Genomic DNA, 57,671 nt, shown 5'->3' on the forward strand with positions numbered 1-57,671 from the left:
CCGTCAACCCTTAATTTCCAGTTTATTCGGCTTTGAGCGTAATACGTGCAAATGCCTTTTTACCGGCCTGGCAAACATGGGTCGCGCCCAGCTTATATATAAAGGTGCGATCAACCACTTCACCATCGATACGCACACCGCCCGAACCCAGCAGATCACGAGCTACCGCAGAGTTCTTCACCAACCCTGCTTTATTGAGCACGGCCGCGATCGGCATATCTTCAGCAGCCGTCAATTCCACTTCCGGCAAATCGTCCGGCAACTCGCCATCCTTCATGCGATTACCCGCAGCGCGATGAGCGTTCGCCGCCGCCTCGTCACCATGGAAACGCGCGACGATTTCTTCAGCCAGTTTGATTTTGATGTCACGAGGATTGGCACCTGCCTCGACGTCCGCCCGAAACGCATTGATCTCGTCCATGGAGCGGAAGCTGAGCAACTCAAAGTACCGCCACATCAGCGCATCAGGAATCGACACCAGCTTGCTGTACATCACCCCCGGCGCCTCCTGAATGCCGACATAGTTGCCCAACGACTTGGACATCTTCTTCACGCCATCCAGGCCTTCGAGCAACGGCATGGTAAGAATGCATTGTGCTTCCTGACCGTAGCTGCGCTGCAGTTCACGCCCCATCAACAGGTTGAACTTCTGATCGGTACCGCCCAACTCGACGTCCGCGCGCAGAGCAACCGAGTCATACCCCTGGACCAGCGGATAGAGGAACTCATGGATGGCGATCGGTTGATTGGTGGTGTAGCGCTTATCGAAGTCGTCACGCTCAAGCATGCGCGCAACGGTGTACTGCGAGGTCAGACGAATGAAGTCGGCCGGCCCCATTTGATCCATCCAGGTGGAATTGAATGCTACTTCGGTCTTGGCCGGATCCAGAATCTTGAACACCTGAGTCTTGTACGTCTCGGCATTATCGAGCACTTGCTCACGAGTCAGCGGCGGACGCGTGGCGCTCTTGCCGCTCGGATCACCGATCATCCCGGTGAAATCGCCGATCAGGAAGATCACCTGATGCCCCAGCTCCTGGAACTGGCGCAGCTTATTAATAAGCACGGTGTGACCCAAGTGCAGATCCGGAGCCGTCGGGTCGAAGCCGGCCTTAATACGCAGCGGCTGGCCGCGCTTGAGCTTTTCGATCAGCTCGGACTCGACCAACAGTTCTTCCGCACCACGTTTGATCAGCGCTAGCTGCTCTTCAACCGACTTCATAACAGACCCGCAAGGCTCAGATTCAAAGGGGACCAACCATACAATATCGCGCACCAAATACAAGTTTTGCCCGGCGCACGGACAGCAATCCACAGACGCAACGTCTGCAGGCTTGCTTCAGCGATGATTTGGTTATATTTTATACAGTTATTTCATCTTCATCATGTCATTCATCTTTTCCAATTCATCTTTTCAAAGTCAAAATTACCTATGACCACTGAACCGTCTAAAGCGCCGCCGCTTTACCCGAAGACCCACCTGCTCGCTGCAAGTGGTATCGCCGCCCTCCTCAGCCTGGCACTCCTGGTATTCCCTTCCAGTGACGTTGAAGCCAAAAAGACGACCTTAAGCCTGGAGCTGGACAGCCCCGCTGAACAACTGACACAAGACCAAGACGCTGCTGACGCCGTCCAAGCCACAAATGAGCCAGCCGCCTCGCCGTTCGCGCAAATCGAAAACACCACGGAAGACACCCCGGAAACCGCCGAAGCCGCCCCGGTACCGGTAGAGCCGCCAGCGCCCGTGGTTGAAGAGAAGAAAGCACCCGGCCACCGCGAAGTCATCGTCTCCAAGGGCGACACCCTGTCGACGCTCTTCGCGAAAGTCGGCCTGCCCGCCACCTCAGTGCACGAGGTACTGGCCAGCGACAAACAAGCCAAGCAGTTCAGCCAGCTCAAGCACGGCCAGAAACTCGAATTCGAGCTCAGCCCCGACGGCCAACTGACCAACCTGCACAGCAAAGTCAGCGACCTCGAAACCATTACCCTGACCAAAAACGACAAGGGTTATGCCTTCAATCGCATTACCGCCAAACCGACCGTGCGCACCGCGTATGTCCACGGCGTAATCAACAGCTCACTGTCGCAATCCGCTGCCCGCGCGGGCCTGTCGCACAGCCTGACCATGGACATGGCCAGCGTGTTTGGCTACGACGTCGATTTCGCCCAGGACATCCGTCAGGGCGATGAATTCGACGTGATCTACGAACAGAAAGTGGTCAACGGCAAGGCTGTCGGCACGGGTCCGATCCTGTCCGCGCGCTTCACCAACCGCGGCAAGACCTACACCGCCGTGCGTTACACCAACAAACAAGGCAATAGCAGCTATTACACCGCTGACGGCAACAGCATGCGCAAAGCGTTCATCCGCACCCCGGTGGACTTCGCCCGCATCAGCTCGAAATTCTCCATGGGTCGCAAACACCCGATCCTGAACAAGATCCGCGCCCACAAAGGCGTCGACTATGCCGCTCCACGAGGCACGCCGATCAAGGCTGCCGGGGATGGCAAAGTCTTGCTGGCCGGTCGCCGCGGAGGTTACGGCAATACTGTCATCATCCAGCACGGCAACACTTATCGGACGCTGTATGGCCACATGCAAGGTTTCGCCAAAGGCGTCAAAACCGGTGGCAGCGTGAAGCAGGGCCAAGTGATCGGCTATATCGGCACCACCGGTCTCTCCACCGGCCCGCATTTGCACTATGAATTCCAGGTCAACGGCGTTCACGTCGATCCGCTGGGTCAGAAGTTGCCAATGGCCGACCCGATTGCCAAAACCGAACGCGCGCGCTTCCTTGCACAAAGCCAGCCGCTGATGGCACGCATGGACCAAGAGAAAGCCACGATGCTGGCCTCGAGCAAGCGTTAAGCCATGCCTCTTTATATAGGCGTGATGTCCGGGACCAGCCTCGACGGCTTGGACATTGCGCTGATAGAGCAAACTTCGGCGATCAGGCTGGTAGCCACCCACTACATCGCCATGCCCGAGCCACTGCGCGCCGAGCTGCTCGGCCTGTGCGCCAGCGGTCCGGATGAAATCGCCCGCTCAGCCATCGCCCAGCAACACTGGGTGACGCTCGCAGCGCAGGGCATTCATACGCTGCTTGAGCAGCAACACCTCAAACCCGCAGACATCCGCGCGATTGGCAGCCATGGGCAAACCATCCGCCATGAGCCTGCACGTGGCTTCACCGTGCAGATCGGCAACCCGGCGCTGCTCACCGAGTTGACGGGCATCACGGTCGTCAGCGATTTCCGCAGCCGCGACGTCGCTGCCGGCGGCCAAGGCGCACCGCTGGTTCCTGCATTCCACGAAGCACTGTTCGAACAGCAGAAGGGAAATCGCGCCGTTTTGAACGTTGGTGGCTTCAGCAACCTCAGCCTGATCGAAACCGGCAAGCCCGTTGCGGGCTTCGACTGTGGCCCGGGCAATGTCTTGCTGGATGCCTGGATTCACCAACAACGCGGCGAACATTTCGACCGCGACGGCCAATGGGCGGCTAGCGGCAAGGTCGAGCCAGCGCTCCTAGCAGCACTGCTCAGCGATCCGTTCTTCGTCACCCAAGGTCCGAAAAGCACCGGCCGCGAAGTGTTCAATTTGCCGTGGCTGACCCAACACCTTTCGCGACTGCCGAACTTTGCGGCGGAAAACGTGCAGGCGACTCTGCTCGAGCTGACTGTCACGACCATTGTCGAGTCACTGCAAAAGGCTCAGATCGACACTCAGGAATTACTGGTCTGCGGTGGCGGCGCGCACAACGCCACGCTGATGAAGCGTCTCGCGAGCCTGCTGCCGAACGCCAATGTCAGCAGCACCGCCACCTACGGCGTGGACCCGGACTGGGTGGAAGCCATGGCTTTCGCCTGGCTGGCTCACTGTTGCATGGAAGGCATTGCGGCCAATCGCCCGAGCGTCACCGGCGCCCGGGGCTTGCGCATCCTCGGCGCGATCTATCCCGCCTGACGCGCTCGCTCACAAACCACGCACAGCAAAACGCCGCAGGACCCAAAGGTTCTGCGGCGTTTTCGTGTAGCCGTGACTGCAATCAGATCGAGAAGGACGACCCGCAACCGCAAGTGGTGGTCGCGTTCGGGTTCTTGATGACAAAACGCGAACCTTCCAGACCTTCCTGATAGTCCACTTCAGCACCGGCGAGGTACTGGAAACTCATCGGGTCGACCACCAGGCTCACGCCTTCGCGCTCGACGATGGTGTCGTCATCGGCTACGTCTTCATCGAACGTGAAGCCGTACTGAAACCCGGAACAACCGCCGCCCGTTACGAAAACGCGCAGCTTCAAGCGATCATTCCCCTCTTCATCGACCAGGCTCTTCACCTTGTGCGCGGCACCGTGGGTGAATTGCAAAGCCGTGGGGGTGAAGGATTCGACGCTCATGCTAACTATCTCCCGGCGTTACGCCGCCATAATGCGTGATGACGCGCATTATCCGCTTCTCCTAGAAAATTGGTCAACTATTGTTACGGTATATCAATCAAACGTTTTCCCGGTGCGCAATGCAAAAAGGCCCAGCAAATGGGCCTTTGTGCCAGCTGGCAATCGCTTACGGCAGCATGCCGGCGTGGGACAAGCCCAAGCGCTCATCCAGACCAAACAGGATGTTCATGTTCTGCACTGCCTGACCCGACGCGCCTTTGACCAGGTTATCGATCACCGAGAGCACCACCACCAGATCACCGTCCTGCGGCCGATGCACAGCAATCCGGCAGACGTTGGCACCGCGCACGCTGCGGGTTTCCGGATGGCTACCGGCCGGCATTACGTCGACGAACGGCTCATCGGCATAACGCTTTTCGAACAGTGCTTGCAGATCCACTGAGCGATCAACCACGGTGGCGTACAGCGTGGAATGAATGCCACGAATCATCGGCGTCAGATGCGGCACGAAGGTCAGCCCGACCTCCTTGCCCGCGGCACGACGCAGCCCCTGACGGATTTCCGGCAAGTGACGGTGACCTTTCACCGCGTAAGCCTTCAGGCTTTCCGAGGTCTCGGAATACAAAGAGCCAACCGAGGCACCGCGACCGGCACCGCTGACCCCGGACTTGCAGTCAGCGATCAAGCGCGAGGTGTCCGCCAGGCCTGCTTCGAGCAACGGCAGGAAACCCAATTGCGTGGCCGTTGGATAGCAACCCGGCACCGCGATCAGGCGTGCTTGCTTGATTTGCTCGCGATTGACTTCCGGCAAGCCATAGACTGCCTCTTCCAGCAATTGCGGCGCACCGTGCGGCTGGCCGTACCACTTCGCCCATTCGTCGGCGTCTTGCAGACGGAAGTCAGCCGAGAGGTCGATGACCTTGGTGCCGGCCGCCAGCAGTTCGCCGGCCAAGGCGTGGGCAACACCGTGCGGCGTGGCGAAGAACACCACATCGCAAGCGCCCAGGGTCTTGATGTCTGGAACACTGAACGCCAGGCCGTCGTAATGGCCTCGCAGGTTCGGATACATGTCGGCAACGGCCAGGCCAGCCTCGGATCGCGAAGTGATGACCACCACTTCCGCCTGCGGATGCTGTGCCAGCAGACGCAGCAGTTCGACACCGGTGTAACCCGTGCCGCCGACGATACCGACCTTGACCATAAACCTGCCCTCAACGAACCCACTGGAAAGCCGACGATAATAGGGCCCGTATCGTCCTGCGACAACCGCGAAGGTGACGATCGGCGGCCCTAGCTACTACTATCCCGGCTACCGTGAACCTGGGAATAATCAAAATGCTCTATCTGTGGCTTAAAGTGTTTCACATCGTTAGCATCGTTTGCTGGTTTGCCGGGCTGTTCTACTTGCCGCGGCTGTTCGTCTATCACGCGCAAAGTGAAGACACCGTCAGCAAGGAACGCTTCAGCCTCATGGAGCGCAAGCTGTACCGCGGCATCATGGGCCCGGCAATGATCGCGACACTGATCTTTGGCGGCTGGCTGATCGCCCTCAACCCGAGCGCGTATTTCGGCCAAGGTGGCTGGATGCACGCCAAACTGACGCTGGTGGTGATCCTCATCGGCTATCACCATATGTGCGGCGCACAGGTGAAGCGCTTCGCCCGTGGCGAGAACACCCGCAGCCATGTCTTTTATCGCTGGTTCAATGAAGTGCCGGTTCTGATATTGCTGACTATCGTAATTCTGGTCGTCGTTCGGCCGTTTTAACTTCTATCAGCCATTCGCTCCGGGGTACCTGCCATGTCGTTGCCCGCTCTGCTCGAACAACATCTGCGCTTGCCCGTCGTGGCGGCGCCGATGTTCCTGATTTCCAATCCGCAACTGGTGCTGGCCTGCTGCCGCAATGGTGTGGTCGGCAGCTTCCCCGCCCTCAACCAGCGCGAAAGCAGTGGCTTCAAGGCCTGGCTGGAGGAAATCGAAGCAGGGCTGGCCGCTCTGGACAACCCCGCACCCTATGCGGTGAACCTGATCGTTCACAACAGCAACCCGCGCCTGCAAGCAGACCTGGATATCTGCATAGAGCACAAAGTGCCGATCATCATCACCAGCCTCGGCGCGGTGAAAGAGTTGGTGGATGCGGTGCACAGCTACGGCGGCCTGGTATTCCATGATGTGACGACTCGCCGGCATGCCGAGAAAGCCGCCGAGGCCGGGGTCGATGGCTTGATCGCGGTGGCGGCCGGCGCGGGCGGGCATGCCGGGACTTGGAGCCCATTCTCACTGATCGCGGAGATTCGGCAATTCTTCGACAAGACTCTCCTGCTGGCCGGGTGCCTCAACCATGGGCATGAGATTCTCGCCGCGCAATTGCTCGGTGCGGATTTGGCCTACTTCGGAACGCGATTTATCGGCACCACTGAAAGTCATGCGCCTGACGCCTACAAACAGATGTTGCTGACAGCCCGCGCCGCCGACATCGTCCATACTCCAGCCGTGTCCGGGGTTCCCGCGAGCTTCATGCGCCAAAGTCTGGAAAATGCCGGCTTCGACATGGCCGCGTTGCAGGCCAAGGGTGAGGTCGACTTCGGCTCCAAACTCAAACCCGTCAGTGACGAAGCCAAAGCCTGGAAAACCGTATGGTCCGCTGGCCAGGGCGTTGGCGAAATCGACGATTTGCCGAGCGTAGATGAACTGGTGGCGCGCCTGGATGCCGAATACCGCAAGGCCCTGGAACACGCGGCGCAATTGCCCAAGCGCTGGCCGCGCTGACAGCCCCGCCATTATCCTGGCCACTGACGATCCATCGAGACAAGGAAGTGCTGCATGAGCGATACCCGATACAAGATCGTGTTCGATGGCGCCCTGCAACCCGAGGTCGACATCACCACGGCCAAACTTAACCTGGCTGATTTGTTCAAGACCGATGTCGCGGCCATCGAGCGTTTGTTCAGCGGCCAAACGGTTGCGCTCAAGCGCGACTTGTCCCACGCCGATGCGCAGACCTACTTGAATGAGCTGACCCGGACCGGTATCCACGCACGTATTGAAGCGGAAGTCGTGGCCGCACCGATTGCGCCGACTTCCACGCCGGTGAGCGGCTCGCTGACGCTGGGCGACGAATCGCCGTACAGTCCGCCCCGCGCAGCGGTGGGCGAAGCACTGGCAGAATATTCGCAACTGAAAGTCTTCGGCATTCAGGGTCGCATTGGCCGCTTGCGCTACCTCGCCTGGTCAATGGTCGCGTTGGCGGTGATCGGCGCCGTTGCCCTGTTCCTGCTGATTGCGATGTTCAGTGAAGACATGACCGTCCTGGCCATGGTCCTGACAGCGATTGCGGTCATCGCCTATCTCTACGTCAACATCACCATCAGCGTGCAGCGCTTGCACGACCTCGGCTGGTCCGGCTGGTTGTGGCTGCTGAACCTGGTGCCGTTCATAGGCGGATTCTTCCCGTTCCTGCTGATGTTGCTGCCGGGCAATACCGGACCCAATCGATATGGCCCACCGCAACCGCCCAACAGCACGGCGGTCAAGGTGATCGCATCGCTGTGGCTGGTGTTGATTGCCATCGTGTTCATCAGCGGCATCACCGGCGGCTTGACGACCCTCCAGGAAGAATACGAGAGCAGTTCGATCATCAGCGAAGAAAGCGCCGCGCCCGCCGATGACACCACTACCGATGATGTAGAGGCCGAGTCACCCCCGGCCGCTGTAGACTACGAGAAAGAATAAACGCGCTTGGTGCCCGGACGTCTCTGTCCACAGGCGGCAAGCCGTTGCGATGGAGAACTGCATGACCCGTTACGCTCTGATCACTGGCGCTTCCAGCGGTATAGGCCTGGCCATGGCCGAAGCGCTGGCTCGCCGCGGCCGCAGCCTGATTCTGGTGGCCCGACAACGTGATCAGCTGGAAAGCATCGCGATCGAACTGACCCAACGCTTCGGCGTCGAGGTGCTGTTCCGTGCCTGTGACCTGGGCGAGCCCTTGCGGCTGTCCGGCTTCCTGCTGGAACTCGAAGAAGGTGACCGGCAGATTGATCTGCTGGTCAATTGCGCCGGCATGGGTACCTGCGGACCGTTCCTGGCGCAAGACTGGATGACCGAGCAGGATCTGATCGAGGTCAACATCCTGGCCCTGACCCGACTCTGCCACGCCATCGGCAACAGCATGGCACTGCAGGGCGGCGGGCAAATCCTCAACGTTGCGTCCGTCGCGGCGTTCCGCCCAGGGCCTTGGATGAGCACGTATTACGCCAGCAAAGCCTATGTGCTGCACTTCTCCGAAGGCCTGCGGGTCGAGTTGAAAAAATGCGCGGTAAAGGTCTCGGTGCTGTGCCCCGGCCCGACCCGCACAGGTTTTTTCCGCACCGCGAAATTGAACGACAGCAAACTGGCCGACAGCACTTTGCTCATGAGCCCCGAAGAAGTCGCGCTCTACACCGTGCGCGCCCTGGAGAAGAACCGCGCAATCATCATTCCCGGCCAACGCAACCGCTGGCTCGCCTTTCTACCGCGGCTGAGCTCGCGCTGGCTGACACGCACACTCACGGGCATGGCCAACAAGGCCTACTGCCCGCGCTGACCCCTACCAGCAAAAGGCTGGGCGCGAGTGAACCCCTTGAGTACACTCGGCCCGGCCCACTCAATGGAGAAACAGCTGTGGATACTCTGTTCACCAAGATCATCAACCGGGAAATCCCGGCCAAGATCATCTACGAGGACGACCAGGTTCTGGCGTTCCACGACATCGCCCCACAGGCCCCGGTGCATTTCCTGGTGATTCCGAAAAAACCGGTGCGCACCCTCAACGATCTGACCGAAGACGACAAGGCGCTGGCCGGACATATTCTGTTCACCGCACAACGCCTGGCCCTCGAACTGGGTTGCGAGAAAGGCTTCCGCGTGGTGATGAACTGCAACGAAGAGGGCGGGCAGACGGTCTACCACATTCACATGCATGTGCTCGGGCAACGCCAGATGAACTGGCCACCGGGCTGAGAGCGAGCCATCACTGCCGAGTGGGCACCGCTCACTCGTGCATGACCCAGCGCAAACCTTCCCCGGCCGATTGGGTTAAACTGGCCGCCGAGTTTCTTCCCGGAGGTCAGCATGACTACCCAACGTCACTACTCGCCGATCGATCGTCTCCTGCTGCAAGCCGATGCCGCCATGCGCACGCTGCTGCCGTCCAGTGGCCAGCCTTATCGGCCATCGCCGGCCATCGTGCAGCCCGAGGCGAAAATGAGCGACGAAGATACCCGCCATGTCGCCGGCCTGATGCGCATCAACCACACTGGCGAAGTCTGCGCCCAGGCGCTGTACCAGGGCCAGGCGCTGACCGCCAAGCTGCCGCAAGTGCGTGCCGCCATGGAGCACGCCGCCGAAGAAGAGATCGATCATCTGGTCTGGTGCGAACAACGCATCAAGCAACTCGGCAGCCACACCAGCATCCTCAATCCACTGTTTTACGGGATGTCGTTCGGGATTGGCGCGGTAGCCGGGTTGATCAGCGACAAGGTCAGCCTCGGTTTTGTCGCTGCCACCGAACACCAAGTGTGCAAGCACTTGAATGAACACCTTGAGCAACTGCCGGCGGAGGATGAAAAATCCCGGGCGATTCTCGAGCAGATGCGCATCGACGAAGAACACCACGCCGAAAGCGCGCTGGATGCTGGCGGTTTCCGCTTCCCGGCGCCAGTGAAGTTCGGCATGAGTGTATTGGCCAAAGTCATGACCAAAAGCACCTACCGGATCTGAGCTGCGCCAGACATGAAAAAGGCGACTACTGCCAAACAGTAGTCGCCTTTTTTTGTGCTTGAACTCTTACGTCGGCATGTTGCGCGCGTAGAAGATTTCCAGCATTTCGTGCTTCACGCGATCCGTCACTTGCGCCCGTTGCTCAGGCGACAGGTTGCTGGTCGCGTCGCCGAACAGGTAGTTGTCCAGTTCGAAGTTCTTGAGCAGCATCTTGGTGTGGAACATGTTCTCCTGGTACACGTTGACGTCGGTCATCTGGTAACCGTCGCGCGTGTCCTCGGACAAGTAGTTCTGGATCGAGTTGATCTCGTGGTCGATGAAGTGCTTTTTACCTTCAACGTCACGGGTAAAGCCACGCACGCGATAGTCGACGGTGACAATGTCCGACTCGAACTGGTGAATCAGGAAGTTGAGTGCTTTGAGCGGTGAAATCACTCCGCAGGTCGACACGTCGATGTCCACACGGAAAGTGGCAATCCCGTCCACCGGATGGATTTCCGGGTAGGTATGCACTGTGATGTGGCTCTTATCGAGGTGGGCCAGGATAATTTCGGGCAATGGGCCTGGGGACTCTTCGATCTGGCTCTCAGTCGGCGTTACCGGCTCTTCCGAGATCAGGATGGTCACACTGGCGCCTTGCGGGTCGTAATCCTGACGGGCGATGTTCAGGATGTTGGCCCCAATGATATCGACAACTTCCGTGAGGATCTGCGTGAGGCGCTCGGCGTCGTACATCTGGTTGATGTATTCGACGTAGGCCTGCTGGTCTTGCGGGGTTTCCGCGTAGCAGATGTCATAGATGTTGAAGCTCAAGGTCTTTGTCAGGTTATTGAACCCGTGGAGCTTGAGTTTGCTTTTCACCGTTAAAAACTCTCTATGTATTGCGGCCCGGCCGCGTGATCAAGCATGCCCGTCAGATGCGAACGACGCACCTGCGTAGGACGGTTAACACCTCTTCGCGATGGCGATTTTGGTTGTCTGTTCGGGTGGCGCGGCCAGTCGGTTGACGGGCCACGACCCTGAAAAAAGTGGCGCATTATGCAGACGTCGAGCGGTGATCGCCAGAGTCTGCACTGCTTTTATGATAGTTGAATGTCGAATCAGCCGACTTCGATGATCTCGTAGTCGTGGGTGATCTCGACACCCGCGGCGCCAAGCATGATCGACGCCGAGCAATACTTCTCTGCCGACAACTCGATCGCGCGCTTGACCTGCGCTTCTTTCAGCGCCCGGCCCTTGACCACGAAGTGCATGTGAATCTTGGTGAACACCTTCGGGTCTTCGGTCGCCCGCTCGGCTTCAAGGAAGGCCTCGCAACTTTCCACGGCCTGGCGCGACTTCTTGAGGATGCTGACCACGTCGAAGTTGCTGCAACCACCGACGCCCAGCAAGAGCATTTCCATCGGCCGGACACCCAGGTTGCGGCCACCAGCATCGGGCGGGCCGTCCATCACTACCACGTGACCGCTGCCGGATTCACCGAGGAACATGGCTTCGCCAGCCCATTGGATGCGTGCCTTCATCGCCAAGACTCCACTGTTAAAAAAGGGTCGCCAGCTTAGCACAGCGACTATTGTCGACAGCGGAACACGCGCGTCGGAAACCAACACCATAGGTGTAGGTAATTTCTCGAATTTTCACGGACGTGTCTGTTAAGCTGGCGCCAATTCGCTGGCGCACAGCCAGTGCTTAGCGACCTGCCCTCGCGACACAAAAAAATAAGCCAAATCACACCGTGCAGTCTTTTCGGGATACAACCATGGTTGCTATTACCCCCACACCCAAAATCAAGAACCTCGACAAGTTGCTGATGCATTGTCAACGCCGTCGCTTCCAGGCCAAGAGCAATATCATTGGCGCGGGCGATCGTTCGGAGTCGCTGTTCTTCATCATCAAAGGGTCGGTCACCATCCTCATCGAGGATGACGAAGGTCGCGAGATGATCATCGCCTACCTCAATGCCGGCGACTTTTTCGGGGAATTGGGGCTGTTCGAACAGGCCGGCCAGGAACAGGCGCGCAGCGCTTGGGTTCGGGCCAAGGTTGAATGTGAAGTTGCGGAAATCAGCTACGCGAAATTCCGTGAATTGTCCCAGCAAGACCCAGACATTCTCTACGTCCTCAGCGGACAAATCGCACAACGCCTGCGCAACACCACTCGCAAGGTCGGCGACCTGGCGTTCTTCGACGTCACCGGTCGCGTCGCCCGCTGCCTGCTGGACTTGTGCAAGCAACCGGATGCCATGACACACCCGGACGGCATGCAGATCAAAGTGACCCGCCAGGAAATCGGGCGGATCGTCGGCTGTTCGCGGGAGATGGTTGGCCGCGTGCTCAAGGATCTGGAAGAACGCAACCTGGTGGACGTCAAAGGCAAGACCATGGTGGTCTACGGCACGCGTTAACCCTGGAACATTTGCGCCAGCATTCGGCGGTATAACCCGTCGAGTCGCTGCAGTGCATCCGGCGCGGGGTATTTTTCGTGCAGGGCGATATGGCTATCGGCGCGCACCCGCTGCTCAATACCGCACGCTTGATTGAAGCGATTGACCGCTGCCACCATCGACTCGCGCTCGTCATCCAGCAGCATCGCCCCGTGCACCAGACCAACGGGGCGGGTGCCGCCCTGGCTCTGGCGCCAGCGCTGGGCCGTGCCGACCATCTTGCGACCGTCGAGGTTGACGTTGAAACGACCGTCGCAAAATGCGCCATCGATTTCCCCCAACGACGCCACGCCACCCAACTCATCCAGCAACTCACAGAGCGGATCGCAGAGCCGGCGATAGCCGCTCTCGATGCGATTCTGATCACCCTCGCTGCGCGGTGGTGCGTACACCAGGGCAATGTTGACCGTCGAGGCTGATTGCGGCACCGGCTCGCCGCCGGTTTCCCGCAGCAGGACGGGCCAACCCGCGGCGGCGGAGACTTCACAGGCGGATTCGAATTGCGGCAAGCGATTCAAACGGCGCGGCATGACCAGGGCGCGGTCGCTGGGCTGCCAGAACAGCAGGCCGAACTCGGCGTCGCCAGCGCAGACTGAGGCCAGCAAATCCTGTTCGGCTTGCAGGCCGGCGGCGATGGTCAGGGACGTCAGTAAAGTCATGGCTACTCCGCGGAGGCTGATGCCGTCTTCGCGAGCAGGCTCGCTCCCACACTGGATCGCAGTGAAAACCTGTGGGGGCGAGCCTGCTCGCGAACGAGTCGACTCGGTCTAAAGACGATCAGTCCAGTGTAGAACCGCTGATCGACACGCCGCGCTCCGGGAAGAACAGGCGTTGCAGTTCGGTGCCCGGGCTCTCCGCGCGCATGAAAGCTTCGCCCACCAGGAACGAATACACGTCGCTGATTTCCATCAGCTCCACGTCCGCGCGGTTGAGGATGCCGCTTTCGGTGATCACCAGGCGATCGCGGGGGATGCGCGGCAGCAGGTCGAGAGTGGTTTCGAGATTGACTTCGAAGGTGTGCAAATTGCGGTTGTTGACGCCCACCAACGGCGTGTCGAGGGTTTTCAGGGCCCGCTCCAGTTCGTCACCGTCATGCACTTCCACCAGCACATCGAGACCAACGGTTTTCGCCACCGCGGCGAGTTCGGCCATTTTGCCGTCGTCCAGTGCCGAGACGATCAGCAGGATACAGTCAGCACCGAGGGCACGGGCTTCGACGATCTGGTACGGATCGATCATGAAGTCCTTGCGGATCACAGGCAGACTGCATGCGGCGCGCGCCTGTTGCAGGTAGGTATCGGCGCCCTGGAAGTAATCAATGTCGGTGAGCACCGACAGGCAGGTGGCCCCGCCCTTCTCGTAGCTCTTGGCAATGTCGGCGGGCACGAAGTCCTCGCGGATCACGCCTTTGCTCGGTGAAGCTTTCTTGATTTCCGCAATCACCGCCGGTTGTTTGGTCTTGGCCTGGGCCAACAGCGCCTGGGCAAAACCACGGGGGGCATCGGCAGCCTTGGCCAGGACTTCCAGCTCGGCCAGGCTCACGCGCGCACGACGCTCGGCGACCTCCTCGACCTTGCGCGCCAGAATGTTTTCCAGAACCGTCGGTACACTCATCCCTCATTCTCCACTTTGAATACCGCGGTAAATGCACCCAACTCCTCGAGCTTCTCCCGAGCGAGCCCTGTGTGCAGTGCGTCATGCGCGAGCGCCACGCCCTCTTTCAGGCTGGTGGCATGGTCGGCGGCGTACAGCGCGGCACCGGCATTGAGCACAATCATTTCGGCGGCTTTCTGGCCGTTTTCGGTCTTGCGCTTGCCCAAGGCATCGCGGATCAGCTCCAACGACGCGGCCGGGCTGTCGACCGCCAGGCCGTGCAGGCTCTGGCTCTTCATGCCCAGGTCTTCCGGCTCGACCCAATATTCGCTGATCTGGTCATTCTTCAGCTCGGCGACGAAAGTCGGCGCGGCGAGGCTGAACTCGTCCAGACCATCCTTCGAATGCACCACCAGCACATGCTTGCTGCCCATACGTTGCAAGACCTCGGCCAACGGCCGGCACAGTGCCGGGTTGAACACGCCGACCACCTGATGTTTCACGCCGGCCGGATTCGTAAGCGGGCCGAGCATGTTGAACAGGGTGCGCAAGCCCAGATCACGGCGCGGGCCGGCGGCATACTTCATGGCGCTGTGGTGCGTCTGGGCGAACATGAAACCGATGCCGACATTATCGATGCAGCGGGCCACCTGGACCGACGTCAGGTTCAGGTAGATGCCGGCTGCTTCGAGCAAATCGGCGCTGCCGCTCTTGCCCGAGACTGCACGATTACCGTGTTTGGCCACGGTGCAACCGGCCGCCGCCACTACGAACGCCGAGGCGGTGGAGACGTTGAAAATATTGGCGCCATCACCGCCGGTCCCGACCACGTCCACCACACCATCGAGAGTCTTGAGTTCGACCTTGTCCGCCAGCTCACGCATCACCGAGACCGCGCCGACGATTTCATCGATGCTTTCGCTCTTCATGCGCATGGCCATCATGAACGCGCCGATCTGCGCGTCGCTGCACTGGCCGGTCATGATTTCGCGCATCACGTCGCGCATTTCATCGGTGCTGAGGTCGAGGTGATCGACGATACGGCTCAGGGCTGTCTTGATATTCATGGGAAGTCCTTAGCGCGTGCCGCCGGTTTGTTTGAGGAAGTTGGCGAACAGCTCATGGCCCTGCTCGGTGAGGATCGACTCGGGGTGGAACTGCACGCCCTCGATGTTCAAGGTTTTGTGGCGCAGGCCCATGATCTCGTCGACCGAGCCGTCTTCCAGTTGGGTCCAGGCCGTCAGTTCGAGGCAGTCCGGCAAGGTTTCACGCTTGACGATCAGCGAATGGTAGCGGGTGACGGTCAACGGGCGGTTAAGCCCGGCAAAAACGCCCTTGTCCTCGTGAAATACCGGACTAGTCTTACCGTGCATCACTTGCCGGGCCCGCACCACGTCGCCACCAAACGCTTGGCCAATGGCTTGATGTCCCAGGCAGACGCCGAGGATCGGCAGCTTGCCGGCAAAATGGTTGATGGCTTCGATGGAAATACCGGCTTCTGTCGGGGTGCACGGGCCGGGGGACACGACGATGCGCTCAGGGTTGAGGGCTTCGATTTCGGCAATGGTGAGTTCATCGTTACGCACAACCTTGACCTGGGAACCCAGCTCACCAAGGTATTGCACAACGTTGTAAGTAAAAGAGTCGTAATTATCGATCATCAGCAACATGGCGTTGAAAACCTCTTGAATACACTGACTTTAAATACGCCTTCCAATGAATGACCCGCGGAATCGTGCACATTCAGGCGCTGTGAGTGCGCCAGCGAAGCGGCATTTCAAACGGGTAAAGAAGGCAAAGCGGTACAGGTCCGGCGAGGCCGGCAGAGAATGTTCAGGCGCGCCAACGCCAACGGGCGTGTGCCTTGATGACTTGATCCAAGAGTTTGCTGACGATCAACACGGGGAAGGTCTCATTCATACGTCTCGGCACAGTAACTTAGCTGGGCAGAGCGTGCAATATGGCGAATGCCACGTCATCGCCGGGTTGGCGACCGATGGCAAAGCGCCGGAAGTTTTTGCTACTGTCGTTTGGCTCCCTACAACAATAAATAAACGGACTTGCTCATGATCAAACAGACGCTGTTTGTACCGCTGGCCAGCTGTCTCCTATCGATGGCCTGCGCCCAGGCGATCGCCGCCCCTACCCCCTATTCCAACTTCATCGTGTTCGGTGACAGCCTCAACGATGCCGGGCAGTTTGCCGACCCGGGCGGACCGGCCGGTTCCACCCAGCGTTACACCAACCGCATCGGCCCGACCTACCTGGACGGCAGCGGCGAAGTGCGCAACCTCAACGCCACCCAGTTGCTGGGTGGACAATTGGGCTTCACCCCCGACCAACTCGCCGGCTCGACCTCGCCCGTGCGCGCGAGCCAGGGGCAAGTCGATGGCAACAACTGGGCGGTGGGCGGCTACCGCACCGACCAGATTCTTGATTCGATCACCGGCACCTCCACCGTCGGCGCTCGCAGCCGCGCGGGTTACCTGCCGGCCAATGGCTTTCGTGCCGATCCCAACGCGCTGTATTACGTGTCCGGCGGCGGTAACGATTTCCTCCAGGGCCGCATCCTCAGCCCGGCGCAAGCGGTGGCCGGCGCCGATCGCCTGGTCGACAGCGTGCAAGCCCTGCAAGGCGCCGGCGCTCGCTACATGATGGTCTGGCTGCTGCCCGACATTGGCCTGACTCCGGCCATCAACGGCACGCCACTGCAAGCGTTCACCAGCCAGTTGAGCAGCACCTTCAACCAGGAACTGGTCACGCAACTGCGCACGGTCAACGCCAACGTTATCCCGCTGAACATCCCAGTGTTGCTCAATGAAGTATTCGCCGATCCGGCGAGCTTCGGCCTGGCGGCGGACCAGAACCTCACCGCCACCTGCTTCAGCGGCGACGGTTGTACCGCTAACCCGGTGTATGGCATCGGTGGCTTGACGCCGGACCCGAGCAAGCTGATCTACAACGATGGCGTGCACCCGACCGAGGCCGGGCAACGGTTGATCGCCGATTACGCCTACTCCCTGCTGGCCGCGCCGTGGGAACTGACGCTGCTGCCGGAAATGGCCCACTCCACACTGCGCGCTCATCAGGATGAACTGCGCAATCAATGGCAGGCGGATTGGGAGAACTGGCAAGCGGTCGGCCAATGGCGGGCGATCGTCGCCGGCGGTGGCCAACACATTGATTACGACACGCAGGACAGCGCCGCCAGCGGTGACGGCAGCGGCTACAACCTGAATATCGGCGGCAGCTATCGACTCAACGATGCCTGGCGCGTTGGTGTAGCGGCCGGTTTCTATCGGCAGAACCTGGAAGCGGGCCACAACGATTCGGACTACAAGCTCAACAGCTACCTGGCGACCGCATTCGCCCAATTCCAGCAAAACCGCTGGTGGGCTGACGCCGCGTTAACCGGCGGCAAGCTGGACTATGACAACCTCAAGCGCAAGTTCGACCTGGGCGCCAATGAACGCGCGGAGAAAGGCGACACCGACGGCAATCTCTGGGCCTTCAGCACCCGACTCGGATATGACATCGCGCAACCGGGCAACGACTGGCATCTGTCGCCGTTCGTCAGCGCCGATTATGCGCGGGTGGAAGTCGACGGCTATTCGGAAAACAGCAACCGCGCGACCGCCCTGACGTATGACGACCAGACGCGCATCTCGCGGCGCCTGGGCGCTGGCTTGCAGGGCAAGTACCAGATCTCCCCGCAAACCCAAGTGTTCGGCGAGTACGCCCACGAGCGTGAATACGAAGACGACACGCAGAAGGTCAACATCGCGCTCAATACGCTACCGGATAACGGCTTCAAACTGGAAGGCTATACCCCGCAAAGCCATTTGAACCGGGTCAGCCTGGGGGTCAGCCACAAACTGACCCATGACCTGGCCCTGCGCGGTGGCTACACCTTGCGCAAGGACGATGACTTCACTCAGCAGGGGATCAATGTGGGGATTGTGCTGGATTTCTAAAAGGTGGGGCTTTTGAGCTTGTGGCGAGGGAGCTTGCTCCCTCGCCACAAAAGCGCTTAGCCTTCCGGACTCTGTTCTGCCAGCGCCACCGCGCGGAACATCGCCCGGCGTTTGTTCAGTGTTTCTTCCCATTCCAGCGCCGGCACCGAGTCGGCGACGATGCCGCCTCCGGCCTGCACATGCAGTTCGCCATTCTTGATCACCGCCGTACGGATCGCGATCGCAGTGTCCATGTTGCCGTTCCAGGCGAAGTAACCCACCGCCCCGCCATACACGCCGCGCTTGACCGGCTCCAGTTCGTCGATGATTTCCATCGCGCGGATCTTCGGCGCACCCGACAAGGTGCCCGCAGGCAGAATCGCCCGCAACGCGTCCATCGCCGTCAGCCCGGCTTTCAACTGCCCGGTGACGTTGGACACGATGTGCATCACGTTGGAATAGCGTTCGATGACCATTTTCTCAGTGAGCTTCACCGAGCCGACTTCCGAGACCCGCCCGGTGTCGTTGCGGCCAAGGTCGATCAGCATCAGGTGCTCGGCGATTTCCTTATCGTCTGACAACAGGTCTTTTTCCAGCGCCAGGTCGGCCTCTTCATTGGCCCCGCGCGGGCGCGTGCCGGCAATCGGGCGCACGGTAATCAGGTTGTCTTCGACCCGCACCAGCACTTCCGGCGAACTGCCAACAACGTGGAAGTCGCCAAAGTTGAAGAAGTACATGTACGGCGTCGGGTTGAAGCAACGCAACGCGCGGTACAGGTCGATTGGCGCAGCCTTGAAGTCGATCGACATGCGCTGCGACGGCACTACCTGCATGCAGTCGCCGGCGAGGATGTATTCCTTGATGGTGTCGACGGCTTTTTCGTAATCGTCTTGAGTAAAACTGGAGCGGAACACCGGATCGGCTGCGGCCTGCTTGCTGAAGTCCAGACCACGGCGCGGGGTGATTGGCTGACGCAGTTTTTCCAGCAATTCCTCCAGGTGCGCCTGGCCTTGTTCGAAGGCATCGGCCTGGGATGGATCGGCCAACACAATCGCATGCATCTTGCCGGCGAGGTTGTCGAACACCACCACCGCGTCGGACACCATCAACAGAATGTCCGGCACGCCCAGCGGATCCGGGTTCGGGCATTTGCCCAGGCGTTTCTCGACATAACGCACGCAGTCGTAGCCAAAGTAGCCCACCAGACCACCGTTAAAACGCGGCAGACCGGCGATGGTTGGAACGTTGTAGCGGGCCTTGAACGTTTCGACGAAGGCCAGCGGATCTTCAACGTCGTGCCTTTCGACTTCGACACCATCAACGGTCACGCTGACATGGTGGTCATGCACCCGCATCACGGTGCGGCACGGCAGGCCGATGATCGAATAGCGGCCCCACTTCTCGCCGCCCTGCACTGACTCCAACAAATAGGAGTTCGGCTCGTCGGCCAGTTTCAGGTAGATCGACAGCGGCGTGTCGAAGTCGGCCAGGGTTTCGCAGGCCATCGGGATACGGTTATAGCCGGCAGCGGCCAAACGCAGGAATTCTTCGCGGATCATGAGGTGCCTCGTGGCTTGATGAGCTAACAGTCAGGTATGCAAACGCGCCGGGATGCCGGCCAGGATCAAGTCAGGCGCGCCAACGCCAACGGGCCAGGGCCTTGATGACTTTCATCCAGAGTTTGCGAGTGACCACCACGATGGCGTTTCCAGAAGGGGATTGAACGTCGGCCAACGTTATCCCAGAGGCCGGGTCCAGGCAACCGGGAATTAGCTTGCGCAGATCATCGATCACCAGCGCCGGCGACTCTTCGGCAATCGGCCGGCCATGGTTGTAGCCATAACTGAGCGCCACGCACTTGACCCCCGCCGCTTTCGCCGCCAGCACATCGCTGCGCGAATCGCCGACAAACAACGACTGCGACGCCGGGATGTTGGCCATTTTCATCACGAAAAACAGCGCTGCCGGGTCAGGCTTCTTTTGTGGCAGGGTATCGCCGCCGATGATCCACTTGAAGTAGCGGCCGATCTTCATCTGATCCAGCAACGGCGCGACAAAGCGCTCCGGTTTGTTGGTGATCAGCGCCATCTCCACGCCGTGCTTGTTCAACCATTTGAGGGTGTCGCGCACGCCGGGGTAAACCACCGTCAGTTCGTGATCGCCTGCGTAAAAGCCGTTGAACAGCTCCAACGCATGTTCGGCCTCCACCTCATCGACGCCTTCGGCATTGATATGGTCAGCCAAGGCCCGGCGCACCAACATGTGCACACCGTTGCCGACCCACTCGCGCACCGACTCGATGCCGGCGGGCCGGCGACCGAGCTTGAGCAGCATGTTATCCACCGCCGCCGCCAGGTCCGGGACCGAATCGACCAGCGTACCGTCCAGATCGAACATCACCAGCCGTGGCAGCCGCCCCGGGAACAGCTGCTCAAAACCGCTCATGGACGGGCCAGGGCCAGTTCGGAGCGCATCTTGTCGATCACTTCCTGGTAGTTCGGTGCATTGAAAATTGCCGAGCCGGCCACGAAGGTATCGGCGCCAGCAGCGGCGATTTCGCGGATGTTGTTAACGTTCACACCGCCGTCGATTTCCAGGCGAATGTCACGCCCAGAGGCATCGATCAAGGCGCGAGCCTGGCGCAGCTTGTCGAGGGTGCCGGGGATGAACTTCTGCCCGCCAAAGCCCGGGTTGACGCTCATCAGCAGGATCATGTCGACCTTGTCCATCACGTACTCAAGCACGCTCAGCGGGGTCGCCGGGTTGAACACCAGGCCAGCCTTGCAGCCGCCCTCGCGAATCAGTTGCAGCGAGCGGTCGACGTGTTGCGTGGCTTCCGGGTGGAAGGTGATGTAGGTCGCGCCAGCCTCGATGAAGTCGCCGACGATGCGATCCACCGGGCTGACCATCAAGTGCGCGTCGATTGGCGCAGTAATGCCGTACTTGCGCAACGCCGCGCAGACCATAGGACCGATGGTCAGGTTGGGCACGTAATGGTTGTCCATGACATCGAAGTGCACGAAGTCGGCGCCGGCGGCCAGGACGTTGTCCACTTCCTCACCCAGGCGGGCGAAGTCGGCGGAGAGAATCGACGGAGCAATGACGAAGGGCTGCATGACGCACCTTTTCTGAGCAGAATCACGATGGCGCGCATTGTATACCTCATGCTTTGGCGCGCGCACCGTGCCCTGATGATTGGGTTCTGCGTTAATACGCCGCGCGGTAGATCTTCTCGATGTCCACGGCGCTGAGCTGGCGCGGGTTGTTGCGCATCAGACGCTCGATACCCGCCGCCTCCACCGCCATGTCGTGCAGCGCATTCTCCGGCACGCCGAAACTGCGCAAGCCTTGGGGGATTTCCACCGCTGCACAGATTGCCGTCATTGCGTCGACCGCTTTGTCCGCGGCGTCGGCAGCGCTCAGATGCGCGGTCTTCACGCCCAGGGCTTCGGCAATATCCTGCATGCGCTCGACGCAGGCCATCTTGTTCCAGGTCATCACGAAGGGCAGCAACAGTGCGTTACTCACCCCATGGGCGATATTGAAGCGCCCGCCCAGCGGATAGGCCAACGCATGCACCGCACCGACCCCGGCATTGCCGAACGCCATCCCCGCCATCAGGCTCGCAGTGGCCATGTCCTCCCTCGCTTGTAGATGGGATGGATTGGCGTAGGCCTTGGGCAACGACTTGGCAATCAACTTGATCGCGCCAATGGCCAGGGCATCGGTAATCGGCGAGGCATTCACCGACAAATAGGACTCGATGGCATGCACCAGCGCATCGACACCACTGGCGGCGGTGACACTTTTCGGGCACGTGAGCGTCATCTGCGGGCTGACCAGTGCTACATCTGGCAATAGATAGTCACTGACAATACCCTTCTTCAACTGCGCGACCTTGTCCGAAAGGATCGCCACGTTGGTCACCTCCGACCCGGTGCCGGCGGTCGTCGGAATCGCAATCAGCGGCGGCCCCTTGCGCGGCACCTGGTCGATGCCAAACAAATCCTCCAGCGCACCGTGGTAACCGGCATAGGCCGCAACACTCTTGGCAATGTCGATGGCACTGCCGCCGCCCAGGCCGATCAGGCCGTCATGCCCGCCATCGCGGTAGACCCGCATACAGTCCTCGACAATCGCAATCTCCGGATCCGGCAACACCCGATCAAAAATCTCATAGCTACGACCGCCCAACTGCAACAACGCCAACTCCACCGTCCCCGACTTGACCAGCGCCGCGTCCGTGACAATCAGCGGATTATCGACATCCAACCGCGTCAACTCCGCGGCAAGCTGCTCAATGGCACCGGCGCCGGTGAGCAATTTATGAGCAATCTTGAAAGAGGAAATAGCCATGTGCGCAGCCTCTTATAGGAATGGGAGCTGGCCACAAGCGTAGCTCGGGATTTCGGGTTGTCAGCTATTCAGCGGATGAATGATCAAGCGAGGGCTGCCGCGCAGCCCAACGGGAGCAAGCTCCCTCGCCACAGGGTTATGCGGATAGCTCCACGTTATCCAGCGCACGGTTCACCGCCAACTCCGCCAACGACACCATCTGCTGAATCGCCAACGCCGTACTGCGCTGCGCGCCCTCCAGATCAAAGGCATGATTGCTGGCCATGACATTTATAGACGCCAGCGTTTCGCAGGCGTGGGCGAGGAGCGATTCGTTATCGACGTCGGGGGCGATGATGAACATGGTGCTGGACTTTTTAGGTTTGGCTTCAGGGGCCTGCGACAAGTAATAGTCGAGGGCTCGCTGAGCTGCAGCGCGATCCTTCAGTAATTCTTCAGCTATGTAGGCTTCGGAAAGAGGATCAGCTGTGTTGAAGGGTGGATCGGGAATAACTTTGTCCATGGAAAACTCCTATACCTGAATGAAACCACCAAAATCTGTCGCTAAACAAAAGAGGGTGGCGGCTGTGCGCAGGTTAGCGAACCGGGGGTATAGGAGCCCGGCAGACCCGAAGGTCTCCCACGCACAGCCACCGCGACACGATATAGCAGACATAATAAAAACGCCTGAATAAAGTTCGAGACACTGCTGCGCCCATACCTGATCGGGTCGCTAAACCCGGTCGCTGAATTGGCAGCGACAGATAGAGGTTAGGGTGTGCGCGTCTGACCGTCGACCTGAAAGATGTGTGGGAAAGTTCGGGATTTATTGGCTGGTGAATAAACATCGTTAAATGGGTGGACGTCTTCGCGAGCAGGCTCGCTCCCACATTTTGAATTGGGTACATCTGACAGTGATTGGTCGGCTGGCAGGCCGTCATCGCGGGCAAGCCAGCTCCCACAAGGGTCGGAGGTGTCCCAATAATTGCGTACATCCATCAGGTCGAGTGTCAGCTCGCCTCGCTTTTGATTCACCCGCCCCGTCGGGAGGCTGAGTGGAGGTGTTTATCCGGGGATTGGCGCGCAGCGCCGCATGACGCAGTCATGCTCATCGCATGTAGGTGCAGCGAAGCCAACCGGAGGGCGATGCCCCCGGATGAATGCCGGAGCGAAGGAACCCCGAGCCTAGGCGAGGGGCCGTACGTCAGGGGCGAGCGTTTTGGGTTACCTTTTAGGCGTTTGTAAAAGGTGACTCGCTGTAAGAGCGAAACCATAAGCAGCCGTTACCGCAGCAACGGATATGTACACCAGAAAAGCCCCGCCGCTCGAAACTCAGCCATCGCTGGCAATCCAGCTCCCACAGGAAAAGTGCATACCTCAGACAACACCGGCAAAAACCTCAAACCTGCGCCGTCCGCAACTTCTCACTCCGCCCCCGCAACCACTCCAGCGTCAGCAACAACACCACCGAAAATGCAATCAACAACGTCGCCGCCGCCGCAATCGTCGGGCTCAAATTCTCCCGGATCCCGCTAAACATCTGCCGTGGCAACGTCGCCTGCTCCGGCCCGGCGAGAAACAGCGTCACCACCACCTCATCAAACGACGTGGCAAAGGCAAACAACGCCCCGGAGATCACCCCCGGCGCAATCAGCGGCAAGGTCACCCGGCGAAACGCGGTCAGTGGTGAAGCCCCGAGACTGGCAGCCGCGCGTACCAGATTGTGGTTAAACCCCTGCAAGGTCGCCGACACGGTGATGATCACAAACGGCACGCCCAACACCGCGTGCACCACGATCAGCGAGAAGAAACTGTTGCCCAGGCCCAACGGCGCAAAAAACAGATAACTCGCCACACCGATAATCACCACTGGCACCACCATCGGCGAAATCACCAGGGCCATCACCAGCGCCTTGCCGGGGAAGTCGCCACGGGTCAGGCCGATGGCCGCCAGCGTACCGAAGACCATCGCCAGCACCGTCGCGGCCGGGGCGACGATGATGCTGTTCTTCAGCGCGCGCATCCATTCCGCCGAGGCGAAGAAGTCGTGGTACCACTGCAGCGAAAAGCCCTGCAGCGGGTACACCAGGAAGCTGCCCGAGTTAAACGACAGCGGAATGATCACCAGCACCGGCAGAATCAGGAACAACAGAATCAGGCCGCAGAGGATCCGCAAGCTGTAGAACCACACCCGTTCGATGGGCGACATATAAGGACTCAGCATTTCGTTCTCCTTAGCTCAGGCGCAGGCGACTGGCGCCCACCAGCCAGCTGTAAATCAGATAAAGCACCACGGTCGCCAGCAGCAACAAGCCGCCCAGCGCGGTGGCCATGCCCCAGTTGATGCTGGTGTTGGTGTAGAACGCCACGAAGTAGCTGACCATTTGATCGTTCGGGCTGCCGAGCAGCGCCGGGGTGATGTAGTAGCCGATGGCGAGGATGAACACCAACAGACACCCAGCGCCGACGCCGGCGTAGGTCTGCGGGAAGTACACCCGCCAGAAACTGGCGAACGGGTGGCAACCGAGGGAAATCGCTGCCCGCATATAGGTGGGCGAGATGCCTTTCATCACGCTGTAAATCGGCAGGATCATGAACGGCAACAAAATGTGCACCATCGAGATGTAGACCCCGGTGCGGTTGAACACCAGCTCCAGCGGTTTATCGATGATGCCCATGGCCATCAACCCGCTATTGATCAGGCCGCCGGATTGCAGCAACACGATCCACGCCGCCACCCGCACCAGAATCGAGGTCCAGAATGGCAGCAGCACCAGGATCATCAGCAAGTTGCTTTGCCGCGACGGCAGGTTCGCCAGCAGGTAGGCCAGCGGATAGGCTAGCACCAGGCAAATGGCGGTGATCACCAGGCCCATCCAGAAGGTGCGGGCGAAGATGTCGAGGTAGATCGCCTGGTCCGGGGTGGCCGGGGCGATTTCGCCGAGGTCGTCGATGCGGTGATCCACCGACGCTAGCAAGTAGTAAGCGGTCAGGTTACTGGTATTACGGCGCACTGCTTGCCAGTAGGCCGGGTCGCCCCAACGCTCGTCGAGGCCTTCCAGTGCTTCTTTATAAGAGGCCGGTTCAGTGGCGAACGGCAAGGCGCGGGCGGTTTTGGTCAGCAGGCTGCGGTAGCCGGCCAACTCCATATTCAAGCGCTTGGACAGGTCGCCCAAGGTCTGGTTTTTGCGCGCTTCGGCGAGGTCTTCGCTGGCGGCTTTGTAGACCGGTTCAGCGGGCAGGCCGCGACCGTCCCAACTGGCGATGGCCGCCACAGTGCGCGGCATGCCGCCGACCACTTCCGGGTTGCCGACGCTTTTGTAGAGCAGCGCCACGATCGGCACCAGGAACACCAGCAGCAGAAACAGCACCAGCGGCGCAATCAAGGCCTGGGCCTTCCAGCGGTTGAGCCGCTCGGCGCGCTTGAGGCGCTGCTTCAAAGTGGGGCTGGTGCCCTCGTTCAGGGGAATGGCGGTGGCCATGGCGTACTCCGGGAAACTTTGGTCAATACAGAGACGGCGAACCGCCCCTGTCAGGTTGAAACACCACAGCCTGTGGCGGCGAGTCTTTGTGGCGAGCGAGCTTGCTCGCGCCGGGCTGCGAAGCGGCCCCACAATCGAGCTGACAACGCCCATCGTGTGAGTGCTGCGCACTCAAGCGGGAGCAAGCTCCCTCGCCACAAAAGCCTCCCCGCACGTGGGCAGGGTTATTACTTCGCAGCCCAGGAATTGAAGCGCTGCTCCAGTTGCTCACCGTTATCCGCCCAGAAGCTGACGTCGATCTGCACCTGGTTGGCGATGTTTTCCGGGGTGGTCGGCATGTCTTTCAACACGTCCTTGGCCAGCAACGGCACGGCTTGGGTGTTGGCCGGGCCGTAGGCGATGTTTTCCGAGTAGGTCTTCTGCTGCTGCGGCTGTACCGAGAAGGCGATGAATTTTTTCGCCGCTTCCGCACGCTTGGCGTCCAGGCCTTTAGGGATCGCCCAGGCGTCGAAGTCGTAGATACCGCCGTTCCACACCACTTTCAGGTTGCTTTCTTTTTGCACGGCGGCGATCCGGCCGTTGTAGGCCGAGCTCATTACCACGTCGCCCGAGGCAAGGTACTGCGGCGGTTGCGCACCGGCTTCCCACCATTGAATGCTGGGCTTGAGCTCATCGAGTTTCTTGAACGCGCGGTCCTGGCCGTCTTTGCTGGCCAACACTTTGTAGACGTCTTTCGGCGCAACGCCGTCGGCCATCAACGCAAATTCCAGGGTGTACTTGGCGCCTTTACGCAGGCCACGTTTGCCCGGGAATTGCTTGGTGTCCCAGAAATCGACCCAACTGGTCGGCGCGGTTTTGAGCTTATCGGCGTTGTAGGCCAGCACGGTCGACCACACGAAGAAACCCACGCCGCACGGCTGAATCGCGCCTTTGACGTAGTCTTCGGTTTTGCCGAACAGTTTCGGATCGAGGGGTTCGAACATGTCTTCGTCGCAACCGCGGGACAATTCTGGCGACTCGACTTCCACCAGGTCCCACGACACGCTCTTGGTATCGACCATGGCTTTGACCTTGGCCATCTCACCGTTGTATTCGCCGGCGACGATCTTGCCGTTGCCCGCTGCTTCCCACGGTGCGTAGAAGGCTTTGACTTGCGCCGCCTTGTTTGCCCCGCCGAAGGACACCACCGTCAGGTCCGGGCCCGCCGCCATCGCGTGTGCCGCACCCATCAGGCCTAACGTCAGCGCTGTGAATTTCAGGGATTTCAACATTGATAGTGTTCTCCACGTGCAGGGTTGGTGTTGCAGGGGGCGATTAGTTCGCCTCTAAAAGGGGATCGAGCGCTCGAACGTGCTCGACTTGCCAGCCAAGCGGTACCACGTCGCCAACCGCGAGCCCGGGATCGAGCTCGGCAATCGGTTGTTTCACAAAAAAATCGGTCTTGCCGCAGACTTCCAGGCGCACACGTACGTGGTCGCCCAAATAGATGAATTCCGCCACGCGCCCGGAGAAGCGATTGACGCATTGATCGCTGGAGCCGTTGAGGCTGACGCGTTCCGGGCGGATCGACAGGGTCACCGGCTCGCCGGTCTGACCGACGTTGACCGCCAGCGCCTCGACCTTCTCGCCACGGCCCAACTCGACCACGCAGCGGTCGCCGGTGTGGCTCAGCAGGCGGCCGTTAAGGCGATTGTTCTCGCCGATGAAGTTGGCGACGAAGGTGTTCTTCGGTTCTTCATAAAGAGTGCGTGGCGCGGCGATCTGCTGGATCTCGCCCTGGTGGAACACCGCCACGCGGTCGGACATGGTCAGCGCTTCACCCTGGTCGTGGGTCACGTAGACCACGGTTACGCCCAGGCGCTGGTGCAGGTGTTTGATTTCCATCTGCATGTGTTCACGCAGTTGTTTGTCGAGGGCACCGAGGGGTTCGTCCATCAGCACCAGTTGCGGCTCGAACACCAGCGCCCGGGCCAGCGCCACCCGCTGTTGCTGACCGCCGGACAGTTGCGCCGGGTAACGCTGGGCGAACGCATCGAGCTGGACCATGCTCAGGACTTTCTTGACCTTGTCGCTGACATCGCTTTTGTTCAGGCCGCGCACGCTCAGCGGGAACGCCAGGTTCTCGGCGACGGTCATGTGCGGGAACAACGCATAGTTCTGGAACACCATGCCGATGTCGCGCTTGTGCGGCGGCACGTTGTTGATCGAGCGCCCGCCCAGCTGAATCTCCCCGGCAGTGGGGGTTTCGAAACCGGCGAGCATCATCAGACTGGTGGTCTTGCCGGAACCGGAAGGCCCTAGCAGGGTAAGGAACTCGCCCTTGCGAATCTCCAGATTGAGGTCTTTGACGATCAGGTTTTCGCCATCGTAGCTTTTTTGCACTCCACGAAAGCTGACCAGCACATCACTGGCCCCTGCGTTTGAATTGACCTCGCTCATACCCACACCTTTGTTTTATGACGGCTGTGGACTAAGCCTAGTGGACCCTGCAAGCCACGCAAATCGGGGCGCAGGAGAGAATCGCCTCAGCCGGATGGAAGGTTGGGGGTAGGGATTGCCCTACAAGGATGGCGGGGTTGGGTAAATGCAGCGGCAAGTGGTGAGCAAAAAGCCGCAAGTAAAGGCAGAAGCGGGATTACGGGGTGTCGCAAATGGATATGTGTCCGAGAAATCTGTGGGAGCGAGCCTGCTCGCGAAAGCTGACTGACATTCAACATTGGCGGCGACAGGCACACCGTCATCGCGGGCAAGCCCGCTCCCACAGGGATCACAGTGTTCTTTAGAGCAGCTTATGCTCCATCGCATATTTCACCAGTTCCGCCAGCGAGGTGATCTTGAGCTTCTGCATCAACCGCGCCTTGTGGGTGCTGATGGTTTTGCTGCTCAGGGCCAGTTGCTGGGCGATGTCGTTGACGTTGGCGCCCTGGGCCAGGCGTTCGAACACCGAGAACTCACGTTCGGACAACAACGAGTGCAGCGGCCGCGAATCGGTCAGGCCGACTTCGAACACCATGCGGTCGGCCAGGTCCGGGTCGATGTAGCGCCCCCCGCCCGCGACTTTGCGAATAGCGGTCAACAACAGCGCCGGATCACTGTCCTTGGTCGCATAACCGGCCGCGCCGACCTTAAGCGCCCGCGCGGCCATTTGCGCTTCGTCGTGCATCGACAGCACCAGGATCGCCGGCGGATTGTTCAAGGCACGGATCCGCGGAATCGCCTCCAAACCATTCACGCCCGGCATGGAAATATCCAGCAGCACCACTTCGCAGGGCACATGACGCAGGGTTTCGAGCAGTTGTTCGCCATTGCTCGCCTCGCCCACCACCAGCAAGTCCTTGGCCAGGCCAATCAACTGCTTGATGCCCTCGCGGACGATGGTGTGGTCTTCGGCTACCAGTACACGGATCACGGCGTTCTCCAGGTTCAAGATCATTCGCGAGCAGGCTCGCTCACAGGTGTCGCGGTGCTCAAGCCTCATCCAATGGCACTTTCACACTCAAAGTTGTGCCCTCCCCCGGTTCACTGTCCAGGATCAACTCGCCGCCCATGATCAGCACCCGCTCGCGCATGCCCACCACCCCGAAGGACGTCGACCTACCGGTCTGGGGAACAAAGCCTACGCCATCATCACTGACCGTCAGACGCAATACGTTACCCTCCAGGGTCAGCGACAGCTCGACAGTATGCGCCTGGGCATGGCGCATGACATTGGTCAGCGCTTCCTGAAGGATGCGGAACAGGCCAATCGCCTTGGCATCGCTGAGGACCGGCAGGTTGTCCGGCACTTGCACCAGGCACGGGATCTGCGTGCGCGCCTCGAAGCGCCGGGCTTGCCATTCGATGGCTGAAGCGATACCGGCATCGAGAATCGGCGGGCGCAACGCCGTGGCCACATCGCGCACCAGTTGGAACAACTGCGCGATCAGGCGTTTCATGCTGTTCAGGCGTTCGTTCAAGCCAGGGTCGAGGTGCGCGTAGGCCAGTTCGCACATCGATGTCTCCAGTTTCAGCACAGTGAGCATCTGCCCCAATTCGTCGTGGACTTCCCGGGCGATGCGCGCCTTTTCCTCTTCCCGCACGCTCTCCAGGTGCGCCGACAATTCCCGCAGCTGTTCACGGGAGCTGGCCAGTTCCAGTTCGATGCGCTTGCTCTCGCTGATGTCCCAGACGATGCCGTCCCAGACATAAGCGCCGTCCTCCAGTTGACGGGTAATCGCCTTGATTTCGGCCCAGCGCTGCTGGCCTTGGCGCGTAAGAATGCGGCCCTGCCACGACCAGTCACTGTCGGTATCCAGCGCCCGATCCTGGGTCTGGTGATAACTGGCCTTGTCGTCGGGATGCACCAGGCTGCGCAAGCCCATGTCCGGATGCCCGAGGGTCGTCGGCGAGTAGCCCACCAGCGTTTCGCTGCCCTCACTGATGTAGGCGAAGTCGAGTTGCCCGGTGACTGGCGCCCGTTCCAGGCGAAACACCAGGCCGGGGACGTTGGCGGCGATACCTTGCAGCCGGGCTTCACTCTCCTGCAACGCCGCCAGGGCGCGTCGGCGCTCGGTGACATCGGTGAGGTAAACCACCAGGTATTCGCCGTCGCGAAAGCGCAGGAAACTCAACGACACGTCCGTCGGCAGGATACTGCCATCGGCGCGCACGCACAGGGTTTCGAAACTGGTCGGGCCGTCCTCGCTGGCCCGGGCGCGTTTCCACAGGTTGAGCCAGCGGTCCATATGCAGGCCCGGCTCGAAGTCGATCAGCGGCCGGTCGATGATCCCGCCGGCCGGGTACCCGAGCATGTGTTCCGCCGCGCGGTTGGCGTAGCGCACATGGCTGTCCCAATTGACCCAGAGAATGCCCACGGTGCTTTGATCGATGGAAAACTGGGTCAGGCGCAGCGCCTCTTCACTGGCGGCGCGGAGGGCAATGTCTTCGCGAGCCGCGCGCAGCCGAAGCTCCAGGCTGTGTTGCTGGCGCCGCTGCCAGAACACCACGGCGAGTGCACTGAGCAGCAACAGCGCCAACAACAGGGTGAGGTTCTGCCAAAAGCCGGGGGATTCGCTCAGGCGCGGGTATTTGGGCTGCAACCAGCGGCTGTGCAATTGCTCCAAGTCCTTGGCCGGAATCGCCCGCAAGCCATTTTCGACGATGCCGGCCAATTCCGGCCAGTCGCGGCGCGTGGCCACCCGCAGCAGCTGCGGCAGGCCAATGTCACCGACCACTGCCAGCCCGGCGAACTCGGGCTCTGCCGATAAACGTCCGAGCTGCGCTTCATCGACCACCGCATACCGCGCCTGCTGGCTCAGCAACAGTTGCAAGGCCTGGCGATCCTGGGGCACGCCTTGCAGATTGAGGTGCGGATAATTGCCGCGCAGGTAATCGGCAATGGCGCTGGGCATGCGCACGGCGATCCGCGACTGGTCGTCGACCTTGTCCAGCTCCACGGCGCCGTTGCCCTTCTGGTCACCCACGACCAGTTGCGGCACGCGCATATAAGGGTCGGAAAACTGCCACAAGCGCAGCCCGGCCGGGGTTTGCGTGAGGCCGGGAGCGAGGTCGACTTCGCCGTCACGCACGGCGGTTTCCAGTTGCACGAGATCGGGGAAATTACGCCAGCTCAATTGCACGCCGAGCACGCTGGCCAGCCATTTCATCAATTCGACATTGGCCCCGGACAAGCGCTGCAAGCGCCGATCGTATTGCGCATACGGCGCTTGCAGTACCAGCCCGACCCGCAATTCGCGGTGCTCGGCCAGCCATTGCCATTGTTCGGCCGACAGTTGCACGGCGTGCGCTTGCGGCACTTCGGACGCAGCGCCGGCCCAGCCCATCAAGGGAAACCATAAACAGCCGATAACCAGCAGGCAGCGAAAACGCATCATTGAAGTCTCAACACTGACAAATACTGACCAACCTATTAGGCTGCCGGAATCACTTCTGGCCTGGAATATCCGATGCCCCGTTCTTATCGCTTGGCACTGCCAGCATTGTGCCTGTCGCTGATCCTGCCTTGCGCCTTTTCTATCGAAGCCGCCGATTCGGCCCCTGACGCAGCGAAACCGGCGGAAGAAAAACCGCTCGAGCGTCAGCCATTGCTTGAGCGTAGTCAGGAAGACGCGACAGCCCTTGAACGAAAAGTCCCGATTCAGGAGCAGCAACAACTGCAAGCCGGTGCCGACACCTTCCTGGCCTTGTGGAAACCGGCGAATACTGCCGAGCCCAAGGGCGCGGTGATTATCATCCCCGGCGCCGGTGAAAGCGTTGACTGGCCGCAAGCAATCGGCCCGTTACGGCGCAAATTGCCGGACGCCGAGTGGAGCAGCCTGAGCATTACCCTGCCGGACCTGCAAAGCGACGTCATTGCCCCGCGCACCGCCGAAGCCCCGCCGCCCACGCCAACTGTCGCGCCTACCAGCAAGGACGCCACCACCGCCGCGCCGATCGAACAAGTCGCCGGTGGCGAGGCCGACGTGCCGGACAAAGTGGCGGCCGAAAGCAGCGAAGAGCAATCCAGGGTCGACGCCGAGCGCATCTTCGCGCGCATCGACGCGGCAGTGGCCTACGCCGAACAACAGAGCGCCCGCAGCATTGTGATCCTCGGCCACGGCACCGGCGCCTATTGGGCGGCGCGCTACCTCAGCGAGAAACAAACCGCGCAAGTCGAGAAATTGGTGATGGTCGCGGCCCAGACCCCGACCGCAGTCAAGCCTGAACTGGCGGAACTGACGCCGACCCTCAAGCTGCCCACCGCCGACATCTTCTATATGGACAAAGCGCTGGATCGCAACGCCGCCCTCGAACGCCTGCAAGCCAGCAAACGATTGAAGACCTCAGCATTCAGCCAGGTTTCGCTCAAGGCCTTGCCCGGCAACACCCAGGCCCAACAAGAGCAACTGTTTCGTCGGGTTCGGGGCTGGTTGAGCCCGCAGAGTGTCGAGGCGGATAAGCTGTAGACCGGGTTGGCTTCATTCGCGAGCAGGCTCGCTCCCACACTGGATAGTCGGGCCTGCTGTCATTCTGTGGTAGCGAGCCTGCTCGCGAAAGGCACCACCCGATTTGGCGGTTAGCGAAAATCCCGTCGCTCACGAATCAACGAATAGGCGCTGTGCAACTCGCGGGTTCGCTCGGTCGCTTCGCGCACCTGCGCGGCGGTCGCTCCGTTGCCGGCAATCTTGTCCGGATGGTGGCGACTGAGCAGACGCCGATAGGCCCGCTTGATCTGCGCAGGTTCCGCGGTGGCCGACACGCCGAGCAAGCGCAAGGCGTCCTGGTACGTGCCGCCGCTGCTGTTCAATGAACGCTTTTGCGGTTCATAGTCGGCGGCCAGCGCCTTGACCTGCTCCGGCGTCCAGCCCAGCCAGCGCCCCCACTGAGCGATCAACGCCTGCTCCGCGTTGCCCGCCCGGCCGTCGGCCCAGACCATGCGCCAACAGGCGCGCAATACGCCTTCGGCCGCATGCGGCTGACGGCTCAAGCGCCGCAGATAACCGCGCAATCGATCATGCCCGGTCTTGCCACGGTTGAACGCCGCAATCGCCCGGCGCTGTGCCGAATCGGTCATGTCCAGCGCGCGCATTTCCACCCGCGCCTGCTGGATATGCCCGTCCACCACCACGCCGTCAGACTTGGCCAGCCGCCCCAGCAACACGAACAGCAACTCGTCGTTGCGCAGCATCGGCCGGCCGCCGAGTTTCTCGCGCAGGTGCGCCAGGCTTTGCAATTGCAGGCGCCGATCCAGCGCCTGCCCCAACAGCGCGCCGAGCATGGCCCCCGGAATGCTGGCTATGGCGAAGCCGGCTCCGGCTCCGATCAGAGTCCCTGGCCACAACATATCAACGTCTCGCTTCTAACAAGGTTTCCACTTCTGCCAGACGTTCGTGAGTGCCCACGTCGATCCAGTGTCCGCGCCAGTGCTCCCCGCTGACCTGACCATCGGCGATGGCCTTGCGCAGCAGGGGTGCCAGTTTGAAAGCACCGTCGGCGCAGCCGTTGAACAAGACCGGATGCAACACGGCGATACCGCTATAGGTCAGGGTATCGGCGGCGGATCCCGCATCCTGAACCTGACCTGCGATCAAATTGAAATCGCCGTTCGGGTGATGCGCCGGGTTGTCCGCCAACACCAAATGCGCCTGGCCGACCAGGGGTTGGCGCAACGCGCTGAAGTCGTAGTCGGTCCAGACATCGCCGTTGACCACCACGAACGCGTCGTCACCGAGCAACGGCAATGCGCGGAAAATCCCGCCGCCGGTCTCCAGCGGTTCGCCCTCCGGCGAATAAGCGATGCTCACGCCGAAGCGCGAACCATCGCCCAGGTAATCTTCGATCTGCTGCCCGAGCCAGGAGTGGTTGATCACGATCTCGGTAAAACCGGCCGACGCCAGCGCCTTGAGGTGGTATTCGATCAACGGCACCCCCGCCGCCCGCACCAGCGGCTTGGGGGTGGTCAGGGTCAGCGGGCGCATGCGCTCACCTTTGCCTGCCGCCAGAATCATGGCTTTCATTCGGCGGCTCCCCGGGCTGGGCGCAAACTCGCCAGCAACTCCCCAAGTTCCGCCAACTCTGGCCGGCGTTCCAGCACCGCTTCTATATAAGCAAAGAAACGCGGCACGTCCGCCAGGTAACGCGGCTTGCCATCGCGGTGGCAGATGCGCGCGAAAATGCCGATGACTTTGAGGTGGCGCTGCACCCCCATCAAGTCGCTGGCACGCAGGAAGTCTTCAAAATCCGGCTGCACCGGGATATTCAACGTTGCGGCCTGCTGCCAATAGTCCTGCAACCAGCCGCGCACCCGCTCTTCGGGCCAGCTGAGGAACGCATCCTTGAACAGGCATGTCACGTCGTAAGTGACCGGGCCGTACACCGCATCCTGGAAATCCAGCACGCCTGGGTTCGGTTCGCTGAGCATCAGGTTGCGCGGCATGTAGTCTCGGTGTACCAACACTTTAGGCTGCGCCAGGGCGCTGTCGATCAGCAGATCACTGGCCCGTTTCCACAAGACTTGCTGTGCAGAATCCAGTTCGATGCCCAGTTCGCGCTTCACGTACCACTCCGGGAACAGCTCCAGTTCCCGGCGCAGCAATGCCACGTCATAACTCGGCAGCGGCGCGACCATCGGCAACTGCTGAAAAGCCAGCAGCGCTTGGAGGGCATCTCGGAACAAATCATCGGCGTTTTCGCCATTGATCACGTCCAGGTAGGTCTGATTGCCCAGGTCATTGAGCAAAAGAAACCCGCGCTCGAGGTCTTCGGCGTAAATTTTCGGTACGTTAATGCCGGATTTTCCCAGCAAAAAAGCGATATCCACGAAGGGTTTGCAGTTTTCCTGGGGGGGCGGCGCATCCATGATGACAAAACTTCGACCCTCTCCCTCCCAGCGAAAATACCGCCGGAAACTCGCGTCGCTGCTGGCCGCAGTCAACGTGGCCGGGGGCACGGGGCCCCAATTCTGTTCGGCGAAGAGCGTTGCCAACTGTTCATCGAGCCAAACTTTCAGGTGTTGCAAGCGTACATCTTGATCAGGCATTGCAAGGGTCTCCGACGGCGCTAGCCGTCAAGCGGGTCATGCTTTATTATCCAGCATCTTTTTCAGACCATCGAGAGGCGTGCGGCCCACACCGCGGGCAGATGGCACGCAGGAAGCCCGGACTAATAAGATGGCATTGAAATCCCCCGCGTTTCGTAAAAAATTTCCGTTGCTGGTAACCGGCGGTTTGCTGGCCCTGCAACCTTTAGCCACTCCATTCGTGGTCGCTGCGGAACAGTATGACTGCTCAGTCTCTGCTTCGGGTGCCTGGGATTGCGCGCCCAAATCGCCAGCGGCTGCATTGCCTCCGCGTCCGGTGCATGACGGCAGCGCCGTTTCGGCCAGTGGCGAAGCCGCGAGCGAAAGCGCCGCCACCCAGGACGGCGGTCCCAAGCCTGTGCTGGTCACCGAGTCCAAGGGCCGTGGCCTGAAGTCCCGCAGCGAAGACTACAGTCACCTCGACTGGGTCCCGCGCGAGAAGCTCACCGCCGCGCAATTGGCTGAAACCGGTCCTTACTGCTCCGGCGCCTATATCGAACCGACACGTCCTGGCATGAATGACAAGACGGCGAAAAGTGACGCGCCGACTTTCATCGGTGCCAAGGCCTCGCGTTATCAGCAGGATGAGCAGATCGCCACCCTCGCCGGTGACGTCGTCCTGCGCCAGGGCAGCATGCAAGCGGAAGCGGACGAGGCCAATCTGTATCAGGCCGAAAGCCGTGGCGACCTCAACGGCAATGTGCGCATTCGTGACAATGGCGCGCTGATCGTCGGCGACCATGCCGAAGTGCAACTCGACACCGGCGAAGCCCAGGTCGACAACGCCGAATACGTGATGCACAAATCCCGTATCCGCGGTAACGCGCTGTACGCCAAGCGTGCCGAAAACGCGATCATCCGTCTCAAGGACGGTACGTACACCACTTGCGAACCGAACAGCAACGCCTGGCAATTGAAGGGTAACAACATCACCCTCAACCCGGCGACCGGCTTCGGTACCGCAACCAACGTGACACTGCGGGTCAAGGACATTCCGGTCCTGTACACGCCGTACATCTATTTCCCGATCGACGACCGTCGTCAATCCGGCTTCCTGCCGCCGACCATCGGCAGTGGCAGCGATACCGGTTTCCTGCTGGTCACGCCGTACTACTTCAACCTGGCGCCGAACTACGACGCCACGTTGTACCCGCGTTACATGAGCAAGCGTGGCTTGCTGATGGAAGGCGAATTCCGCTACCTGACCAAATCCAGCGAAGGCCAATTCGGCGCGGCGTTCCTCAACGACGAGGACGACGATCGCAAGAATCAGAGCGACTACAAAGACACCCGCTACATGTACAACTGGCAGCACAAGGGTGGCCTCGACTCCCGCGTGTTCACGCAGGTTGACTACACCAAGATCAGCGATCCTTATTACTTCCAGGATCTGTCCACCGATCAGATTGGCGTGAAGAGCGAGGACTACGTGAACCAGCAGGGTTCCGTCAGCTACCGGGGTGATAACTACACAGCTCGACTGAACGCTCAGGCGTACCAACTCGCGACGGTGTCGAACCTCACGCCGTACGATCGTCTGCCACAGATCAACTTCGACGGTCGTCTGCCGTACCACCCAAGCGGCCTCGATTTCACGTACAACACTGAAATCGTGCGCTTCGATCGGGATCTGCGTAGCGGCAACTTCGTTCAGGAAGATGGCGTGACCACCGAGCCACGGCTCGACAACAATATCGTAGGCTTGGCTCGTGCAACCGGTGACCGTCTTAATGTCGCGCCGGCCGTCAGCCTGCCATTGGACTGGACTTACGGTTTCCTGAAACCAACGCTCAAGTATCAGTACACCCAGTACGATCTGGACCTGGATGGCACCGGTAAAGCACAGATCGCCGCTCAGAGCCCTGAAGGCGACCGTCTCAACGGTACCTACAGCCGCAACCAGAACCGTGGCGTGCCGATTGCGAGCATCGACAGCGGCCTGTACTTCGACCGCAATACCACCTGGTTCGGCAAAAACTATCGCCAGACCCTGGAACCACGCCTGTTCTACCTCTATGTACCTGAGAAAGACCAGGAAGACATTCCAGTCTTCGACACCAGCGAATACACCTTCAACTACTCCTCGCTGTTTCGCGACAACCGTTTCTCCGGCTCCGACCGTGTCGGCGACGAGAACAAGCTGTCGCTGGGCGTGACCAACCGCTGGATTGAAGAAAACGGCTTCGAACGTCAACGCATCAGCGTGGGCCAGGCCCTGTACTTCAAGGACCGCAAAGTCCAACTGCCAGGTATCGACGCCCGGACCCGCGAAGACACGCAGTCTGATGTGTCGCCATACGCCCTGGAATACGAATACCGCTGGAACCGTGACTGGCGCGCCACCGCCGATTACAACTGGGACCCGGACAGCCGCAGCCCTCGTTCGGGTAGCGCGATGTTCCACTACCAGCCAGAAGACAACCCGAACAAGGTCATCAACGCCGGCTATCGCTATCGTAATGACCAGATCCGTTACGACCAGAACACCGGTAAGTGGTCGGTGGGCGGTGGTGACTACGGCGCTCCAGGCCAGCCTGGCTACGTGAAGGACTACTACAAGATCCAACAGCACGACTTCTCGGTGATCTGGCCGATCGTGCCGCAGTGGAACGCCATCAGCCGCTGGCAGTATGACTACAACCGCAACCGTACACTGGAAGCCTTCGGTGGTTTCGAGTACGACAACTGCTGCTGGAAACTGCGCCTGATCAACCGTTACTGGGTCAGCTATGACGAGTTCAGTCAGAACGCCCCGGAAAACGAAAAAGGCGACCACGGCGTCTTCCTCCAAATTGTTCTGAAGGGACTCGGCGGCCTCACCGGCGCCAAGGTAGAGAGTTTCCTCGACAAAGGCATCCAAGGTTATCGTCAACGTGAAGACCAAGCTTTCTGATTGTCTGCGCCCGCTGATGCTGGGCGCGTTGTTCCTGGGTACCGCGGCGAACGCCGCGGTGCAGTCCATCGATAAAGTGGTCGCGATCGTCGACAACGACGTGGTGATGCAGAGCCAACTGGACCAACGGGTTCACGAAGTCGAGCAAACCATCGCCAAGCGCGGCTCGGCGCCACCGCCGGCCGGCGTGCTGGATCAACAGGTGCTCGAGCGCCTGATCGTCGAAAACCTGCAACTGCAGATTGGCGAACGTTCCGGCATCCGCATCACCGATGAAGAGCTGAACCAGGCGATCGGCACCATTGCCCAGCGCAACAGCATGTCCGTGGATCAATTCCGCGCCGCCCTTGCCCGCGATGGTCTGTCCTATGACGACGCCCGCGACCAGGTTCGTCGTGAAATGATCATCAGCCGTGTGCGTCAGCGCCGTGTGGCCGAGCGTATTCAGGTGTCTGAGCAGGAAGTGAAGAACTTCCTCGCGTCCGACCTGGGCAAGATGCAGCTGTCGGAAGAATTCCGCCTGGCCAACATCCTGATTCCTACGCCGGAAAGCGCAAACTCTGACGCCATCCAGGCGGCGGCGAAAAAAGCCGATGCGGTGTACCAGCAACTGAAGCAAGGCGCTGACTTCGGTCAGATGGCCATTGCCCAGTCCGCCAGTGAAACCGCCCTGGAAGGCGGCGACATGGGTTTTCGTAAAGCGGCCCAATTGCCTCCTCCGTTCGACCGCATGCTCGGTACCATGGCGGTAGGCGACATCACCCAGCCAATGCGTACGCCGGGCGGGTTCATCATCCTGAAGATTCTCGACAAGCGTGGCGGCGAAACCCAAATGCGTGATGAGGTGCATGTGCGCCACATCCTGGTCAAGCCAAGCCCGATCCGCGATGAACTGAAAACCAAGGCGCTGGCTGATTCGCTGTACAGCCGTATCGAAGCCGGCGAAGACTTTGCCGAACTGGCGAAGAACTTCTCGGAAGACCCAGGCTCGGCGCTGAACGGCGGCGACCTTAACTGGATCGACCCGAACGTCCTGGTGCCCGAGTTCCGCGAAGTGATGGCCAAGACCCCACAAGGTCAACTGTCCAAGCCGTTCCAGACTCAATATGGCTGGCATGTCCTGGAAGTCCTCGGCCGCCGCGCCACCGACAGCACGTCCCAGGCCCGTGAGCAGCAAGCCATGACCGTACTGCGCAACCGTAAATACGATGAAGAGCTGCAAACCTGGCTGCGTCAGATCCGCGACGAAGCGTACGTAGAGATCAAACTCCCTGGTGCAGACCAGGCAGCGCAGTGAAACCCCGGCGTTTCGCGCTGACTCCCGGCGAGCCAGCGGGCATAGGTCCAGACCTGTGCCTGCTGCTGGCCACGCAAGCCCAGCCCCATCCCCTGATTGCCATCACCAGTTGCGACCTGCTCATCGAGCGGGCCGCGCAACTGGGTGTGGCCGTCAACCTGTTGCCGGTGACCCCGGACAACTGGCCCGACCTGCCCGCAACCGCCGGTAGCCTGTACGTCTGGGACACCCCACTCAGTGCCCCGGTAATCGCGGGGCAACTGGACAAAGCCAACGCCGCTTTCGTTCTGGAAACCCTGACCCGCGCCGGTCAAGGCTGCCTCGACGGGCATTTCGCCGGGATGATCACCGCCCCGGTGCACAAGGGCGTGATCAACGAATCCGGAATCGCCTTCTCCGGCCACACCGAATTCCTTGCTGACCTGACTCACACCGCACAAGTGGTGATGATGCTGGCGACTCGCGGCCTGCGCGTTGCGCTGGTGACCACCCATCTGGCGCTGCGTGAAATTGCCGATGCCATCACGTCGGAACGCCTGGAGCGGGTCACGCGCATCCTGCATGCCGACCTGCAAGATAAATTCGGCATTGCCCAGCCACGCATCCTGGTCTGCGGGCTCAACCCCCACGCCGGTGAGGGTGGCCACCTGGGCCATGAAGAAATCGACATCATCGAACCCACCTTGGAGCGTCTGCGCGGTGAAGGCATGGACCTTCGCGGCCCCTTGCCCGCCGACACTCTGTTTACCCCCAAGTATCTGGAGCACTGCGACGCGGTGCTGGCGATGTACCACGATCAGGGCCTGCCCGTGCTGAAGTACAAAGGCTTCGGCGCAGCGGTCAACGTGACCTTGGGCCTGCCGATCATTCGTACCTCGGTCGACCACGGCACTGCCCTGGATCTGGCCGGCAGCGGCAAGATCGACACCGGCAGCCTGCAAGTCGCCCTGGAAACCGCCTACCAGATGGCCGAGACCCGTTTATGACCGAGCACTACCAACACAAGGCGCGTAAACGCTTTGGCCAGAACTTCCTGCACGATGCCGGCGTTATCGACCGCATCCTGCGCGCCATCCGCGCCAAACCTGAAGACCGCCTGCTGGAAATCGGCCCGGGCCAGGGTGCCTTGACCCAAGGCCTGCTGAACAGCGGCGCGCAACTCGATTTGGTGGAACTGGACAAGGACCTGATCCCGATCCTCAACCAGCAGTTCGCCGGCAAGAGCAATTTCAACCTGCACCAGGGCGATGCGCTGAAGTTCGACTTCAACAGCCTCAACGCCGCGCCGAACAGCCTGCGGGTGGTCGGCAATCTGCCGTACAACATCTCTACTCCGCTGATTTTCCACCTGTTGAACAACGCCAGCATCATCCGCGACATGCACTTCATGCTGCAGAAAGAAGTGGTCGAGCGCCTCGCCGCCGGGCCGGGCGGCGGTGACTGGGGCCGGTTGTCGATCATGGTTCAGTACCACTGCCGCGTCGAACACCTGTTCAACGTCGGCCCCGGCGCGTTCAACCCGCCGCCGAAAGTCGACTCGGCAATCGTCCGCCTGGTGCCGCACGCCGTGTTGCCGCACCCGGCCAAGGATCATCGCCTGCTCGAGCGCGTGGTGCGCGAAGCCTTCAACCAGCGGCGCAAAACCCTGCGCAACACCCTGAAACTGTTGCTGAGCAACGCCGAAATCGAGGCCGCTGGCGTCGACGGCAGCCTGCGCCCGGAGCAACTTGATCTGGCGGCATTCGTGCGTCTGGCCGACAAGCTCAGCGAACAAGTCCTACAGGCGCCTGCCGCCGACTGACGGACGCCGCGTGTTATCGGGTAGGACACGAGCGCTCGTCTCTGGTTTACTACCCGATACTTGCCTAGACTGAGCTCCATCAGCTACGCCCCGCGTCCCGCTTCGCTTTTAAGGCCTTTTGCATGTCCGATCCTCGTTATCAGGTCGACGTCAGCGTCGTCACCCGCTATCTGGCAGAACAATCGCAACCCGAGCACAACCGTTTTGCCTTCGCCTACACCATTACCGTGCAGAACAATGGCCAGCTACCGGCCAAGCTGCTGACGCGGCACTGGGTGATCACCGACGGTGACGGGCATGTCGAAGAAGTGCGCGGCGCCGGCGTGGTAGGCCTGCAACCGCTGATCGAGGCCGGCGCGAGCCACACCTACAGCAGCGGCACGGTAATGAACACCAAGGTCGGCGCCATGCAAGGCACTTACGAAATGATTGCTGACGACGGCAAGCACTTCGATGCGGTGATCGCGCCGTTCCGCCTGGCCGTCCCCGGGGCCTTGCACTGATGGCCACCTACGCGGTCGGTGACGTGCAAGGTTGCCTGGATGCGCTGCAATGCCTGCTCAAGCAAGTGGCCTTCGATCCGCTCAAAGACCAGCTGTGGCTGGTGGGCGATCTGGTCAACCGCGGGCCGCAATCGCTGGAAACCCTGCGCTACCTCTATAGCATCCGCGAGTCCGTAGTCTGCGTGCTCGGTAATCATGACCTGCACCTGCTGGCGGCCGGACGCAACATCGAGCGCCTGAAGAAAGCCGATACCTTGCGCGAAATCCTCGAGGCCCCGGACGGCCAGGAGCTGCTCGAATGGTTGCGCCAGCAAAAGCTGTTGCACTACGACGAGCAACGGGACATTGCCCTGGTGCATGCCGGCATTCCACCGCAATGGTCGCTGCGCAAAGCCCTCAAATATGCCGCGGAGGTGGAAGAAGCCCTGCGGGATGACAATCTGATCGAGCCGTTCCTCGATGGCATGTATGGCAACGAGCCCGCCAAATGGGACAGCGACCTCAAGGGCGTGACCCGGTTGCGGGTCATCACCAACTATTTCACGCGCATGCGCTTCTGCACCAGCGAAGGCAAGCTCGAACTCAAGGGCAAGGAAGGCGTCGACACCGCGCCGCCAGGCTACGCGCCCTGGTTCAGCCATATAGAGCGCAAGACCCGTGGCCTGAAGATCATCTTCGGCCATTGGGCGGCACTCGAAGGCCGCTGCGACGAGCCCGGCATTTTCGCCCTCGACACCGGTTGCGTGTGGGGCGGCGCCATGACGCTACTGAATGTCGATACCGGCGCGCGGCTGCTTTGCGAATGCGATGAGCAGGGCCACGCCAAGCCCCATCACCACCCTCTTCCCGAACACATCACGGCCGCCGCGGCGCGCTAGGTCGCGCCATCAAGTCAGGCCACAGGAGCCCGCCATGAGCGAATTCAAACGCATCCCTCCAGAACAAGCCCAGGCCCTGCGCGAACAAGGCGCGGTGGTGGTCGACGTACGCGACCCCGCCACCTATGCCGCGCTGCATATCAGCGGCTCGAAGCATCTGGACAACCATTCGCTGCACGCCTTCATCCAGGCCGCCGACCTCGATGCACCGACCGTGGTGGTCTGCTACCACGGCAATTCCAGCCAGGGCGCTGCCGCCTATCTGGTCAGCCAAGGGTTCTCCGACGTGTACAGCATGGACGGCGGTTTTGAGCTGTGGCGCACTACCTATCCAGCGGAAACGGCCCAAGGCACCTCTGAATAATTTTTTTCACGTCGCGCAGGCCCCGGCTTCCGTGGGCTTGCGCGGCGGCGGACGAACGGTCTGCCACAACTAATTACGTATCTCGCCTTTACCTCCTGAATTCCCAACTATCCTTAAGCCCAGGCCATCCAAAACAGGGGAGAGCCGGTACACCGGCGCGCGGGTCATCGGGAGTAGCTTTCGGGGCGATGAGCCTTGAGGGGTTCTGGGGGGTAAACAGCAGCTGCATATCCGGCTGCTGCCAGCATCGACTGAGTGATCCGGCGTCGGCTCCACGTATCGAGCGAGGTGACGTCATGAGTATCTTTAGCCACTTCCAACAACGCTTCGAGTCCACACGCCAGGAAGAATTCTCGCTGCAAGAGTACCTGGAGCTGTGCAAGCAGGACCGTAGCGCCTACGTTTCCGCCGCCGAGCGTCTATTGCTGGCCATCGGTGAACCGGAGCTGCTGGACACCTCGACCAATTCGAGGCTGTCGCGCATCTTTTCCAACAAGGTGATCCGTCGTTATCCGGCCTTTGAAGACTTCCACGGGATGGAAGAATGCATCGACCAGATCGTGTCGTATTTCCGCCATGCCGCCCAAGGCCTGGAAGAGAAGAAACAAATCCTTTACCTGCTCGGCCCGGTGGGCGGCGGTAAGTCGTCCCTGGCCGAGAAGCTCAAGCAACTGATCGAGAAAGTGCCGTTCTACGCGATCAAAGGCTCGCCCGTGTTCGAGTCGCCACTGGGGTTGTTCAACGCCACGGAAGATGGCGCGATCCTCGAGGAAGATTTCGGCATCCCGCGTCGCTACCTCAACACCATCATGTCGCCGTGGGCAACCAAGCGACTGTCTGAGTTCGGCGGCGATATCAGCCAGTTCCGGGTGGTCAAGCTCTACCCGTCGATCCTCAATCAAATCGCCGTCGCCAAGACCGAACCGGGTGACGAGAACAACCAGGACATTTCGGCGCTGGTGGGCAAGGTCGATATCCGCAAACTGGAAGAATTCCCGCAAAACGACGCCGACGCCTACAGCTACTCCGGGGCGCTGTGCCGGGCCAACCAGGGCCTGATGGAATTCGTCGAAATGTTCAAGGCGCCGATCAAGGTCTTGCACCCGTTGCTGACGGCGACCCAGGAAGGTAACTACAACAGCACCGAGGGCCTGGGGGCGATTCCGTTCACCGGCATTCTGCTGGCCCACTCTAACGAGTCGGAGTGGCACACCTTCCGTAACAACAAAAACAACGAAGCCTTCATCGACCGGATCTACATCGTCAAAGTGCCGTACTGCCTACGGGTCAGCGACGAAGTGAAGATCTACGACAAGTTGCTGTTCAACAGCTCCCTGGCCAAGGCTCATTGCGCTCCCGACACGCTGAAGATGCTTGCCCAGTTCACTGTGCTCTCGCGCCTCAAAGAGCCGGAAAACTCAAACATTTACTCGAAGATGCGTGTCTACGACGGCGAAAACCTCAAGGACACCGATCCGAAAGCCAAGTCGATCCAGGAATACCGCGACTCTGCAGGGGTCGACGAGGGGATGAACGGTCTGTCGACGCGATTTGCGTTCAAAATCCTGTCCAAGGTGTTCAACTTCGATCCCCATGAAATCGCCGCCAACCCGGTGCATCTGCTCTACGTACTGGAACAGCAGATTGAGCAAGAGCAATTCCAGGCGGAGACCCGCGAACGTTATCTGCGCTTCCTCAAGGAATACCTGGCGCCGCGTTATATCGAATTCATCGGCAAGGAGATCCAGACCGCCTACCTTGAGTCTTACAGCGAGTACGGACAAAACATCTTCGATCGCTACGTGCTCTACGCAGACTTCTGGATTCAGGATCAGGAATACCGCGATCCGGAAACCGGCGAGATCCTCAACCGCGTGGCCCTGAACGAAGAGCTGGAGAAAATCGAAAAACCCGCCGGTATCAGCAATCCGAAGGATTTCCGCAACGAAATCGTCAACTTCGTGCTGCGCGCCCGGGCCAACAACAACGGCAAGAACCCGACCTGGCTCAGTTACGAAAAGCTGCGGGTGGTCATCGAGAAGAAGATGTTCTCCAACACCGAAGACTTGCTGCCGGTTATCAGTTTCAACGCCAAGGCCAGCAAAGAGGACCAACAGAAACACAACGACTTCGTCACTCGAATGGTCGAGCGTGGCTACACGGACAAACAGGTACGACTGCTCTCCGAGTGGTACCTGCGGGTCAGAAAGTCCCAGTAAGGGAGCTGCAAGCGGCACGCGACGGCAAAAAGACAACAGCGCAGGGTTTGCGGGATTGTCGCCATATGTCGCGCGCCGCTTGTTTCCGAAGCTTCTGTCTTGCAGCTTGAAGCTTATGACTCGAAGCTCCCGGAGGGCCTATGAGCTATGTGATCGACCGACGCCTCAATGGCAAGAACAAGAGCACGGTTAACCGCCAGCGTTTTCTGCGGCGCTACCGTGATCACATCAAGAAAGCCGTCGAAGAGGCGGTGAGCCGGCGCTCCATCACCGATATGGAGCATGGCGAGCAAATCAGCATTCCCGGTCGCGACATCGACGAACCGGTGCTGCATCACGGGCGCGGCGGTAAACAAACCGTGGTGCATCCGGGCAACAAGGAGTTCACCAGCGGCGAACACATCGCTCGCCCCCAGGGCGGCGGCGGTGGCAAAGGCCCTGGCAAGGCGGGCAATTCCGGCGAAGGCATGGACGAGTTTGTGTTCCAGATCACTCAGGAAGAGTTTCTGGAGTTCATGTTCGAAGACCTCGAACTGCCCAATCTGGTCAAACGCAACTTGACCGGCACCGACACCTTCAAGACCGTGCGCGCCGGGATCAGCAATGAAGGCAATCCCTCGCGCATCAACATTATCCGGACACTGCGCTCGGCCCATGCGCGGCGTATCGCCCTGTCCGGCAGCAGCCGGGCCAAACTGCGAGACGCCAAGGCCGAACTCGAGCGCTTGAAACTGGAAGAACCGGATAACTTCGGCGATATCCAGGCTTTGCAGGAAGAAATCGAAAAGCTCAGCGCGCGCATCCATCGCGTGCCCTTCCTCGACACCTTCGACCTCAAGTACAACCTGCTGATCAAGCAGCCCAACCCCAGCTCCAAAGCAGTGATGTTCTGCCTGATGGACGTCTCCGGCTCCATGACCCAGGCCACCAAAGACATCGCCAAACGCTTCTTCATCCTGCTGTACCTGTTCCTCAAGCGTAACTACGACAAGATCGACGTGGTGTTCATCCGTCACCACACCAGCGCTCGCGAAGTGGATGAAGAGGAGTTTTTCTACTCGCGGGAAACCGGCGGCACCATCGTTTCCAGCGCCCTGAAGCTGATGCAAGAGATCATGGCCGAGCGCTATCCGAGCAACGAGTGGAACATCTACGCCGCGCAAGCCTCGGACGGCGATAACTGGAACGACGACTCGCCCATTTGCCGGGATATCCTGATCAACCAGATCATGCCGTTCGTGCAGTACTACACCTACGTCGAAATCACCCCGCGCGAACACCAGGCCTTATGGTTCGAGTACGAACGCATCGCCGACGCTTTCTCAGAAACTTTTGCCCAGCAACAACTGGTCTCGGCCGGGGATATCTATCCGGTCTTCCGTGAACTCTTCCAGCGCAGGTTAGTGACATGACCGCCAAAGAGCAGAAACGCCAACCCATTTCCACTGGCTCCGAATGGACGTTCGAGCTGATCCAGGCCTACGACCGTGAAATTAGTCGGATCGCGGCCGGTTACGCCCTGGACACCTACCCCAACCAGATCGAAGTCATCACCGCTGAGCAGATGATGGACGCTTATGCGTCGGTCGGGATGCCGCTGGGCTATCACCATTGGTCCTACGGCAAACACTTCCTCAGCACCGAAAAGTCCTACAGTCGCGGGCAGATGGGGTTGGCCTACGAGATCGTAATCAACTCCGACCCGTGCATCGCCTACCTGATGGAAGAGAACACCATCTGCATGCAGGCCCTGGTGGTGGCGCATGCCTGCTACGGCCACAACAGTTTCTTCAAAGGCAATTACCTGTTCCGCACCTGGACCGACGCCAGTTCGATCATCGATTACCTGGTGTTCGCCAAGCAGTACATCATGCAGTGCGAGGAGCGCCATGGCATCGACGCGGTTGAGGACTTGCTCGATTCCTGCCACGCGCTGATGAACTACGGGGTCGACCGCTACAAACGCCCCTACCCGATTTCCGCCGAGGAAGAGCGCCGCCGCCAGAAGGACCGCGAAGAACACTTGCAGAAGCAGATCAACGACCTGTGGCGCACCATCCCGAAAGGTGCGGACAAGTATAGCGACAAGGACAATGCGCGCTTCCCCGCCGAACCTCAGGAAAACATCCTGTATTTCATCGAAAAGCATGCACCGCTTCTGGAGCCCTGGCAGCGTGAGATCGTGCGGATCGTGCGCAAGATCGCCCAGTATTTTTATCCACAGCGCCAGACCCAGGTGATGAACGAAGGCTGGGCGACGTTCTGGCATTACACGCTGATGAACGACCTGTACGACGAAGGCCTGGTCACCGACGGCTTCATGATGGAGTTCCTGACGTCCCACACCAGTGTGGTCATGCAGCCGGGCTTTGACAGCCCTTACTACAGCGGCATCAACCCCTACGCGCTGGGTTTTGCCATGTACCGGGATATCCGGCGCATGTGCGAAGAACCCACCGAAGAGGACTATCGCTGGTTCCCGGACATCGCCGGCACCGATTGGCTGTCGAGTGTGAAGTTCGCCATGAGCAGCTTCAAGGATGAGAGTTTCATCCTGCAGTATCTGTCGCCCAAAGTGATCCGCGACCTCAAGCTGTTCAGCATCCTCGACGACGACCAAAAGGATGACCTGCTGGTACCGGCCATCCACGACGAGAGCGGTTACCGGACCATCCGCGAAACCCTGGCGGCGCAGTACAACCTCGGCAATCGCGAGCCCAACGTGCAGATCTACAGCATCGACCGTCGAGGCGACCGTTCGCTGACCCTGCGCCATCAGCAACATGACCGCAAGCCGCTGGGCGAGTCCACCGAGGAAGTGCTCAAACACCTGCATCGACTGTGGGGCTTCGACATTCACTTGGAAACCCTGCAAGGCGACCAAGTGATGAAAACCCATCACGTACCGCCGCGCAGCGAACACGCCGAGGGGGATTACGGGCGACTGGACCTGGCCGTCATTCATCTTTGAAACGCTTCCCGCCTCCGCAAGTTCGACGCAAGGGTTATCCTGTCGGGCTTACGGAGGTTTTTTATGCAGATTTATAAAGTGGGCGGCGCAGTCCGCGATCGCTTGCTCGGCCAGCCTGTCACCGATATCGACCGGGTGGTGGTGGGCGCCAGCGCCGAGGAAATGATCGCCAAGGGTTTTCGCCCGGTGGGTGCGGATTTCCCGGTGTTTCTTGACCCGAAAACCGGCGACGAATACGCCTTGGCCCGCACCGAACGCAAGAGCGGTCGCGGCTACGGCGGCTTCGTGTTTCATGCCAGCCCCGAGGTCACGCTGGAAGAAGACCTGGTTCGCCGCGACCTGACGATCAACGCCATGGCCGAAGACGATCACGGCAACCTGACTGACCCCTACCACGGTCAATCGGACCTGGAAGCCCGCGTACTCCGCCACGTATCCCCCGCGTTCGCCGAAGATCCTCTGCGCGTGCTGCGCGTGGCCCGATTCGCCGCACGTTACGCCGGACTTGGATTCAGCATCGCCCCGGAGACCCTGGAATTGATGCGTGCGCTCAGCGAATCCGGCGAACTGCAAGCCTTGACTGCCGAGCGCAGCTGGAAAGAAATTTCCCGCGCACTGATGGAAGATCAGCCGCAGGTGTTTATCCAAGTGCTACGAGATTGCGGCGCGCTTGAAGTGCTGATGCCGGAAGTCGACGCCTTGTTTGGCGTGCCGCAACCCGAAGCCCATCACCCGGAGATCGACACCGGCGTACACACCTTGAGCGTCCTGCATCAAGCGGCGTTGAACGAGCAGCCGCTGACTGTGCGCTGGGCTTGCCTGTTGCATGACCTCGGCAAAGGCCTGACACCCAAGAGCGAATGGCCACGGCACATCGCCCACGAGTTCAAAGGCTTGAAACTGATCAAAGCGGTCAACGAACGATTCAAGGCGCCGCGCGATTGCCAGGAACTGGCGTTGCTGGTGGGCGAGTACCACACCCACGGCCATCGCGCGCTGGAACTCAAAGCCTCGACCTTGCTGGCGTTGTTGCAGAGTTTCGATGTTTATCGCCGGCCGCAACGGTTTGAGGAATTTATCGCCGCGTGCGAAATGGACGCCCGAGGCCGAAAAGGTCTGGAGCAGCGCAGTTATCCACAGGCGGAGTATCTGCGTGGCGCGGCTTCAGCTGCACGGGCGGTGGAGGTGCAACCGTTGCTGGAGAAGGGATTCAAAGGGCCAGAGCTGGGTGAGGCGATCAAGCGTGAGCGGTTGAAGGTGCTGAAGGCCTACAAAGAGGCGGCGTCAGCCTGAGAGTTAGGCCGCAATACTCCATTCGCGAGCAGGCTCGCTCCCACGGGGTTAGTCAAGCCAATGTGGGTGCGAGCCTGCTCGCGAAGGAGCCTTCAATTTCACAGAAGATCTGAAGATGTCAGTGGCTGACCGCGCCACTCAAACGACACTGGCGCCAACACCTGATCAATCTGCGCATCGGCCCACAGGGCCGCGAAGCTTTTGCCTACACCCGGATGCAGCCTGTCCGGCGCGATCAGCGACAACGGCCACAGCACAAAGGCGTTTTTCAGAATCTCGGCGCGCGGCAGGATCAGGCCATCAAAATTGCCCACCAGGTCGCCGAACAGCAATACGTCGATGTCTAGCGGAAGGCCCTTGCGGTCCGGAGCATAGCGACCGTTGTCGGCCTCGATGAATTTCAAGCGGCGGTCGAGCTCCATCAGCGGCAGATCGGTGAAGGCCGAGACCACAAAATTGAAGAACGGCCCGCTCTTGATGCCCACTGGCTGGCTCTCGAACACCGCCGAACAGCGCATGTCCACCAGAAACCCGGCCAGCGCTTCAAGCCCTGCCTGGAGGTGGGTTTCGCGCTCTATATTGCTACCGAGCCCGAGAAAAACCTGAGTCAGCGACATCCGCGCTCAATCTCCACGCCCACGCCCCCGGTGGCTGCCGGGACGGCCCCTGGCTTGGTCAGTTTCAGACGCATCCAGGTAATGTTGAATTCGCTCATCAGCACCTCACAGAGGCGCTCGGCAAAGGTTTCCACCAACTCGAACTTGGCGTGCTCGGCAAACGCCTGAATGCGCGTCGAGACGCTGGCGTAATCGAGCGCCAGGTTCAGGTCATCGCCCGCAGCGGCCGGGCGATTGTCCCAGGCAAAGCTCAGATCCAGGCGCAGGCACTGTCGGATGTCTCGTTCCCAGTCGTAGGCCCCGATCACGGTGTCGACTTCCAGACCCTCGATAAACACTCTGTCCAAGCACTTTTCTCCGCTGCACGACAAGGGCGCAATGCGCCGTTAGAATCAGGGCGTCCCTGCCCGGAATAGTTAGCATGTTTTGGTTACTGGCGCTCCTCGCCTACCTGCTCGGCTCGCTGTCCTTCGCCATTTTGCTCAGCCGCCTGACCGGTCTCCCGGACCCGCGAATGAGTGGCTCGGGCAATGCCGGCGCAACCAACATGTTGCGTCTAGCGGGCCGCAAACTGGCGATCCTGACCCTGATCGGCGATCTCTGCAAAGGCTTGCTGCCGGTGCTGATCGCCAGCCTCGCCGGCCTTTCCTTGCAAGAACAGGCCTGGATCGGCGTCTGCGCGGTCATCGGCCACCTGTTCCCGGTGTACTTTCGTTTCCGCGGCGGCAAAGGCGTCGCCACCGCCGCCGGCATGCTGCTGGGGCTTTACCCGCCGGCCGCACTGCTGGCGATTTGCGCCTGGCTGCTGACGTTCTACCTGACCCGCACCAGCTCGCTGGCAGCGCTGATCGCCACCCCCCTGACCCTGCCGTTGCTGGCTTGGCAGGAACCGGCGGCGTTGCTGCCGATGACCGTGCTGACCGGACTAATCGTCTGGCGCCATCGCGGCAATCTACGCGACCTGTTTGCCGGGCGCGAACGGCATTTCTGAATCTTCCAGACGAACTCATCAAAGCGGCGACAACTGCTCCATCGGCCAGCGCGCTTGCACGCTGATCGCCAGGCTTTCGTGCTGGCCGGCCTGCAAGCGCTGGCAACCGGCGAACGCGATCATCGCGCCATTGTCGGTGCAGAACTCCGGACGGGCGTAAAACACGTCACCCTTGAGGTCGCCGAGCATCTTTTCCAGCGACAGACGCAACGCCTTGTTGGCGCTGACGCCGCCAGCGATCACCAGGCGCTTCATGCCCGCCTGCTTCAGCGCTCGCTTGCACTTGATGGTCAAAGTCTCCACCACGGCTTGCTGGAACGCCAGCGCGATGTCGCAACGGGCTTGCTCGCGGTCGTCTCCGGCGCTGACGCTTTGCTGCCAGGTGTTCAAGGCAAAGGTTTTAAGACCGCTGAAGCTGAAATCCAGGCCCGGGCGATCACACATCGGGCGCGGAAAAACGAAACGTCCTGCACTGCCCTTCTCCGCCAATTTGGCGATTTCCGGACCGCCAGGATAATTGAGCCCCATCATCTTCGCGGTCTTGTCGAATGCCTCGCCGGCGGCATCGTCCAGGGTTTCGCCGAGCAGGCTGTATTGGCCAATGCCGTCGACCTGCACCAGTTGCGTGTGCCCGCCAGAGACCAGCAAAGCGACGAACGGGAACTCAGGCGGTTTTGATTCCAGCATTGGCGCCAGCAAGTGGCCTTCCATGTGGTGCACGCCGAGGGCCGGAATGCCCCAGGCGAACGCCAGCGCCTGCGCGCATGAAGCACCCACTAGCAACGCCCCGACCAGACCGGGGCCGGCGGTGTAGGCGATGGCGTCGATCTCGGTCGGCACGCAGCCCGCTTCGGCCAACACCTGGCGGATCAAGGGCAGCATGCGTTTGACGTGATCACGCGAGGCCAGCTCCGGCACTACGCCGCCGTAGGCGCGGTGCAGGTCGATCTGGCTGAACAATGCGTCAGCCAGCAACCCGCGTTCACTGTCGTACAATGCGACACCGGTTTCGTCGCAGGAGGTTTCTAATCCCAGTACTAGCATGGGTTTGCGCCTTGTTTAGGCTAAATTCGAAGGCGCGCATAATAGTCGCCACGCGATGCCCCGACCAGCGGTTTTCGATCAGAGGCTTTGCATTCCGAGCGATGAGGGGTTAACATCCGCAACCCTTAAAAACCGACGTCTTCAAGTGCTCTTTTGCCGCGAGGATGTTGACCCCGGTAATGAATGAAGGTAGCTCTGGATGCCAGCCGTCAAAGTTAAAGAGAACGAACCCTTCGACGTAGCTCTGCGTCGTTTCAAGCGCTCCTGCGAAAAAGCCGGTGTACTGGCTGAAGTTCGTAGCCGCGAATTTTACGAGAAGCCAACTTCTGAGCGTAAGCGTAAAGCAGCAGCCGCTGTTAAGCGTCACGCCAAGAAAGTTCAGCGCGAACAGCGCCGCGCCGTTCGTCTGTACTAATACACAGACGTTCGTAGCAAGCTTCTGCCAAGCCCGGCCCTCAGCCGGGCTTATGGCATTTGCGGATATCGCTTGAAATGGTTCACCCGTCAACGCCGCAGACGCGACCGCGACAACCTGTTTTACAGCGTCAGACCTGGCTCTTTTGCCAGCGGTGCACGTCTCTTCTGACGAGCCTTCCAAGGCTACTGACGAGCACACCCCACTGATTCCTCTTACGACGATCAGCCCAAGGCACCTGCTGCGTGCCCGATTTTTGAGCTCTCCGAGACCTTTACGGGTCGTGACCGGATTCAGCGCAACACTTTCAAATAGTCGAATGCTGATAGTTACTAACGTCAGTGGATTTTCGGCAGATACACTCCCCGACAGCGATGACGCAGACGATACCCGGTCGAGCCGCACATTTGCCGTGCGCCACACACTGACCCGATGTCGCCCGCCCAACGTTTTGGGCCCCTTTTGCACGTAGTGAAGATGAGAACGCCATGGCCGGGCTGATTCCCCAGAGCTTTATTGACGACCTTCTGAACCGTACCGACATCGTCGACGTGGTCAGCTCGCGCCTGCAAATGAAAAAAGCCGGCAAGAACTACACCGCGTGCTGCCCGTTCCACAAAGAGAAAACCCCGTCGTTTAGCGTCAGCCCCGACAAGCAGTTCTACTACTGCTTCGGCTGCGGCGCCGGCGGCAATGCCCTCGGCTTCATGATGGACCACGACAACCTGGACTTCATCCAGGCGGTCGAAGAACTGGCCAAAGCCGCTGGCATGGAAATACCCCGCGAGGAAAGTGGCCGGGCGCACAAACCGCGCCAGCCCACCGACTCGCCGCTGTACCCGCTGCTGACTGCCGCCGCCGATTTCTATCGCCAGGCGCTGAAAAGCCATCCATCGCGCAAAGCAGCGGTCGATTACTTGAAAGGTCGCGGCCTGACCGGCGAAATCGCCCGCGACTTCGGCCTCGGCTTCGCACCGCCAGGCTGGGACAACCTGTTCAAGCACCTGAGCAGCGACACACTGCAACAGAAAGCGATGGTTGATGCGGGCCTGCTGATCGAAAACGCCGAGACCGGCAAGCGCTACGACCGCTTCCGCGACCGCGTGATGTTCCCGATCCGCGACAGCCGTGGCCGGATCATCGCGTTTGGCGGGCGCGTGCTCGGCGACGACAAGCCCAAGTATTTGAACTCACCGGAGACCCCGGTCTTCCATAAGGGCCAAGAACTCTACGGCCTGTACGAAGCACGCAAGAACAACCGCAACCTCGACGAAATCATCGTCGTTGAAGGCTACATGGACGTGATTGCCCTGGCTCAGCAAGGTCTGCGCAATGCCGTTGCAACCTTGGGCACGGCCACCAGCGAAGAGCACCTCAAGCGGTTGTTTCGCGTGGTGCCTAACGTGTTGTTTTGTTTTGATGGCGACCAGGCCGGCCGCAACGCCGCGTGGCGGGCGCTGGAGTCGACGCTGCCGAGCCTGCAGGACGGGCGGCGTGCACGCTTTCTGTTTCTGCCCGAAGGCGAAGACCCGGACACCCTGGTCCGCTCCGAAGGCACCGACGCCTTTCGCGCACGGATCAATCAACACGCGCAGCCGCTGGCGGATTATTTTTTCCAGCAACTGACCGAAGAAGCGGATCCGCGCTCGCTCGAGGGCAAGGCACACATGGCCACCCTCGCCGCACCGCTGATCGACAAGGTGCCGGGCGCCAATCTGCGGATCCTGATGCGTCAGCGTCTGACGGAAATCACCGGCCTCAGTGGCGAGGCGGTCAGTCAATTGGTGCGGAGCGCACCTCAAGATGCGCCGCCCACTTACGACCCGGGCGTCGATTACGGCGCCATGCCGGATTTCAGCGACTACCATCGGCCTCAGGAGATGTACACGCCGCAGCAGGAATGGACACCGAAGAAACCCGGCGCCGGCGGCAAGAAGTGGGACAAGAAGTCTTGGGACAAAAACGGCAAGCGTGGCAGTGATCGTGACCAGCCACGTGCCCCACGCGTGCCGGCCGCCGTCGAACCCCCAACACTGGCGGCTTTGCGTACCTTGCTGCATCACCCGCAATTGGCGGAGAAGGTCGAGGACGCAGGGCATTTCGCGGCTGAGGATCACACCAACACGCAATTGCTGGTAGCCCTGCTCGAAGCCGTACAGAAGAATCCCAAGCTAAACTCTTTTCAGTTGATCGCCCGATGGCACGGCACCGAGCAAGGGAAATTGCTCAAGGCATTGGCGGAGAAGGAATGGCTGATTGATGGAGATAACCTTGAACAACAGTTTTTCGACACCATTACTAGCTTGTCAGCCCGCCAACGCGAGCGAAATCTGGAACAACTGCTCAGGAAAGCTCGTCAAAGCGAGTTGAGCATTGAAGAGAAAAATCAACTGCGCGACCTTTTAAGTCGCAATGTTTCCGCATCAAGCCCGACCTCAACTGGCGCGTGAGGTCATAGCTCAGGTATAATCCTCGGCTTGTTTTTTGCCCGCCAAGACCTTCAGTGGATAGGGTGTTATGTCCGGAAAAGCGCAACAGCAGTCTCGTATCAAAGAGTTGATCACCCTTGGTCGTGAGCAGGGCTACCTGACTTACGCGGAGGTCAACGACCACCTGCCGGAGGATATTTCAGATCCGGAACAGGTGGAAGACATCATCCGCATGATTAACGACATGGGGATCAACGTATTCGAGGTTGCGCCAGATAAGGATTCCCTTATGCTGGCCGACGCCGATACCGACGAAGCCGCGGCCGAAGAAGCTGCAGCGGCGTTGGCTGCGGTCGAGACCGACATTGGTCGCACCACTGACCCAGTGCGCATGTACATGCGTGAAATGGGTACGGTCGAGCTCCTCACGCGTGAAGGCGAAATCGAAATCGCCAAGCGTATTGAAGAAGGCATCCGCGAAGTGATGGGCGCAATCGCGCACTTCCCGGGCACGGTCGACCATATTCTCTCCGAGTACACCCGCGTCACCACCGAAGGTGGTCGCCTGTCCGACGTCCTGAGCGGTTACATCGACCCGGACGACGGTATCGCACCACCCGCGGCAGAAGTGCCTCCGCCGATCGATCCGAAAGCCGTGAAAGCGGACGACGACACCGACGACGAAGAAGCCGAAGCCACCGATGACGAAGAAGAAGCCGAAAGCGGTCCGGATCCGGTCATCGCTGCCCAGCGTTTTGGCGCGGTTTCCGACCAGATGGAAATCACTCGCAAGGCCCTGAAAAAGCACGGTCGTGAAAACAAGCAGGCGATTGCCGAGATGTTGGCGCTGGCCGAGCTGTTCATGCCGATCAAACTGGTGCCGAAGCAATTCGAAGGCCTGGTTGAGCGGGTTCGCGGTGCCTTGGATCGTCTGCGTCAGCAAGAGCGCGCGATCATGCAGCTCTGCGTGCGTGATGCCCGTATGCCGCGTGCCGATTTCCTGCGCCAGTTCCCGGGCAACGAAGTCGACGAAAGTTGGACCGATGCCCTGGCCAAAGGCAAAAGCAAATACGCTGAAGCCATTGGCCGCCTGCAGGCCGACATTGTTCGTTGCCAGCAGAAGCTGACCGCTCTCGAAGCCGAAACCGGGCTGAAGATTGCCGAGATCAAGGACATCAACCGTCGCATGTCGATCGGTGAGGCCAAGGCTCGCCGCGCGAAGAAAGAGATGGTCGAAGCGAACTTGCGTCTGGTGATCTCCATTGCCAAGAAGTACACCAACCGTGGCTTGCAATTCCTCGATCTGATCCAGGAAGGCAACATCGGCTTGATGAAAGCGGTAGACAAGTTCGAATACCGTCGCGGCTACAAATTCTCGACTTATGCCACCTGGTGGATCCGTCAGGCGATCACTCGCTCGATCGCCGACCAGGCCCGCACCATCCGTATCCCGGTGCACATGATCGAGACGATCAACAAGCTCAACCGTATTTCCCGGCAAATGTTGCAGGAAATGGGTCGCGAACCGACCCCGGAAGAGCTGGGCGAACGCATGGAAATGCCTGAGGACAAGATCCGCAAGGTGTTGAAGATCGCTAAAGAGCCGATCTCCATGGAAACCCCGATCGGTGATGACGAAGACTCCCATCTGGGTGACTTCATCGAAGACTCGACCATGCAGTCGCCAATCGATGTGGCCACCGTTGAGAGCCTGAAAGAAGCGACTCGCGAAGTGCTGTCGGGCCTCACCGCCCGTGAAGCCAAGGTACTGCGCATGCGTTTCGGCATCGACATGAATACCGACCACACCCTTGAGGAAGTCGGTAAGCAGTTCGACGTCACCCGTGAGCGGATTCGTCAGATCGAAGCCAAGGCGCTGCGCAAATTGCGCCACCCGACGAGAAGCGAGCATCTGCGCTCCTTCCTCGACGAGTAACCTCAAAACCCCCGGCCCCGCCGGGGGTTTTGCTATGTGCAGATAAAACACCCCGCGCCTCCCCCCTCTGGCCCGTACCCCGTCTACACTCGAACCATTCCCCCGAGCCATAACGAGACCGTTATGCCCAGATCGCCAGCCCTGCTGTTCCTGCTGCTGATTACCTGGACCGCAACGGCTAGCGCGCTGACTCTGACCGATGAAGAACGTGGCTGGCTAAAGGACCATCCGGATTTGCGCCTGGGCGTGGACGCTTCTTGGCCGCCATTCGAGTTTCGTGATGCGCAGGGCCAATACCAGGGCCTCGCCGCGGACTACATCAATGTGATTCGCGGCCGTCTGGGCATCCAGCTCACCCCCATCGAGCCCGTTAGCTGGACCCTGGTACTGGAGCAGGTCAAACAAGGCAAGATCGACCTGTTGCCGGGGGTTATGTCGACGCCCGAGCGCCAGGGTTTCCTGTCTTTCACACGGCCTTACCTCGACTTCCCGATCGTGATCCTG

At 60.2% G+C, this 57,671-nt stretch carries 53 protein-coding genes (1 of these 53 running past the window's edge); 27 read left to right on the plus strand and 26 right to left on the minus strand.

The genetic code is table 11. From position 1 onward, the window contains the following. Positions 1-22 precede the first annotated feature (22 nt). Positions 23-1,222, minus strand: coding sequence for a tyrosine--tRNA ligase (gene tyrS / locus RG836_RS11140; protein WP_310845551.1), 1,200 nt, complete (start codon positions 1,220-1,222; stop codon positions 23-25). Positions 1,223-1,432: 210 nt separating this feature from the next. Here tyrS and RG836_RS11145 point away from each other — a divergent pair, with 210 nt between their 5' ends. Further along, entirely contained in the window at positions 1,433-2,869 is a 1,437-nt protein-coding gene (locus tag RG836_RS11145; RefSeq protein WP_310845416.1) for a peptidoglycan DD-metalloendopeptidase family protein, read from the plus strand. Positions 2,870-2,872: 3 nt separating this feature from the next. Further along, positions 2,873-3,964: an anhydro-N-acetylmuramic acid kinase gene (locus RG836_RS11150; RefSeq protein WP_310845417.1), complete on the plus strand. Its 1,092-nt coding sequence runs from the start codon at positions 2,873-2,875 to the stop codon at positions 3,962-3,964. A gap of 82 nt (positions 3,965-4,046) precedes the next feature. On the opposite strand, the gene erpA is transcribed toward RG836_RS11150, so the two are convergent. Continuing rightward, positions 4,047-4,397, minus strand: a complete 351-nt coding sequence (gene erpA / locus RG836_RS11155) for an iron-sulfur cluster insertion protein ErpA (RefSeq protein ID WP_003176443.1) — start codon at positions 4,395-4,397, stop codon at positions 4,047-4,049. Between the two features lie 166 nt (positions 4,398-4,563). Beyond that, a complete protein-coding gene (gene argC, locus RG836_RS11160; RefSeq protein ID WP_310845424.1) occupies positions 4,564-5,598 on the minus strand; it encodes an N-acetyl-gamma-glutamyl-phosphate reductase in 1,035 nt (344 codons plus the stop codon). 134 nt (positions 5,599-5,732) lie between these two features. On the opposite strand from argC, the gene hemJ reads away from it, so the two are divergent. The 6 genes from hemJ (at position 5,733) to coq7 (ending at position 10,154) form a co-directional block, all read left to right on the plus strand. Beyond that, positions 5,733-6,164: a protoporphyrinogen oxidase HemJ gene (hemJ, locus tag RG836_RS11165; RefSeq protein ID WP_310845425.1), complete on the plus strand. Its 432-nt coding sequence runs from the start codon at positions 5,733-5,735 to the stop codon at positions 6,162-6,164. A gap of 33 nt (positions 6,165-6,197) precedes the next feature. Continuing rightward, the gene (locus RG836_RS11170) at positions 6,198-7,166 is read left to right on the plus strand and encodes an NAD(P)H-dependent flavin oxidoreductase (RefSeq protein WP_310845426.1); all 969 of its coding nucleotides are present in this window, start codon (positions 6,198-6,200) and stop codon (positions 7,164-7,166) included. A gap of 54 nt (positions 7,167-7,220) precedes the next feature. After that, on the plus strand, positions 7,221-8,129 hold the full coding sequence (locus tag RG836_RS11175; protein ID WP_310845427.1) for a DUF805 domain-containing protein: 909 nt from the start codon (positions 7,221-7,223) through the stop codon (positions 8,127-8,129). 61 nt (positions 8,130-8,190) lie between these two features. Then, complete coding sequence (locus RG836_RS11180; RefSeq protein WP_310845428.1) at positions 8,191-8,979, plus strand: SDR family NAD(P)-dependent oxidoreductase; 789 nt, start codon at positions 8,191-8,193, stop codon at positions 8,977-8,979. Positions 8,980-9,056: 77 nt separating this feature from the next. Further along, positions 9,057-9,395: a histidine triad nucleotide-binding protein gene (locus RG836_RS11185; protein WP_060541606.1), complete on the plus strand. Its 339-nt coding sequence runs from the start codon at positions 9,057-9,059 to the stop codon at positions 9,393-9,395. A gap of 111 nt (positions 9,396-9,506) precedes the next feature. Beyond that, positions 9,507-10,154 carry a 2-polyprenyl-3-methyl-6-methoxy-1,4-benzoquinone monooxygenase gene (gene coq7, locus RG836_RS11190; RefSeq protein WP_310845430.1) on the plus strand — a complete coding sequence of 216 codons (648 nt, stop codon included), beginning with the start codon at positions 9,507-9,509 and terminating at the stop codon, positions 10,152-10,154. 66 nt (positions 10,155-10,220) lie between these two features. Here coq7 and speD read toward each other — a convergent pair whose 3' ends face one another. Together speD and RG836_RS11200 are read right to left on the minus strand one after the other, a co-directional pair. Beyond that, positions 10,221-11,015: an adenosylmethionine decarboxylase gene (gene speD / locus RG836_RS11195; RefSeq protein ID WP_310845431.1), complete on the minus strand. Its 795-nt coding sequence runs from the start codon at positions 11,013-11,015 to the stop codon at positions 10,221-10,223. A gap of 239 nt (positions 11,016-11,254) precedes the next feature. Continuing rightward, positions 11,255-11,677 (minus strand): OsmC family protein, encoded by a 423-nt coding sequence (locus RG836_RS11200; RefSeq protein ID WP_310845432.1) that lies wholly within the window; start codon positions 11,675-11,677, stop codon positions 11,255-11,257. A gap of 236 nt (positions 11,678-11,913) precedes the next feature. Here RG836_RS11200 and crp point away from each other — a divergent pair, with 236 nt between their 5' ends. Beyond that, positions 11,914-12,558, plus strand: coding sequence for a cAMP-activated global transcriptional regulator CRP (gene crp, locus RG836_RS11205; protein ID WP_310845433.1), 645 nt, complete (start codon positions 11,914-11,916; stop codon positions 12,556-12,558). On the opposite strand, the gene RG836_RS11210 is transcribed toward crp, so the two are convergent. The 4 genes from RG836_RS11210 to RG836_RS11225 form a co-directional block, all read right to left on the minus strand. Next, positions 12,555-13,256, minus strand: a complete 702-nt coding sequence (locus RG836_RS11210) for a lipoate--protein ligase family protein (protein ID WP_310845435.1) — start codon at positions 13,254-13,256, stop codon at positions 12,555-12,557. The genes crp and RG836_RS11210 overlap by 4 nt on opposite strands. A 118-nt stretch (positions 13,257-13,374) precedes the next feature. Further along, positions 13,375-14,211: an indole-3-glycerol phosphate synthase TrpC gene (trpC, locus tag RG836_RS11215; RefSeq protein ID WP_310845436.1), complete on the minus strand. Its 837-nt coding sequence runs from the start codon at positions 14,209-14,211 to the stop codon at positions 13,375-13,377. Further along, positions 14,208-15,257 carry an anthranilate phosphoribosyltransferase gene (gene trpD, locus RG836_RS11220; protein WP_310845437.1) on the minus strand — a complete coding sequence of 350 codons (1,050 nt, stop codon included), beginning with the start codon at positions 15,255-15,257 and terminating at the stop codon, positions 14,208-14,210. Before trpD ends, trpC begins: the two co-directional genes overlap by 4 nt. A 9-nt stretch (positions 15,258-15,266) precedes the next feature. Further along, positions 15,267-15,860: an aminodeoxychorismate/anthranilate synthase component II gene (locus tag RG836_RS11225; RefSeq protein ID WP_310845438.1), complete on the minus strand. Its 594-nt coding sequence runs from the start codon at positions 15,858-15,860 to the stop codon at positions 15,267-15,269. 396 nt (positions 15,861-16,256) lie between these two features. Here RG836_RS11225 and estP point away from each other — a divergent pair, with 396 nt between their 5' ends. Next, a complete protein-coding gene (gene estP / locus RG836_RS11230) occupies positions 16,257-18,164 on the plus strand; it encodes an esterase EstP (protein ID WP_310845439.1) in 1,908 nt (635 codons plus the stop codon). Between the two features lie 56 nt (positions 18,165-18,220). Here the strand turns inward: estP and trpE are convergent, their stop codons facing one another. The 11 genes from trpE to RG836_RS11285 all read right to left on the minus strand — a co-directional run bounded on the left by trpE (position 18,221) and on the right by RG836_RS11285 (position 31,833). Next, a complete protein-coding gene (gene trpE / locus RG836_RS11235; RefSeq protein WP_310845440.1) occupies positions 18,221-19,702 on the minus strand; it encodes an anthranilate synthase component I in 1,482 nt (493 codons plus the stop codon). A 70-nt stretch (positions 19,703-19,772) separates the two neighbouring features. Next, positions 19,773-20,588: a phosphoglycolate phosphatase gene (locus RG836_RS11240; RefSeq protein WP_310845441.1), complete on the minus strand. Its 816-nt coding sequence runs from the start codon at positions 20,586-20,588 to the stop codon at positions 19,773-19,775. Continuing rightward, the gene (gene rpe, locus RG836_RS11245) at positions 20,585-21,259 is read right to left on the minus strand and encodes a ribulose-phosphate 3-epimerase (RefSeq protein WP_310845443.1); all 675 of its coding nucleotides are present in this window, start codon (positions 21,257-21,259) and stop codon (positions 20,585-20,587) included. Before rpe ends, RG836_RS11240 begins: the two co-directional genes overlap by 4 nt. A gap of 91 nt (positions 21,260-21,350) precedes the next feature. Then, complete coding sequence (locus RG836_RS11250) at positions 21,351-22,499, minus strand: iron-containing alcohol dehydrogenase (protein ID WP_310845445.1); 1,149 nt, start codon at positions 22,497-22,499, stop codon at positions 21,351-21,353. A 136-nt stretch (positions 22,500-22,635) separates the two neighbouring features. Beyond that, on the minus strand, positions 22,636-23,001 hold the full coding sequence (locus RG836_RS11255) for a DUF6124 family protein (RefSeq protein ID WP_310845447.1): 366 nt from the start codon (positions 22,999-23,001) through the stop codon (positions 22,636-22,638). Between the two features lie 876 nt (positions 23,002-23,877). Continuing rightward, positions 23,878-24,702, minus strand: a complete 825-nt coding sequence (locus RG836_RS11260; protein ID WP_310845449.1) for an ABC transporter permease — start codon at positions 24,700-24,702, stop codon at positions 23,878-23,880. A gap of 10 nt (positions 24,703-24,712) precedes the next feature. Beyond that, positions 24,713-25,960, minus strand: a complete 1,248-nt coding sequence (locus tag RG836_RS11265) for an ABC transporter permease (RefSeq protein WP_310845451.1) — start codon at positions 25,958-25,960, stop codon at positions 24,713-24,715. Between the two features lie 227 nt (positions 25,961-26,187). Next, positions 26,188-27,231, minus strand: coding sequence for an ABC transporter substrate-binding protein (locus RG836_RS11270; protein ID WP_310845453.1), 1,044 nt, complete (start codon positions 27,229-27,231; stop codon positions 26,188-26,190). Positions 27,232-27,274: 43 nt separating this feature from the next. Continuing rightward, a complete protein-coding gene (locus RG836_RS11275) occupies positions 27,275-28,399 on the minus strand; it encodes an ABC transporter ATP-binding protein (protein WP_310845455.1) in 1,125 nt (374 codons plus the stop codon). Positions 28,400-28,739: 340 nt separating this feature from the next. After that, a complete protein-coding gene (locus tag RG836_RS11280) occupies positions 28,740-29,393 on the minus strand; it encodes a response regulator transcription factor (RefSeq protein ID WP_310845458.1) in 654 nt (217 codons plus the stop codon). 34 nt (positions 29,394-29,427) lie between these two features. After that, entirely contained in the window at positions 29,428-31,833 is a 2,406-nt protein-coding gene (locus tag RG836_RS11285) for a PAS domain-containing sensor histidine kinase (RefSeq protein ID WP_310845460.1), read from the minus strand. A gap of 72 nt (positions 31,834-31,905) precedes the next feature. Between RG836_RS11285 and RG836_RS11290 the strand changes: the two genes are divergently transcribed. Continuing rightward, positions 31,906-32,904 (plus strand): alpha/beta hydrolase family protein, encoded by a 999-nt coding sequence (locus RG836_RS11290; protein WP_310845462.1) that lies wholly within the window; start codon positions 31,906-31,908, stop codon positions 32,902-32,904. Between the two features lie 110 nt (positions 32,905-33,014). On the opposite strand, the gene RG836_RS11295 is transcribed toward RG836_RS11290, so the two are convergent. The 3 genes from RG836_RS11295 to RG836_RS11305 are packed head-to-tail and all read right to left on the minus strand — an operon-like array spanning position 33,015 to position 35,477. Beyond that, positions 33,015-33,782, minus strand: coding sequence for a TerB family tellurite resistance protein (locus RG836_RS11295; protein ID WP_310845464.1), 768 nt, complete (start codon positions 33,780-33,782; stop codon positions 33,015-33,017). A 1-nt stretch (position 33,783) separates the two neighbouring features. Next, positions 33,784-34,455, minus strand: coding sequence for an N-acetylmuramate alpha-1-phosphate uridylyltransferase MurU (gene murU / locus RG836_RS11300; protein ID WP_310845466.1), 672 nt, complete (start codon positions 34,453-34,455; stop codon positions 33,784-33,786). Then, on the minus strand, positions 34,452-35,477 hold the full coding sequence (locus RG836_RS11305) for an aminoglycoside phosphotransferase family protein (protein ID WP_310845467.1): 1,026 nt from the start codon (positions 35,475-35,477) through the stop codon (positions 34,452-34,454). Before RG836_RS11305 ends, murU begins: the two co-directional genes overlap by 4 nt. A 130-nt stretch (positions 35,478-35,607) precedes the next feature. Between RG836_RS11305 and RG836_RS11310 the strand changes: the two genes are divergently transcribed. The 11 genes from RG836_RS11310 (at position 35,608) to RG836_RS11360 (ending at position 49,735) form a co-directional block, all read left to right on the plus strand. Further along, positions 35,608-38,409 carry an LPS-assembly protein LptD gene (locus RG836_RS11310; RefSeq protein WP_310845469.1) on the plus strand — a complete coding sequence of 934 codons (2,802 nt, stop codon included), beginning with the start codon at positions 35,608-35,610 and terminating at the stop codon, positions 38,407-38,409. Then, positions 38,390-39,706, plus strand: coding sequence for a peptidylprolyl isomerase SurA (gene surA / locus RG836_RS11315; protein ID WP_310845470.1), 1,317 nt, complete (start codon positions 38,390-38,392; stop codon positions 39,704-39,706). The genes RG836_RS11310 and surA overlap by 20 nt, the downstream gene beginning before the upstream one ends. After that, a complete protein-coding gene (gene pdxA / locus RG836_RS11320) occupies positions 39,703-40,692 on the plus strand; it encodes a 4-hydroxythreonine-4-phosphate dehydrogenase PdxA (protein ID WP_310845472.1) in 990 nt (329 codons plus the stop codon). The genes surA and pdxA overlap by 4 nt, the downstream gene beginning before the upstream one ends. Then, entirely contained in the window at positions 40,689-41,507 is an 819-nt protein-coding gene (rsmA, locus tag RG836_RS11325; protein ID WP_310845473.1) for a 16S rRNA (adenine(1518)-N(6)/adenine(1519)-N(6))-dimethyltransferase RsmA, read from the plus strand. Before pdxA ends, rsmA begins: the two co-directional genes overlap by 4 nt. Positions 41,508-41,629: 122 nt before the next feature. Further along, positions 41,630-42,010 (plus strand): Co2+/Mg2+ efflux protein ApaG, encoded by a 381-nt coding sequence (gene apaG / locus RG836_RS11330; protein ID WP_310845474.1) that lies wholly within the window; start codon positions 41,630-41,632, stop codon positions 42,008-42,010. Continuing rightward, positions 42,010-42,888, plus strand: coding sequence for a symmetrical bis(5'-nucleosyl)-tetraphosphatase (locus tag RG836_RS11335; protein ID WP_310845476.1), 879 nt, complete (start codon positions 42,010-42,012; stop codon positions 42,886-42,888). The genes apaG and RG836_RS11335 overlap by 1 nt, the downstream gene beginning before the upstream one ends. Before the next feature lie 34 nt (positions 42,889-42,922). After that, the gene (gene glpE, locus RG836_RS11340; protein ID WP_310845478.1) at positions 42,923-43,252 is read left to right on the plus strand and encodes a thiosulfate sulfurtransferase GlpE; all 330 of its coding nucleotides are present in this window, start codon (positions 42,923-42,925) and stop codon (positions 43,250-43,252) included. 296 nt (positions 43,253-43,548) lie between these two features. After that, entirely contained in the window at positions 43,549-45,471 is a 1,923-nt protein-coding gene (locus RG836_RS11345; protein ID WP_310845480.1) for a PrkA family serine protein kinase, read from the plus strand. Between the two features lie 140 nt (positions 45,472-45,611). Continuing rightward, the gene (locus tag RG836_RS11350) at positions 45,612-46,883 is read left to right on the plus strand and encodes a YeaH/YhbH family protein (protein WP_310845482.1); all 1,272 of its coding nucleotides are present in this window, start codon (positions 45,612-45,614) and stop codon (positions 46,881-46,883) included. After that, positions 46,880-48,442, plus strand: coding sequence for a SpoVR family protein (locus RG836_RS11355; protein ID WP_310845484.1), 1,563 nt, complete (start codon positions 46,880-46,882; stop codon positions 48,440-48,442). Before RG836_RS11350 ends, RG836_RS11355 begins: the two co-directional genes overlap by 4 nt. Before the next feature lie 63 nt (positions 48,443-48,505). Beyond that, a complete protein-coding gene (locus RG836_RS11360) occupies positions 48,506-49,735 on the plus strand; it encodes a multifunctional CCA addition/repair protein (protein ID WP_310845486.1) in 1,230 nt (409 codons plus the stop codon). A 98-nt stretch (positions 49,736-49,833) separates the two neighbouring features. On the opposite strand, the gene folK is transcribed toward RG836_RS11360, so the two are convergent. Both folK and folB read right to left on the minus strand, forming a co-directional pair. Further along, positions 49,834-50,352, minus strand: a complete 519-nt coding sequence (folK, locus tag RG836_RS11365; protein WP_310845488.1) for a 2-amino-4-hydroxy-6-hydroxymethyldihydropteridine diphosphokinase — start codon at positions 50,350-50,352, stop codon at positions 49,834-49,836. Next, positions 50,343-50,699 carry a dihydroneopterin aldolase gene (folB, locus tag RG836_RS11370; protein WP_310845490.1) on the minus strand — a complete coding sequence of 119 codons (357 nt, stop codon included), beginning with the start codon at positions 50,697-50,699 and terminating at the stop codon, positions 50,343-50,345. Before folB ends, folK begins: the two co-directional genes overlap by 10 nt. Before the next feature lie 74 nt (positions 50,700-50,773). Between folB and plsY the strand changes: the two genes are divergently transcribed. Continuing rightward, on the plus strand, positions 50,774-51,343 hold the full coding sequence (gene plsY, locus RG836_RS11375) for a glycerol-3-phosphate 1-O-acyltransferase PlsY (protein WP_310845491.1): 570 nt from the start codon (positions 50,774-50,776) through the stop codon (positions 51,341-51,343). 18 nt (positions 51,344-51,361) lie between these two features. Here the strand turns inward: plsY and tsaD are convergent, their stop codons facing one another. Beyond that, the gene (tsaD, locus tag RG836_RS11380) at positions 51,362-52,387 is read right to left on the minus strand and encodes a tRNA (adenosine(37)-N6)-threonylcarbamoyltransferase complex transferase subunit TsaD (protein ID WP_310845493.1); all 1,026 of its coding nucleotides are present in this window, start codon (positions 52,385-52,387) and stop codon (positions 51,362-51,364) included. Between the two features lie 199 nt (positions 52,388-52,586). Here tsaD and rpsU point away from each other — a divergent pair, with 199 nt between their 5' ends. From rpsU to RG836_RS11400, 4 genes are all read left to right on the plus strand, one after another. After that, entirely contained in the window at positions 52,587-52,802 is a 216-nt protein-coding gene (gene rpsU, locus RG836_RS11385) for a 30S ribosomal protein S21 (RefSeq protein WP_002551877.1), read from the plus strand. 488 nt (positions 52,803-53,290) lie between these two features. Beyond that, a complete protein-coding gene (gene dnaG, locus RG836_RS11390; RefSeq protein WP_310845495.1) occupies positions 53,291-55,252 on the plus strand; it encodes a DNA primase in 1,962 nt (653 codons plus the stop codon). Positions 55,253-55,319: 67 nt separating this feature from the next. Beyond that, a complete protein-coding gene (rpoD, locus tag RG836_RS11395) occupies positions 55,320-57,167 on the plus strand; it encodes an RNA polymerase sigma factor RpoD (RefSeq protein ID WP_310845496.1) in 1,848 nt (615 codons plus the stop codon). Between the two features lie 123 nt (positions 57,168-57,290). Continuing rightward, positions 57,291-57,671, plus strand: the 5' portion of a protein-coding gene (locus RG836_RS11400; protein WP_310845497.1) for an EAL domain-containing protein. Its footprint extends 3,363 nt past the window's final position; only the first 381 of its 3,744 coding nucleotides appear in the window; the start codon lies at positions 57,291-57,293; its stop codon lies beyond the right edge, outside the window.

This window comes from Pseudomonas rhizozeae (assembly GCF_031583775.1).
Taxonomy (GTDB): domain Bacteria; phylum Pseudomonadota; class Gammaproteobacteria; order Pseudomonadales; family Pseudomonadaceae; genus Aquipseudomonas.

What these genes read in the sequence shown, in the direction of transcription:
- tyrS (WP_310845551.1), bottom strand. Translation starts at nt 1,222, where the DNA reads ATGAAGTCGGTTGAAGAGCAGCTAGCGCTGATCAAACGTGGTGCGGAA.
- RG836_RS11145 (WP_310845416.1), top strand. Translation starts at nt 1,433, where the DNA reads ATGACCACTGAACCGTCTAAAGCGCCGCCGCTTTACCCGAAGACCCAC.
- RG836_RS11150 (WP_310845417.1), top strand. Translation starts at nt 2,873, where the DNA reads ATGCCTCTTTATATAGGCGTGATGTCCGGGACCAGCCTCGACGGCTTG.
- erpA (WP_003176443.1), bottom strand. Translation starts at nt 4,397, where the DNA reads ATGAGCGTCGAATCCTTCACCCCCACGGCTTTGCAATTCACCCACGGT.
- argC (WP_310845424.1), bottom strand. Translation starts at nt 5,598, where the DNA reads ATGGTCAAGGTCGGTATCGTCGGCGGCACGGGTTACACCGGTGTCGAA.
- hemJ (WP_310845425.1), top strand. Translation starts at nt 5,733, where the DNA reads ATGCTCTATCTGTGGCTTAAAGTGTTTCACATCGTTAGCATCGTTTGC.
- RG836_RS11170 (WP_310845426.1), top strand. Translation starts at nt 6,198, where the DNA reads ATGTCGTTGCCCGCTCTGCTCGAACAACATCTGCGCTTGCCCGTCGTG.
- RG836_RS11175 (WP_310845427.1), top strand. Translation starts at nt 7,221, where the DNA reads ATGAGCGATACCCGATACAAGATCGTGTTCGATGGCGCCCTGCAACCC.
- RG836_RS11180 (WP_310845428.1), top strand. Translation starts at nt 8,191, where the DNA reads ATGACCCGTTACGCTCTGATCACTGGCGCTTCCAGCGGTATAGGCCTG.
- coq7 (WP_310845430.1), top strand. Translation starts at nt 9,507, where the DNA reads ATGACTACCCAACGTCACTACTCGCCGATCGATCGTCTCCTGCTGCAA.
- RG836_RS11200 (WP_310845432.1), bottom strand. Translation starts at nt 11,677, where the DNA reads ATGAAGGCACGCATCCAATGGGCTGGCGAAGCCATGTTCCTCGGTGAA.
- crp (WP_310845433.1), top strand. Translation starts at nt 11,914, where the DNA reads ATGGTTGCTATTACCCCCACACCCAAAATCAAGAACCTCGACAAGTTG.
- RG836_RS11210 (WP_310845435.1), bottom strand. Translation starts at nt 13,256, where the DNA reads ATGACTTTACTGACGTCCCTGACCATCGCCGCCGGCCTGCAAGCCGAA.
- trpC (WP_310845436.1), bottom strand. Translation starts at nt 14,211, where the DNA reads ATGAGTGTACCGACGGTTCTGGAAAACATTCTGGCGCGCAAGGTCGAG.
- trpD (WP_310845437.1), bottom strand. Translation starts at nt 15,257, where the DNA reads ATGAATATCAAGACAGCCCTGAGCCGTATCGTCGATCACCTCGACCTC.
- RG836_RS11225 (WP_310845438.1), bottom strand. Translation starts at nt 15,860, where the DNA reads ATGTTGCTGATGATCGATAATTACGACTCTTTTACTTACAACGTTGTG.
- estP (WP_310845439.1), top strand. Translation starts at nt 16,257, where the DNA reads ATGATCAAACAGACGCTGTTTGTACCGCTGGCCAGCTGTCTCCTATCG.
- trpE (WP_310845440.1), bottom strand. Translation starts at nt 19,702, where the DNA reads ATGATCCGCGAAGAATTCCTGCGTTTGGCCGCTGCCGGCTATAACCGT.
- RG836_RS11240 (WP_310845441.1), bottom strand. Translation starts at nt 20,588, where the DNA reads ATGAGCGGTTTTGAGCAGCTGTTCCCGGGGCGGCTGCCACGGCTGGTG.
- rpe (WP_310845443.1), bottom strand. Translation starts at nt 21,259, where the DNA reads ATGCAGCCCTTCGTCATTGCTCCGTCGATTCTCTCCGCCGACTTCGCC.
- RG836_RS11250 (WP_310845445.1), bottom strand. Translation starts at nt 22,499, where the DNA reads ATGGCTATTTCCTCTTTCAAGATTGCTCATAAATTGCTCACCGGCGCC.
- RG836_RS11255 (WP_310845447.1), bottom strand. Translation starts at nt 23,001, where the DNA reads ATGGACAAAGTTATTCCCGATCCACCCTTCAACACAGCTGATCCTCTT.
- RG836_RS11260 (WP_310845449.1), bottom strand. Translation starts at nt 24,702, where the DNA reads ATGCTGAGTCCTTATATGTCGCCCATCGAACGGGTGTGGTTCTACAGC.
- RG836_RS11265 (WP_310845451.1), bottom strand. Translation starts at nt 25,960, where the DNA reads ATGGCCACCGCCATTCCCCTGAACGAGGGCACCAGCCCCACTTTGAAG.
- RG836_RS11270 (WP_310845453.1), bottom strand. Translation starts at nt 27,231, where the DNA reads ATGTTGAAATCCCTGAAATTCACAGCGCTGACGTTAGGCCTGATGGGT.
- RG836_RS11275 (WP_310845455.1), bottom strand. Translation starts at nt 28,399, where the DNA reads ATGAGCGAGGTCAATTCAAACGCAGGGGCCAGTGATGTGCTGGTCAGC.
- RG836_RS11280 (WP_310845458.1), bottom strand. Translation starts at nt 29,393, where the DNA reads ATGATCTTGAACCTGGAGAACGCCGTGATCCGTGTACTGGTAGCCGAA.
- RG836_RS11285 (WP_310845460.1), bottom strand. Translation starts at nt 31,833, where the DNA reads ATGATGCGTTTTCGCTGCCTGCTGGTTATCGGCTGTTTATGGTTTCCC.
- RG836_RS11290 (WP_310845462.1), top strand. Translation starts at nt 31,906, where the DNA reads ATGCCCCGTTCTTATCGCTTGGCACTGCCAGCATTGTGCCTGTCGCTG.
- RG836_RS11295 (WP_310845464.1), bottom strand. Translation starts at nt 33,782, where the DNA reads ATGTTGTGGCCAGGGACTCTGATCGGAGCCGGAGCCGGCTTCGCCATA.
- murU (WP_310845466.1), bottom strand. Translation starts at nt 34,455, where the DNA reads ATGAAAGCCATGATTCTGGCGGCAGGCAAAGGTGAGCGCATGCGCCCG.
- RG836_RS11305 (WP_310845467.1), bottom strand. Translation starts at nt 35,477, where the DNA reads ATGCCTGATCAAGATGTACGCTTGCAACACCTGAAAGTTTGGCTCGAT.
- RG836_RS11310 (WP_310845469.1), top strand. Translation starts at nt 35,608, where the DNA reads ATGGCATTGAAATCCCCCGCGTTTCGTAAAAAATTTCCGTTGCTGGTA.
- rsmA (WP_310845473.1), top strand. Translation starts at nt 40,689, where the DNA reads ATGACCGAGCACTACCAACACAAGGCGCGTAAACGCTTTGGCCAGAAC.
- apaG (WP_310845474.1), top strand. Translation starts at nt 41,630, where the DNA reads ATGTCCGATCCTCGTTATCAGGTCGACGTCAGCGTCGTCACCCGCTAT.
- RG836_RS11335 (WP_310845476.1), top strand. Translation starts at nt 42,010, where the DNA reads ATGGCCACCTACGCGGTCGGTGACGTGCAAGGTTGCCTGGATGCGCTG.
- glpE (WP_310845478.1), top strand. Translation starts at nt 42,923, where the DNA reads ATGAGCGAATTCAAACGCATCCCTCCAGAACAAGCCCAGGCCCTGCGC.
- RG836_RS11345 (WP_310845480.1), top strand. Translation starts at nt 43,549, where the DNA reads ATGAGTATCTTTAGCCACTTCCAACAACGCTTCGAGTCCACACGCCAG.
- RG836_RS11350 (WP_310845482.1), top strand. Translation starts at nt 45,612, where the DNA reads ATGAGCTATGTGATCGACCGACGCCTCAATGGCAAGAACAAGAGCACG.
- RG836_RS11355 (WP_310845484.1), top strand. Translation starts at nt 46,880, where the DNA reads ATGACCGCCAAAGAGCAGAAACGCCAACCCATTTCCACTGGCTCCGAA.
- RG836_RS11360 (WP_310845486.1), top strand. Translation starts at nt 48,506, where the DNA reads ATGCAGATTTATAAAGTGGGCGGCGCAGTCCGCGATCGCTTGCTCGGC.
- folK (WP_310845488.1), bottom strand. Translation starts at nt 50,352, where the DNA reads ATGTCGCTGACTCAGGTTTTTCTCGGGCTCGGTAGCAATATAGAGCGC.
- plsY (WP_310845491.1), top strand. Translation starts at nt 50,774, where the DNA reads ATGTTTTGGTTACTGGCGCTCCTCGCCTACCTGCTCGGCTCGCTGTCC.
- tsaD (WP_310845493.1), bottom strand. Translation starts at nt 52,387, where the DNA reads ATGCTAGTACTGGGATTAGAAACCTCCTGCGACGAAACCGGTGTCGCA.
- rpsU (WP_002551877.1), top strand. Translation starts at nt 52,587, where the DNA reads ATGCCAGCCGTCAAAGTTAAAGAGAACGAACCCTTCGACGTAGCTCTG.
- dnaG (WP_310845495.1), top strand. Translation starts at nt 53,291, where the DNA reads ATGGCCGGGCTGATTCCCCAGAGCTTTATTGACGACCTTCTGAACCGT.
- rpoD (WP_310845496.1), top strand. Translation starts at nt 55,320, where the DNA reads ATGTCCGGAAAAGCGCAACAGCAGTCTCGTATCAAAGAGTTGATCACC.